The 57671-nt window shown below is 37.3% G+C and carries 52 protein-coding genes and 2 riboswitches (1 of these 54 running past the window's edge); of the genes, 45 read left to right on the top strand and 7 right to left on the bottom strand.

Features of this window, described 5'->3' with window-relative positions; translation table 11 throughout:
• Window positions 1-303: 303 nt before the first annotated feature.
• The 5 genes from BQ6100_RS18840 (at window position 304) to BQ6100_RS18820 (ending at window position 6614) form a co-directional block, all read left to right on the top strand.
• Entirely contained in the window at window positions 304-1740 is a 1437-nt protein-coding gene (locus BQ6100_RS18840) for a GntP family permease (RefSeq protein WP_075983070.1), read from the top strand.
• A 173-nt stretch (window positions 1741-1913) separates the two neighbouring features.
• Window positions 1914-2609: a CoA transferase subunit A gene (locus tag BQ6100_RS18835; RefSeq protein ID WP_075983069.1), complete on the top strand. Its 696-nt coding sequence runs from the start codon at window positions 1914-1916 to the stop codon at window positions 2607-2609.
• An 11-nt stretch (window positions 2610-2620) separates the two neighbouring features.
• Window positions 2621-3274: a 3-oxoacid CoA-transferase subunit B gene (locus BQ6100_RS18830; RefSeq protein WP_075983068.1), complete on the top strand. Its 654-nt coding sequence runs from the start codon at window positions 2621-2623 to the stop codon at window positions 3272-3274.
• Window positions 3275-3291: 17 nt separating this feature from the next.
• A complete protein-coding gene (locus BQ6100_RS18825) occupies window positions 3292-4077 on the top strand; it encodes a 3-hydroxybutyrate dehydrogenase (RefSeq protein ID WP_075983067.1) in 786 nt (261 codons plus the stop codon).
• Window positions 4078-5186: 1109 nt separating this feature from the next.
• Window positions 5187-6614 carry a sigma-54 interaction domain-containing protein gene (locus BQ6100_RS18820; RefSeq protein ID WP_075983066.1) on the top strand — a complete coding sequence of 476 codons (1428 nt, stop codon included), beginning with the start codon at window positions 5187-5189 and terminating at the stop codon, window positions 6612-6614.
• A 39-nt stretch (window positions 6615-6653) separates the two neighbouring features.
• On the opposite strand, the gene BQ6100_RS18815 is transcribed toward BQ6100_RS18820, so the two are convergent.
• The 3 genes from BQ6100_RS18815 to BQ6100_RS18805 form a co-directional block, all read right to left on the bottom strand.
• Window positions 6654-7277 carry a VOC family protein gene (locus tag BQ6100_RS18815; protein WP_075983065.1) on the bottom strand — a complete coding sequence of 208 codons (624 nt, stop codon included), beginning with the start codon at window positions 7275-7277 and terminating at the stop codon, window positions 6654-6656.
• 441 nt (window positions 7278-7718) lie between these two features.
• The gene (locus BQ6100_RS18810; RefSeq protein WP_075983064.1) at window positions 7719-8042 is read right to left on the bottom strand and encodes an ArsR/SmtB family transcription factor; all 324 of its coding nucleotides are present in this window, start codon (window positions 8040-8042) and stop codon (window positions 7719-7721) included.
• 1 nt (window position 8043) lies between these two features.
• Window positions 8044-8463: an SRPBCC family protein gene (locus BQ6100_RS18805; protein WP_075983063.1), complete on the bottom strand. Its 420-nt coding sequence runs from the start codon at window positions 8461-8463 to the stop codon at window positions 8044-8046.
• Between the two features lie 351 nt (window positions 8464-8814).
• Here BQ6100_RS18805 and BQ6100_RS18800 point away from each other — a divergent pair, with 351 nt between their 5' ends.
• The 3 genes from BQ6100_RS18800 (at window position 8815) to BQ6100_RS18790 (ending at window position 13874) form a co-directional block, all read left to right on the top strand.
• The gene (locus tag BQ6100_RS18800; protein ID WP_075983639.1) at window positions 8815-9582 is read left to right on the top strand and encodes a crotonase/enoyl-CoA hydratase family protein; all 768 of its coding nucleotides are present in this window, start codon (window positions 8815-8817) and stop codon (window positions 9580-9582) included.
• A 170-nt stretch (window positions 9583-9752) separates the two neighbouring features.
• Window positions 9753-9838: riboswitch (cyclic di-GMP riboswitch) on the top strand.
• 369 nt (window positions 9839-10207) lie between these two features.
• A complete protein-coding gene (locus tag BQ6100_RS18795) occupies window positions 10208-11941 on the top strand; it encodes an Ig-like domain-containing protein (protein WP_075983062.1) in 1734 nt (577 codons plus the stop codon).
• A 58-nt stretch (window positions 11942-11999) separates the two neighbouring features.
• A complete protein-coding gene (locus tag BQ6100_RS18790) occupies window positions 12000-13874 on the top strand; it encodes a DUF5050 domain-containing protein (protein WP_075983061.1) in 1875 nt (624 codons plus the stop codon).
• A gap of 6 nt (window positions 13875-13880) precedes the next feature.
• On the opposite strand, the gene BQ6100_RS18785 is transcribed toward BQ6100_RS18790, so the two are convergent.
• Entirely contained in the window at window positions 13881-14750 is an 870-nt protein-coding gene (locus BQ6100_RS18785; RefSeq protein ID WP_075983060.1) for a hypothetical protein, read from the bottom strand.
• A 20-nt stretch (window positions 14751-14770) separates the two neighbouring features.
• Window positions 14771-14854, bottom strand: a riboswitch (cyclic di-GMP riboswitch).
• A gap of 241 nt (window positions 14855-15095) precedes the next feature.
• Between BQ6100_RS18785 and BQ6100_RS18780 the strand changes: the two genes are divergently transcribed.
• The 5 genes from BQ6100_RS18780 (at window position 15096) to BQ6100_RS18760 (ending at window position 19936) form a co-directional block, all read left to right on the top strand.
• Entirely contained in the window at window positions 15096-16292 is a 1197-nt protein-coding gene (locus tag BQ6100_RS18780; RefSeq protein ID WP_075983059.1) for a sensor domain-containing diguanylate cyclase, read from the top strand.
• Between the two features lie 210 nt (window positions 16293-16502).
• Window positions 16503-17411: an HD domain-containing phosphohydrolase gene (locus BQ6100_RS18775; RefSeq protein WP_075983638.1), complete on the top strand. Its 909-nt coding sequence runs from the start codon at window positions 16503-16505 to the stop codon at window positions 17409-17411.
• A gap of 204 nt (window positions 17412-17615) precedes the next feature.
• The gene (gene liaG, locus BQ6100_RS18770) at window positions 17616-18476 is read left to right on the top strand and encodes a LiaG family protein (protein WP_075983058.1); all 861 of its coding nucleotides are present in this window, start codon (window positions 17616-17618) and stop codon (window positions 18474-18476) included.
• A gap of 416 nt (window positions 18477-18892) precedes the next feature.
• Window positions 18893-19162: a CD3324 family protein gene (locus BQ6100_RS18765; RefSeq protein ID WP_075983637.1), complete on the top strand. Its 270-nt coding sequence runs from the start codon at window positions 18893-18895 to the stop codon at window positions 19160-19162.
• Between the two features lie 144 nt (window positions 19163-19306).
• On the top strand, window positions 19307-19936 hold the full coding sequence (locus BQ6100_RS18760; RefSeq protein ID WP_075983057.1) for a FusB/FusC family EF-G-binding protein: 630 nt from the start codon (window positions 19307-19309) through the stop codon (window positions 19934-19936).
• Window positions 19937-20291: 355 nt separating this feature from the next.
• On the opposite strand, the gene BQ6100_RS18755 is transcribed toward BQ6100_RS18760, so the two are convergent.
• A complete protein-coding gene (locus BQ6100_RS18755; protein WP_075983056.1) occupies window positions 20292-20633 on the bottom strand; it encodes a YmaF family protein in 342 nt (113 codons plus the stop codon).
• 487 nt (window positions 20634-21120) lie between these two features.
• On the opposite strand from BQ6100_RS18755, the gene BQ6100_RS18750 reads away from it, so the two are divergent.
• Window positions 21121-23409: a 5'-nucleotidase C-terminal domain-containing protein gene (locus BQ6100_RS18750; RefSeq protein ID WP_075983055.1), complete on the top strand. Its 2289-nt coding sequence runs from the start codon at window positions 21121-21123 to the stop codon at window positions 23407-23409.
• A 353-nt stretch (window positions 23410-23762) separates the two neighbouring features.
• On the top strand, window positions 23763-25190 hold the full coding sequence (locus tag BQ6100_RS18745; RefSeq protein WP_084780489.1) for an ATP-binding protein: 1428 nt from the start codon (window positions 23763-23765) through the stop codon (window positions 25188-25190).
• A gap of 79 nt (window positions 25191-25269) precedes the next feature.
• Here BQ6100_RS18745 and BQ6100_RS18740 read toward each other — a convergent pair whose 3' ends face one another.
• Window positions 25270-25464: a hypothetical protein gene (locus BQ6100_RS18740; protein ID WP_075983054.1), complete on the bottom strand. Its 195-nt coding sequence runs from the start codon at window positions 25462-25464 to the stop codon at window positions 25270-25272.
• Between the two features lie 134 nt (window positions 25465-25598).
• On the opposite strand from BQ6100_RS18740, the gene BQ6100_RS18735 reads away from it, so the two are divergent.
• The 7 genes from BQ6100_RS18735 to BQ6100_RS18705 all read left to right on the top strand — a co-directional run bounded on the left by BQ6100_RS18735 (window position 25599) and on the right by BQ6100_RS18705 (window position 30500).
• Window positions 25599-26213: an NUDIX hydrolase gene (locus BQ6100_RS18735; protein WP_075983053.1), complete on the top strand. Its 615-nt coding sequence runs from the start codon at window positions 25599-25601 to the stop codon at window positions 26211-26213.
• A gap of 88 nt (window positions 26214-26301) precedes the next feature.
• Window positions 26302-26715 (top strand): hypothetical protein, encoded by a 414-nt coding sequence (locus BQ6100_RS18730; protein WP_075983052.1) that lies wholly within the window; start codon window positions 26302-26304, stop codon window positions 26713-26715.
• A gap of 199 nt (window positions 26716-26914) precedes the next feature.
• On the top strand, window positions 26915-27475 hold the full coding sequence (locus BQ6100_RS18725) for a transposase (protein ID WP_075983051.1): 561 nt from the start codon (window positions 26915-26917) through the stop codon (window positions 27473-27475).
• Window positions 27476-27625: 150 nt separating this feature from the next.
• The gene (locus BQ6100_RS18720) at window positions 27626-28378 is read left to right on the top strand and encodes a YveK family protein (protein WP_075983050.1); all 753 of its coding nucleotides are present in this window, start codon (window positions 27626-27628) and stop codon (window positions 28376-28378) included.
• Window positions 28362-29063 (top strand): CpsD/CapB family tyrosine-protein kinase, encoded by a 702-nt coding sequence (locus BQ6100_RS18715; protein ID WP_075983049.1) that lies wholly within the window; start codon window positions 28362-28364, stop codon window positions 29061-29063. Before BQ6100_RS18720 ends, BQ6100_RS18715 begins: the two co-directional genes overlap by 17 nt.
• Before the next feature lie 292 nt (window positions 29064-29355).
• Window positions 29356-29856: a VanZ family protein gene (locus BQ6100_RS22080; RefSeq protein WP_075983048.1), complete on the top strand. Its 501-nt coding sequence runs from the start codon at window positions 29356-29358 to the stop codon at window positions 29854-29856.
• Between the two features lie 95 nt (window positions 29857-29951).
• Window positions 29952-30500, top strand: coding sequence for an RDD family protein (locus tag BQ6100_RS18705; protein ID WP_075983047.1), 549 nt, complete (start codon window positions 29952-29954; stop codon window positions 30498-30500).
• Between the two features lie 47 nt (window positions 30501-30547).
• On the opposite strand, the gene BQ6100_RS18700 is transcribed toward BQ6100_RS18705, so the two are convergent.
• Window positions 30548-31243, bottom strand: a complete 696-nt coding sequence (locus BQ6100_RS18700; RefSeq protein ID WP_075983046.1) for a hypothetical protein — start codon at window positions 31241-31243, stop codon at window positions 30548-30550.
• 224 nt (window positions 31244-31467) lie between these two features.
• Between BQ6100_RS18700 and BQ6100_RS18695 the strand changes: the two genes are divergently transcribed.
• The 23 genes from BQ6100_RS18695 to BQ6100_RS18585 form a co-directional block, all read left to right on the top strand.
• Window positions 31468-33735 (top strand): hypothetical protein, encoded by a 2268-nt coding sequence (locus tag BQ6100_RS18695; RefSeq protein ID WP_075983045.1) that lies wholly within the window; start codon window positions 31468-31470, stop codon window positions 33733-33735.
• A gap of 352 nt (window positions 33736-34087) precedes the next feature.
• Window positions 34088-34855: a tyrosine-protein phosphatase gene (locus BQ6100_RS18690; RefSeq protein WP_075983044.1), complete on the top strand. Its 768-nt coding sequence runs from the start codon at window positions 34088-34090 to the stop codon at window positions 34853-34855.
• A 368-nt stretch (window positions 34856-35223) separates the two neighbouring features.
• A complete protein-coding gene (galU, locus tag BQ6100_RS18685; protein ID WP_075983043.1) occupies window positions 35224-36102 on the top strand; it encodes a UTP--glucose-1-phosphate uridylyltransferase GalU in 879 nt (292 codons plus the stop codon).
• A 117-nt stretch (window positions 36103-36219) separates the two neighbouring features.
• Entirely contained in the window at window positions 36220-38040 is a 1821-nt protein-coding gene (locus tag BQ6100_RS18680) for a polysaccharide biosynthesis protein (RefSeq protein ID WP_075983042.1), read from the top strand.
• A 196-nt stretch (window positions 38041-38236) separates the two neighbouring features.
• Window positions 38237-38617: a competence type IV pilus major pilin ComGC gene (locus BQ6100_RS18675; protein ID WP_075983041.1), complete on the top strand. Its 381-nt coding sequence runs from the start codon at window positions 38237-38239 to the stop codon at window positions 38615-38617.
• Between the two features lie 470 nt (window positions 38618-39087).
• Window positions 39088-39768, top strand: a complete 681-nt coding sequence (locus tag BQ6100_RS18670; RefSeq protein WP_075983040.1) for a PIG-L deacetylase family protein — start codon at window positions 39088-39090, stop codon at window positions 39766-39768.
• 22 nt (window positions 39769-39790) lie between these two features.
• Complete coding sequence (locus BQ6100_RS18665; RefSeq protein ID WP_075983039.1) at window positions 39791-40612, top strand: formyltransferase family protein; 822 nt, start codon at window positions 39791-39793, stop codon at window positions 40610-40612.
• A gap of 2 nt (window positions 40613-40614) precedes the next feature.
• Complete coding sequence (locus BQ6100_RS18660) at window positions 40615-41274, top strand: sugar transferase (protein ID WP_075983038.1); 660 nt, start codon at window positions 40615-40617, stop codon at window positions 41272-41274.
• The gene (locus BQ6100_RS18655) at window positions 41271-42143 is read left to right on the top strand and encodes an NAD-dependent epimerase/dehydratase family protein (RefSeq protein WP_075983037.1); all 873 of its coding nucleotides are present in this window, start codon (window positions 41271-41273) and stop codon (window positions 42141-42143) included. Before BQ6100_RS18660 ends, BQ6100_RS18655 begins: the two co-directional genes overlap by 4 nt.
• Window positions 42144-42170: 27 nt before the next feature.
• Complete coding sequence (locus BQ6100_RS18650) at window positions 42171-42962, top strand: glycosyltransferase family 2 protein (RefSeq protein WP_084780612.1); 792 nt, start codon at window positions 42171-42173, stop codon at window positions 42960-42962.
• Between the two features lie 47 nt (window positions 42963-43009).
• Window positions 43010-44113, top strand: a complete 1104-nt coding sequence (locus tag BQ6100_RS18645; RefSeq protein WP_075983035.1) for a glycosyltransferase family 1 protein — start codon at window positions 43010-43012, stop codon at window positions 44111-44113.
• A 95-nt stretch (window positions 44114-44208) separates the two neighbouring features.
• Window positions 44209-45306 carry an EpsG family protein gene (locus BQ6100_RS18640; RefSeq protein ID WP_075983034.1) on the top strand — a complete coding sequence of 366 codons (1098 nt, stop codon included), beginning with the start codon at window positions 44209-44211 and terminating at the stop codon, window positions 45304-45306.
• A 118-nt stretch (window positions 45307-45424) separates the two neighbouring features.
• Window positions 45425-46408 (top strand): glycosyltransferase family 2 protein, encoded by a 984-nt coding sequence (locus tag BQ6100_RS18635; protein ID WP_075983033.1) that lies wholly within the window; start codon window positions 45425-45427, stop codon window positions 46406-46408.
• Between the two features lie 407 nt (window positions 46409-46815).
• Window positions 46816-47880, top strand: a complete 1065-nt coding sequence (locus BQ6100_RS18630) for a glycosyltransferase family 2 protein (protein WP_075983032.1) — start codon at window positions 46816-46818, stop codon at window positions 47878-47880.
• 56 nt (window positions 47881-47936) lie between these two features.
• A complete protein-coding gene (locus tag BQ6100_RS18625) occupies window positions 47937-48818 on the top strand; it encodes a beta-1,6-N-acetylglucosaminyltransferase (protein ID WP_084780485.1) in 882 nt (293 codons plus the stop codon).
• A 96-nt stretch (window positions 48819-48914) separates the two neighbouring features.
• A complete protein-coding gene (locus tag BQ6100_RS18620; protein ID WP_075983031.1) occupies window positions 48915-50048 on the top strand; it encodes a polysaccharide pyruvyl transferase family protein in 1134 nt (377 codons plus the stop codon).
• Window positions 50049-50481: 433 nt separating this feature from the next.
• Entirely contained in the window at window positions 50482-51792 is a 1311-nt protein-coding gene (locus BQ6100_RS18615; RefSeq protein WP_075983030.1) for a flippase, read from the top strand.
• 767 nt (window positions 51793-52559) lie between these two features.
• A complete protein-coding gene (locus BQ6100_RS18610) occupies window positions 52560-53420 on the top strand; it encodes a beta-1,6-N-acetylglucosaminyltransferase (RefSeq protein ID WP_075983029.1) in 861 nt (286 codons plus the stop codon).
• A 131-nt stretch (window positions 53421-53551) separates the two neighbouring features.
• Window positions 53552-54547 carry a UDP-glucose 4-epimerase GalE gene (gene galE / locus BQ6100_RS18605; RefSeq protein WP_075983028.1) on the top strand — a complete coding sequence of 332 codons (996 nt, stop codon included), beginning with the start codon at window positions 53552-53554 and terminating at the stop codon, window positions 54545-54547.
• Window positions 54548-54893: 346 nt separating this feature from the next.
• Entirely contained in the window at window positions 54894-55745 is an 852-nt protein-coding gene (locus tag BQ6100_RS18600; RefSeq protein ID WP_075983027.1) for a hypothetical protein, read from the top strand.
• 31 nt (window positions 55746-55776) lie between these two features.
• Entirely contained in the window at window positions 55777-56190 is a 414-nt protein-coding gene (locus BQ6100_RS18595) for a hypothetical protein (RefSeq protein ID WP_075983026.1), read from the top strand.
• Window positions 56191-56366: 176 nt separating this feature from the next.
• Window positions 56367-57377, top strand: coding sequence for a UDP-glucose 4-epimerase GalE (galE, locus tag BQ6100_RS18590; protein ID WP_075983025.1), 1011 nt, complete (start codon window positions 56367-56369; stop codon window positions 57375-57377).
• A gap of 105 nt (window positions 57378-57482) precedes the next feature.
• Window positions 57483-57671, top strand: partial view of an FRG domain-containing protein gene (locus BQ6100_RS18585; RefSeq protein WP_075983024.1) — the 5' end (the start) only. It continues 1041 nt past the right edge of the window; the window shows 189 of its 1230 coding nt (coding positions 1-189); the start codon lies at window positions 57483-57485; the stop codon falls past the right edge of the window.

The raw sequence follows: 57671 nt of genomic DNA, 5'->3' as shown, positions 1-57671 counted from the left end.
AAGTATAAGAAATGACTCACAAAATGAACATTTTATGAAAAAATTGAGAAAATCACAGATTTGGCACACTTCTTGCAAAAAGAACAATAGAAAACAAATTCCAATGAAAGGAGAAATGTAACGAAAAGAATGTAAACGCTTACCAAAAACAGAGCACACATTAAACATGGTATAACACCACGACACCACATCATTGCTCAACCAAACATTGCAAAGCCAAACACAGCACAACCCACCACAACACCACCGAACCACCACACACGAACAAAGGGTCTCAAAAAGCAACAAAAAAGGGGGATTTTTATGGATTTAATTATTATATTATTAGCTCTGGGCTTCCTCATGTTTGTCGCCTACAGAGGGTTTTCCGTTATTTTATTTGCACCGATTTGTGCGCTTTTTGCCGTACTATTAACGGAACCTAGCCACGTATTGCCATTCTTTTCAAACATCTTCATGGATAAGATGGTTGGATTTATTAAAAACTATTTTCCTGTTTTCCTTTTGGGGGCTATTTTTGGTAAGGTCGTTGAAATGTCTGGACTTGCTGAATCCATTGCTAAAACGATTGTTAAACTAATCGGCGCCAAAAGAGCGATTCTGGCTATCGTCCTTTTAGGGGCAATTCTCACATACAGTGGAGTTAGCCTATTTGTAGCGGTTTTTGCCATTTATCCATTTGCAGCGCAACTATTTAGAGAGGCCAATATTCCAAAACGCTTAATTCCTGGGACGATTGCCCTTGGTGCTTTTACCTTCACGATGGATGCCTTGCCAGGAACGCCACAAATTCAAAACGTTATTCCTGTTTCCTTTTTCAAAACGGATATTTACGCAGCACCGATTTTAGGGGTAGTCGGAGCTCTTTTCGTATTAGTTCTCGGCTTGCTCTACTTAGAATCCAGACGCAAGAAAGCGGCAAAAGCGGGTGAAGGCTACTATGGTTTCGATGCGGAAACTGCCGCCGCTGTTGAAGGTCTAAGCCCAAATCAAGGGGTAGATCCTCAATTATCCACAAGCCAGCCGTTATCCAAACAAATTTTAGCCTTTGTCCCACTCATTTTAGTTGGGGTCATGAACAAGGTTTTTGTCACCTATATTCCAAAATGGTATCCAAACGGCTTTGATTTTAAAAAAATTGGAATGGAAGCCCTCGGTGTCGTTGATATTTCCGCTGTTGCAGCCATCTGGGCAGTAGAAATGGCACTAATCGTAGGGATTATCTCTACTATTCTCTATGACTGGAATCGGGTAAAAACAAACTTCAAAGAGGGACTCAATTCCGGAATTGCTGGTTCCTTACTCGCAACGATGAATACGGCAGCAGAATATGGCTTCGGTGGCGTCATCGCGGCTCTCCCAGGCTTCGCATTAATCAGCAATGGAATTTCAGGGACCTTTTCCAACCCTTTAGTCAATGGAGCTGTCACAACGACCACTCTTGCCGGGGTAACCGGTTCTGCTTCAGGTGGGATGGGGATTGCCTTAAGCGCGATGGCTGAAAAGTACAACCAAGCAATTGCCGCGGCCAACATTCCGCCAGAAGTGATGCACCGCGTCATTTCAATGGCCTCAGGGGGGATGGACACCCTTCCACATAATGGAGCGGTCATCACCCTACTCGCCGTCACAGGCCTAACACACAGACAGTCATACAAGGACATTTTCGCCATCACTGTTCTTAAAACAGTCGCCGTCTTCTTCATCATCGGCATCTATTCGATTTTTGGAATCTATTAAAAGTAGAACCACAGCTATTTTATTAAAAGAACCATGGGATAGGTTGTAATTTTTTCAAAATAAAAGAATACGAGAAATATGATTTTCATGACATTGCCATTTAGTAAAAGAAGGGAAAGCAGCTTTCAATTCTTTTTTATAAAAAATAGATAGTAAAGAAAGGAGAATCCCATTTGACCAAACTACAACGATCATTCGAAGATGCAATCAAAGATATCCAAGACGGAGCCACACTCATCGTCGGAGGCTTCGGACTCTGCGGAATCCCGGAAAAAGCCATTCTTGCTCTCTGCGAAAAGGGTGTTAAGGACCTAACAATTGTCAGCAATAACTGTGGCGTCGATGATTGGGGGCTTGGGTTGCTTCTAGCAAACAAGCAAATGAAGAAAATGATTTCCTCTTATGTCGGTGAAAATAAAATATTTGAAAAACAATTTTTAAGTGGGGAGTTAGAGGTTGAGCTTGTCCCTCAAGGAACACTCGCGGAAAGAATCCGTGCTGGTGGAGCGGGAATTCCAGGATTTTATACAGCTACAGGGGTCGGGACGCCGATAGCTGAGGGAAAAGAGCATAAAGAATTCGACGGTAAAACCTTTATTTTAGAAAAAGGAATTGTCGGGGACTTTGCCCTGGTCAAGGCGTGGAAGGCAGACCCATTCGGGAACCTAGTTTACCACAAAACGGCTCGGAACTTTAACCCGCTCGCAGCAATGGCCGGAAAAGTCACCATCGCAGAGGTTGAAGAAATCGTTGGGGTCGGCGAGCTTGAGCCAGATGCCATTCATACACCAGGTATCTACGTCCAACGGGTTTTAGAAGGCAGTCCATATGAAAAAAGAATCGAGAAAAGAACAGTCGCGACAGTTTAGGGGGGAGACCAATGAATTCACGAATGAAAATTATTAGAAGAGCTGTTCAGGAAATTGAAAACGGCATGAATGTCAATCTTGGAATTGGGATGCCAACCTTAATCGCCAATGAAATACCTGAGGATTTTCAAGTCATGCTCCAATCGGAAAATGGACTCCTTGGAATTGGACCCTATCCGACCGAGGAAACCGTTGACCCGGATTTAATTAATGCCGGGAAGGAAACAGTTACCGCAGTCCCTGGGGCCATTTATTTCGACAGCGCGGAATCCTTTGCCATGATTCGCGGGGGCCATATCGACTTAGCCATCCTTGGAGGCATGGAGGTATCGGAAAAGGGGGATTTAGCCAATTGGATGATTCCAGGAAAGATGGTCAAAGGAATGGGCGGCGCCATGGATCTAGTGAACGGGGCAAAAAGAGTCGTCGTTATCATGGAGCATGTCAATAAACACGGAGAATCCAAGGTTAAAAAGCAATGCACACTCCCGCTAACCGGACAAAGGGTCGTCCATCGCTTAATTACGGATCTAGCCGTTTTTGATTTTACTAACGAAGAAATGGTGCTCATCGAATTGCAAGAGGGAGTGACCGTTCAAGAGGTTCAGGAAAAAACAGAGGCGGAATTCAAAATCCATTCTAATCTGTATGCCACAGCAAATTAACTTCACGGAGGAAAACAATGGGGAAACAATTAAAGGATAAAATTGCATTTATAACAGGTTCGGCCAGTGGAATCGGGTTAGAAATTGCAAGAACCTTTGCAGAGGAAGGCGCAAAGGTCGTCATTTCAGATTTAAATATAGAAAAATGTAATCAGGTAGCCGAAACCTTACGAGCAGAAGGATTCACGGCTCTATCGGCACCTTGTGATGTAACAAATGAGGAGGCGCTCCAATCAAGTATCAACCTCGCCGTCAAGGAATTTGGATCAATCGACATACTTATTAATAATGCCGGTCTACAGCACGTTTCACCAATCGAAGAATTCCCAACGGAAAAATTCGAATTCTTAATCAAGGTCATGCTAACAGCACCCTTTGTTGCCATCAAACACGCCTTCCCAATTATGAAAAAGCAAGGCTACGGCCGAATTATTAACATGGCCTCCATCAACGGACTAATCGGCTTCGCAGGCAAAGCAGCCTACAATAGCGCCAAACATGGAGTCATCGGCCTAACAAAGGTAGCAGCCCTTGAGGGAGCCGAGCACGGAATCACCGTCAATGCGCTCTGCCCAGGATATGTGGAAACCCCCTTGGTAAAAAACCAGCTAAAGGATCTAGCCACAACGAGAAACGTTGAACTTGAGAAGGTTTTGGAAGAGGTCATCTACCCACTCGTCCCGCAAAAAAGATTACTCGCAGTAGAAGAAATCGCGGACTATGCCGTATTTTTAGCCAGTGAAAAAGCTCGCGGAGTAACCGGGCAAGCAGTAGTGTTAGATGGAGGGTATACGGTTCAATAATGGAGGGAACAAAGAATCCTGTTTTTGTGTGGGGTTCTTTGTTTTTATTTTTCAGCCAGGAGACAGCGGGGGGGCTTTATCTATTTTTTCTGTAATATGGATGTGATTGCGGTGAGAGGGGGGATTGGGGGATCGAGGATAAATTGGGTCCATCGCGAATTATTGTTGTTTTGCTTGGGGAGCGGCGCTAGATTTGGGGCCATCGCGGATAAATTGAGATTATCGCGGATAAAATTGAAAAATCGCGGATGAAATTGAAAAATCGCGGATAAATCAGGATAATCGCGTATATATGGGAAAAATCGCGTATATATGGAAAAAATCGCGGAAATATGTATCCGGAGGGGCACTCGCCTTGCTTTTGACAAGTTGCAGGGACCACCCTCGGGACCACCCTCCAGCTAAAAACATGCCAAATGACTTTCACCGAGCTCTCTTTTTAAGAAAAGATCCGAAAAATTGAACAATATGGCCAATTATTGTTTGTTTTGGAAGAGGTGAAGCGCAAGATTTGGGGGGGATTGAGGATAAATCGGGTCCATCACGAATTATTGCTATTTTGCTGGGGAGCGGCGCTAGATTTGGGGCCATCGCGGATAAATTGGGATTATCGCGGATAAAATTGAAAAATCGCGTATAAATCAGGATAATCGCGGATATATGGGAAAAATCGCGTATATATCGAAAAAATCGCGGAAATATGTATCCGGAGGGGCACTCGCCTTGCTTTTGACTGACTACCGGGGCCGCCCTCCAACTTTAAAAATACAAAATAACCAAAAACGAGCCTTTTTTAAGCAAAATCTTCGCAAAATAATTAAAAAAGCTATAAAAACACCAAACTCGCTCTATAAAACTTAACCACTCAAATCAAAATTTATAAGATTATTCAACATGCCAAATGGATCTCCAGTTTGCCCACTATTTTTAGCTATATTCCCTTAATAACTGTCAACATGACTAAGATATCAACCAAATTAACCACGACAAACCTGTTTTTTAAGCTATGAACTCAAAATTCAAAACCATTTCCACAACATCACAAAAAAATTGAGTCAACTCTGTCTGGTATAATAAACAAGAAGATTCTGAAAAAAAGGAGGGTTTTCATGAACACTGCTTTTAAAGGCATCCCAAATGACTGGATTGAAACAATCATTAATCTAGCCGCAGAGCGGATTGTGGTGGTTGATGATGATGGCCAAATTTTATATATCAATTCAGCTTATTGTGAGTTTTTGGGAACAACTGTTGAGCAGGCTATTGGGAAAAATGTTCAGGATGTTATAGAGAATTCCCGGATGCACATTGTTGCTAGGACAGGTCAAGCGGAAGTAGCTTCTGTTCAATCGATCAATGGAAGTGAGATGATTGCGAATCGATATCCGCTTGTGATTGACGGGAAACTCGTTGGCGCGGTTGGAACGGTGATGTTTCGCAACCCTGAGGAATGGCATAATTATCAAAGAAAAATGCAATCGTTGTTGGACGAGCTAAAGTATTATAAAACAAAATTTGAAAAAGAATTGAAAAGCAAATATACCTTTCAAGACCTCATTGGTAGTAGTTCAGCGTTTTTGGCTGCGAAAAAGTTAGCCGAGAGAATTTCCGGGAGCCAGTCGGCAGTACTTTTACAAGGGGAGTCGGGAACAGGGAAGGAATTATTTGCTCACGCAATCCATGATAATAGCACCCGTGCCTCGTTTCCCTTTGTGCCTATTAATTGCGCCTCCATTCCGGAGAATTTACTAGAATCAGAGTTATTTGGGTATGAGAGCGGGGCGTTTACTGGTGCAAGAAAGGGAGGGAAAAAGGGGAAATTTCAGGTGGCAAACTACGGGACTTTGTTTCTTGACGAAATAGGGGATATGCCATTGTCGATGCAAAGCAAGCTTTTGAGGGTTTTGCAGGAAAAAGAAATCCAGAGAATCGGCGGGCAAACGTCCATTCCGGTCGATGTAAGGGTCATTGCTGCCACCCACCGTGATCTAGAAAGGATGGTGGAGGAAGGAAAGTTTCGACAGGATTTATTTTATCGTTTAAATGTGATTAAAATTGATATCCCCCCTTTGAGGAAAAGGGAGGAGGATATTCCGGAGATTTCTGCTGGGCTGCTGAAAAACCTTGAGAAAAAGTTTCATCGAAAGGGCATTCAATTATCCGCGGAGGTGATTGAAAGGCTGCAGCATCACTCCTGGCCAGGGAATATACGAGAGCTTGAGAACGTTCTAGAAAGGGCAATCAACGTTTTGGATGGAAAGGTCATTGAACTGATTCACCTTCCTTTCTATCTTCGGGACCAATTGATTGAAGGGGCACAAAAGGTTGATGGCCACTTGGGGCACATGGACTATATCATGAACTACGATCCAACAACAGCACCAATCAAGCCCCTTAAGGAATCATTGGCATTAACCGAAAAGTTCGCCATCACCCAAGCCCTTAAGGCCACCAACGGCAACAAACAAAAAGCAGCCAAACTCCTCCAAATCGGCAAAACCGCCTTCTACGAAAAATGCAAGCAGCATGGGATATGAGTGGGTGACAGGCACCTTCCATAAAATGGAAGGTGCCTGTCACCCTATTTCAACCCCATTTGGATCTACCGCCTTAATCGAGGAGCCCCCTTTTAATACAGCCTCTCTAATAGTCACATGATCACCAACCAATGAAACTATACTTTCAACAGGTTTACCAAATAAATTTGTGAGATCATCGGATAATCCTAGTTTTTGGGTCTCAATTGTTAATTTATTGATTACTACCGTCTCCCCCGCAATATTACTACCCTCTGAATCTACTAAAACATCTACGACATCAGTGTTTATTTGGAGCTCTATCCTAAAACCATACGGAGTGGCGATAAATGTCCTTCGCTCTCCAACATCTACTTCCCAATTCATTTTTCTAGCATTCTTGCATATTTGATCATAATCTTCATTTGATACTAAAAATCCAATATGATCAAACACCGTTTTCTTTCCATAACCAAAAGTGATATTTACAGTTCCTTTTCTCGCCTCAATTATTCGAAAAAGAATCTTCTTCTCACGAAAATCATCCCAGGTTAGTGGGGGATTAAACTTCTGAAAAGAACCCTCATATTTTCCAATACGCTGAGAAATACGGAAGCCATGTTTCACATAAAATTCTTCAGTTTCCTCTACATGCGGAGTCCAAAAATGATAATGAAAAAGCATAAAGGCACCTCACTATAAATTGTTTTATAATCTATTCGATAACAAAAAGGTAAAACCTTTTATTTCCAGGTGACTTCCAGGTGACAGGCACCTTCCAAAAACAGGAAGGTGCCTGTCACCCATTTCAAAAGTATGTAAGAAAATCTTACGCAAAATATTACAAATATAATCCATTGATATACACTAAATACAAATAATTAACCCCTATAAAAAAATGTGCTCTCTAAATATTGGTGTGCACAAGCTGTCGAGGGTTCCGTTAGTGGATGAATCACCTATTTTCCCTCTCAAGATTCATCCACTATGCCTGGTCCGAGAGATGGAGTATAGTTTGGGTACATGAAACCTAAATTCTACACACCTGAAGGAAAAAAGCCTGGGAGAACAACACTCTCTAGCTGAAAGGGTGACAGGCACCTTCCAGTAACTGGAAGGTGCCTGTCACCCTTCATCCTCTTTCTCCACCACATACTTCAAAACAGCCAGCTTATTATCCCAAAACTGCTCATAATAGGATAGCCACTGTTTTAACTCGGTTAACGGTTCTGGATGCAGCTGATAAATTTTTTCCCGCCCAACCTTTTTTCCACTGACCAATTCAGCCTCAGATAAGATGTGCAAATGCTTTGCAATGGCTGTACGGCTTATGGAAAAATGGGAGGTGATTTCGGAAATAGGCAATTCTTTCTTAGAAAGAAGGCGTAATACCTCCCGCCGAGTGGGGTCAGCAATTGCTTGAAAAACATCATGCTTGACGGCTGACATTTTACTCCTCAACAGCCTTTCTGAGAGCAATGTGAATAATTTTTTCCCAACCACCGTTCATGTTGTCGCGAATAGCTGAAGCCTTTTGACCAGCCTTTGGAATAATGGCATCTGGCTCTTTCCATCCACCGTGGATCAAAGTAAACTCTGTCTGATCTCCTAAATCTTTTAATAGAAAAGAAACAACCCAACCATCTGTATCCCATGTGAAAACGATTTTGTTAGGCTCATCAACTTCTAGTACCTTGCAAGGAGATGGACCAAACGGGGATTGCACATGAAATTCATGCCCAACCTTAGGCTCGAAATCATTTGGCATGAACCAAGATTCAATTCCTTCCGCAGTGGATACAGTTTTCCACACTTTTTGGATAGGTGCTTCTAAAATAATTGTTTGTTTAATATCTTGTAAAGTCGCCATATAAAGTCTCCTTTATTTTTAATAAAAAAATAAACCATTCGGTATTCCGCATTAAAAAATGGACCGTATGGTATTAGCTTAAAAAATAACACCATTTGGTTTTGCTTTTACATAATATAACACCATTTGGTTGCGTGTCAATTTTTAATATGTTACAAAAGGAAATTTGTTATTCAGGTGGAGCGAGGTTTTTTGACTCCTGTCACCGGCGAGGCAGTGAGCTTTTTTATTCAGTGGGTGAAGGCTAGTCATCTGTCCGAGGCTGTCTAGAGGGTGTCTGTCACCACGTCCTGATAGAGGAAATAAGTAATGAGTGGGCGAATTTTTACTGAAAAGGAGGGGGATGTAATTATGGCGGTTTATATGGAACGGAAGGGGAAAGTGGCAACGATTGTTTTAAATCGGCCAGAGGCAAAGAACGCAGTGGACCGCAAAACCGCGACTCAACTGGCCAATGCCTTTCGTGAGTTTGAAAGGGATGATGAGCTTCATGTTGCAGTTTTGTATGGAGAGGGTGGAACTTTTTGCGCAGGAGCGGATTTGAAGGCTCTCGCAAGTGGCAATGGGAATGCGTTAGAAACAGATGTGGAAAAGGATGGTCCGATGGGTCCCACTCGGATGCATTTGTCCAAGCCTGTTATCGCTGCTGTGTCGGGTTATGCGGTAGCAGGGGGGCTGGAGCTTGCCATCTGGTGTGATTTAAGGGTAGTTGAAAGGGACGCAATCTTTGGAGTCTTTTGCCGACGCTTCGGGGTTCCGTTAATCGATGGTGGAACACAGCGGTTGCCAAGACTGATTGGCATGAGTCGCGCTCTTGATATGATTTTAACCGGAAGACCAGTCGGGGCAGAAGAAGCCTTCGGGATGGGACTAGCCAATCGCCTCGTTGACCCTGGTACGGCAAGGGTTGAGGCGGAAAAGCTTGCTGCACAAATAGCCGAATTTCCGCAAAACTGTATGAAAAGTGATCGAGAAGCGGTGTATAGGGGCCTCAATCAGGAATTCCATGAAGCCATGCAACTGGAGTTTTCCCTCGGAGTGAAGGTGATTGAAAGCGGAGAAACAAAAGAAGGTGCCGCAAATTTCACAAAAGGAAAGGGGAGACACAGCTTTAGGTGACAGGCACCTTCCATTTTCTGGAAGGTGCCTGTCACCCTTCCCATAAAAGGATTAATCTGCTAAAATAGTATCCAAGTCAATCGACCTATGAATCAACTAGGCTGATGTGCTTAATTATTTGCATATAAATCTATTATGCTCTTTATAATTTTTTAGAAAAGTAAAGTAATAATTGATAAAGGCAAACTTATGGAAACGTAAGGACGCAAAGCTACGAGTCTAAAGTCAATGAGACAATGATCGTCGGGCCGCCAAATCCAGACATATTGATGTTTGTTTTTTCAGGCGCTCTGATATCAGGGCGCCTTTTTTATTAGGTGCAGGGAATCGGGACAAAGGGACTCGCCCTTTATCCAAGCGAGTCTATATTTTTAGGATGAGAATCATGAAAGATTGCCTGTCCCATTATCTAGCGCTCCTTTAAGGTTAGGAAACAGGGAATCAAGATAAAATGCCTCATTCCCTGTCCAAGTGAGTCTTTAATATTAGGGCAGATAATCATGATAAATTACCTATCCCACCATCTAAGTCTTAGCGCCTTTCTCATTAAGAAGCAAGTAATCGGGACAAGGTACCTGTCCCTATGTCCCGCCCCTGTCCGCAAAAAAGAAGGAGGAACACCCACATGTTCAAGAAATTATTTTACCTACTACTAGGTTTCTTGCTAGTTTTTACACCATTCAAACCAGCGCAAACAGAAGCCGCAACTTTATTCCCGCTTGATAGCACGATTACAGGTTCTCTAGAGAAGACCGAAACAGATGATGTCTATCAAATTCAACTGGACAAGCCAGGTCGAATCACTTTAACGGCAAAATCATACCTCTATGGGATGAATGTGAGAGTACTAGACCAAGAGGGAATGACTGAATTCTATTCGAAAAATATTTGGTATGGAACCGAAGCAGAGCCAAAACAAGCAGAAAATAGTTTAGACCTAGAAGCTGGGGTTTATTTTATTAAAATAAAAAAGCTTGATGACTACACCGGCAATTATCAGTTAAAAGTAAGCTTTCAATCAGCGAATAATCAGGATGTTGAAGCAAACAATACCCCATCCACTGCTCAGCCATTAACACTGAACGCAAAGCCAATAAAAGGCTTCCTAAGTGAACAGGATGGAATCGACTATTATAAAATTCAATTATTAAAACCAGGCCGAATCAACGTTACGTCAAAATCCTATCAGTACGGAATGAACGTTATGCTTCTTTCCGATGATGAAGTGACAGATATTGATTCTGACAACCTCTGGTATGGAACCTTGGAGGAGCCAAAATCACTCACACAAACGGCAGATCTAGAAGCGGGAACTTATTATATCAAGATAAAATCACTTGATAGTTACACCGGTACATACGATATCAATGTTTCATATCTCGCTATGAATAATCAAGATGTTGAACCAAACCAGGTAAAAGATGACGCACAGCCTTTCACACTAAACAGCAGTACAAAAACAGGATTTTTAAGCTGGAGTGATAATCTAGATTTATATAAAATTACCTTATCAAAACCAGGAAGCGTCACACTTTCAGCAACATCATACCTATATGGAGTGAGAGTTGAGCTGTTAGATAGTAACTTGGACAAGGCAGCCATTGATTCTAACGTTTGGTACGGAACCCTAACAGAACCAAAGCGTTTTGTAAAAACAGTAGACCTTGAAGCAGGTACTTATTTTATTCGATTAAAAAATCTTGATCATTATACTGGAAAATATCAGTTAAAGCTGAACTACCAGGCAGCGAACAACCAGGATAAAGTGGGCAATGACACTCCGAAGACAGCCCAAGATTTGAAGCTGAATTCTAGCTTAACCGGCTACTTAACTTGGAATGACAATATTGACGTTTATAAAATTAAATTAACGAAGTCAGGTAAAATTAACTTTTACACGACCTCTGCCACCTATGGATTAAATGTACAGCTATTAAAATCAAACGGAATCACTTCTGTTCTATCCGAAAATATTTGGTATGGTAGTACAAAATCACCAAAGCGATGGAACCGAACTGTTAAACTCTCAGCTGGAACTTACTATATTAAGATAAATCAATTAGATAATTATACGGGCAAATATGCAGTAAGGGTGAATTTGTTAGATACCACACCACCAGCTAACCCTAAAGTAAACAAGGTAAAATCAAGCTCTACTTATATTACAGGCAAAACAGAAGCCAATGCCACAGTCACAGCATACGTAGGTAAAACAAAAATTGGAACCGCCAAAGCAAACAAAAACGGGAACTACAAAATCAAAATCTCCCGTAAAAAAGCAGGCACAACCCTGACCATCTACGCAAAAGACAGCTCAAGCAACACTAGCAAACCAACAAAAATAAAGGTAACAAAATAACAGGTGACAGGCACCTTCCAGTTTCTGGAAGGTGCCTGTCACCCTAAGGGTGAATTTCATGAAAACTTGCCGAAAACTGACAGTTCTATTAATAATCGTTTGTTTCCTTATTCCTTCTTATCAAGCTTTAGCTGCTACAAGCGAATCGGAAACAACAAAACAGGAAATCAAGAACGGTAATTTTAACAATGGAACCCTCTCTAATTCTGGTAAAAACTATGTAGAAGATGATAAATATATTTATTTTATAGATTATCCTAACAATAGCTACCATGGGATTTATCGAATGAACAAGGATGGCACCCACAAGAAGCTCATCTCAAAAGGGGAACCATATTATCTTACCTTCTCAATTGATGATAATTATATATATGCGGTTAGAAACTTACCCGCATATACAATAGTAAGAATGAAAAAGGATGGAACTCAGGCTAAATATCTGAACTTAAAGATCGAGAGAAAGGGAAATTCCACAAGATACTATGCATCTGAGACGATAATTCATATGATGGTACACAAGGGTTGGATTTATTATACTGATAAAAATGGAGACCTTTGGCGATTCACAACCAGCTATAAGAAAAAGAAAAAGGTAAAGAGTAAGGTGGGGACTTTTTCCATCATCAACGATCAAATATATTACGAAAATAACGGTTATCTTTATAAAATGAAAACAGATGGCTCAAATAGTAAAAAAATCAGCAATGAAAAAGTTTGGTCATTTTATGTGAATGGCAGCTGGATTTACTATATTACTATGATAAACGGCAACTATGGTATAAAAAAAATAACGGTTAACGGAACGAATAATAAAATTATTTTTTCACACGAATCTAATTCAGTTGAGGGCTTCTTGATTTTGGATGACCAGATTTATTTTACAATGGAAACAGATGAGGAAGCGGGCGGCCTATTTAAGCTTAAGAAGGACGCTGAAAATATAAGAAGTATGGATGCTATAGAAAAGCTTGATACGGGATATTGCTTCGACTTGCAGGTGTTGAATCATTCATTATGGTATACAAGAAAAAGCGGGACTTTTACCCGGTTAGATCTGAACAGCAACCGCAAAACGAGTCTATCCCTAGGATATAAAAAATATATAGGAAACGACAATAATAATATTTTTTACATTGATTCAGTCAATAAAATGTTTAATGCGGGGGGCTTATACAAAGCTTCTCTAAATGGGAAGGATCCTGTTTTATTAGCAGAGGAGCCAGTCGACAAAGCAATCCTATCTAGCAATAGTATATATTACACCGAAGAATATGGCGCATTTTATAAAATTCAAAAGGATGGCAGTGGAAAAACCTTATTAAGCGGCTCATCAGTAGGGGATTTTCAAGTGTATGATGACCAAATAATCTATCAAGGTTCTTATAATATTTCTGGGAATTATAATCTTAATATAATGAATTTGGATGGATCAAACTCCAAGCTGATTGCAACGGATAGCTCTGAACTTCTAGCTGTAAAGGGCAGTTGGGTTTATTATTTATCTGATAATAAATTAATCCGAATCAAAACCAATGGCACATCAAAGGAAACGCTGGCCGCTTACTCGAATAAAAACATTTATATTCAGGGAGACAAGCTTTACTACGTCTCCAACGATCGATCGATTTACTACAAAAAACTAGGAACAACTAGCTCAGCAAAAAAAGTAAAGGTATATGATGTAAAAACCAAAAAAGAAACATCAGCTTACGCATCATCCATCCTAAAGGTGGATTCAAAATCAATATACTATAGCGACTTATATCAAAATATCGTCAAGGTCCCGATAATAGGAGGAGCCAAACAAACACTAGTCCAAGAAGCTCTAACCACCTTCCCAACCCAGGACAACAACCTCTACTATATCGGCAACACCGAAAAACTAAGGGTGACAGGCACCTTCCAGAAAACTGGAAGGTGCCTGTCACCCTAATAAATCCTATGCATTTGTTCCGCTGTCAGGCGTTGAAGTCCCAGCATCCGGAGTTGGGGTTGTGGATCCAGTATCAGGAGTGGTAGTATCTGTATCTGGGTTTGTAGTCCCGGTTTCAGGAGCAGTAGTACCAGTTTCCGGTGTTGTAGCCCCGGTTTCAGGAGCAGTAGTACTAGTTTCTGGTGTTGTAGCACCGCTCTCAGGAGTAGTTGCTTCCTCTTCCTTAGGAGCGTAAGTTTGTTTTGCTAGTGTTAGAACCCGCTCAATCTCAGATGCAGCTAGTTTTTGTAGCTCCTTAGATTTTGCAGACAATGCATCTAATTCTACATGAAGAGATTTATATTTTTTCTTATAGTTTGCAATTTGCTTGTCGAATGCTTTTAGCTTATTGATTTCTGCCTTAAGTTTTCCTTTGTAGCTATTATACTTATAACTTGCATACTTTTTTGATAAAGTTTTTTCGGTATTGCCTTCCTCATTTACCTTAAAGTATGCATCGATTGATTTTGTAATCTTATTAATACTAGTTTCAGAGGCATTAACACGCTTTTCAAGAGTTTTTCCAACCTTAGATTTGATAGAAACTTTTTTCTTAGCTTCCTTCTTCTTTTCGACCTTCTTATCAGAAGACTTGCTCTTTTGGTTAGTAGCCTTTTTATCTTCTGATTTCTTGCTGCTTTCTGTCTTGCTGTTCTGCTTTTGATCTTTTTCTGTGCTACTGCTTTGTTTTTGCTTGCTAGAGTTGTCATTCTGAGTAGTCTTTTGTTGCGATTTCCCATGATCTGTGCTCTTAGCGCTTGCCATAGAGGTGGTTCCAAAGACTAGTGTGAGTGCAAAAACACTCGATAAAACCTTTAATAACTTTTTTGATTTCATTACCTTCTCCTCCTTTTGGTAACGGCAGCTGGCTGACATAGGAAAACTCCCTTAGCCCCATAGCTTTGTGACACCAGGTTTCCCTGGCTGTACCCTATCATTATTTTACTATATCCTGTTTAATAGATAACTATAATTTTTCATCTAATAGTAAAAAGGGGCTAAATGTCTTTGAAAATTGGGGGAAAGTGGAATCAGGGTGACAGGCACCTTCCAAAAAATTGGAAGGTGCCTGTCACCCCAACTTGTCCCACAAGCAATTTTGTGATAGAATTATTTAAATATAACAAAAACAACCAACGAATAATGAATTTTCAAAATATTTAGTATTCTGGATGTGGGAATATGGGCGATATTGATAGGAATCAGAAATTGATCAGCAGCGTAAATAATATTTTACTCGACATCGAAAATGAAAAGTTTTCCGTTGACCATCCAGCCCTTAGACTGTTGAAAAATGAGGCAAAGGATGTTGGGATGGAGGGGATTAATGAGCTTGAAGAGCATGTCATTTCTCTGCATAAAAAGATCGAATCCCTTCATTGGTTGAACGACCACTTAAGAATTCTGGCTGACTTTGCTCAGACCTGCGCAAAGACCTTGAACGAAGAAGTCCTGCTGAGGAAGGCGTATGAGCTCGTCTCGTTAGTTATGCCAACAGACGCCTTTTACCTAGCAATATACGACGAGAAAAAGCAGATCATCCATTTCCCGTTTTTAGTTGATGAGGGTGTTGAATTCCATGACTCGCCTCTGGAATTTAGCGAGGATAACATTACATCCAAGGTACTTCAAACAAAGCAAACCCTTCATGTAAAAACAAAAAAGGATCTTCGCTTGGATTTTGATGTTTTCGGCCAGGATGACACCAACACTTGTATCTTTGTTCCGTTGATTATCGACGGCCATGCAAAAGGGGTCATTTCTGCCCAATGCCATAAAGAGTTTGCTTACCGGAAAGAACATGAAGAGCTGCTCCTGATTATCGGTAACCAGGTCCTTAGCTCAATTGAAACGGCTCGTTTATATAAAAAAATATTTGAAATGTCTTTAAGAGATGAAATGACTGGACTAGGCAATTTTCGGGCCTTTCACAACAATTTTTCCACAGCCTTAAAAACTGAAAATTCGCTCGCCTTAATTATGCTAGATTCTGATAATTTAAAAGGAATCAATGATCGTTTCGGGCATGAGGTAGGGGATAGCTATTTAATTCAGCTGGGAGCAGGAATGAAGAGCCTCACGAATGAAGACGTCACTGCCTATCGATATGCAGGCGATGAATTTATGTTTATTATGAAAACGCCAACAAAGGAAAAAGTAGAAACGCTGATTAAAAGGCTAGATGAATATTTATACAACCATAAAATACTTGTAGCCAATCAAGAAATTAAGGTTTCCTATAGTGCAGGCACGTCATATTTTCCTGATGACGGAAAAATGGAAGAGGATTTAAAAAGAAAGGCAGACAAAGCTCTGTATAGGGCAAAAGCTCTAGGTGAATCTAAAAGGTTAGTACTATATAACGAAATGACAGATTGAATAGGTGAAAATTGTAGAAATATGTCTTTGGAGAGTATATAATGTAAAAAATGTATATTTATAACATTAGAATACAATTTTTCCAACTGATACAGTATCCTGTATTTTGGGGAGCATCCTTTCCGATTATATAAAGATACTAAACTCAAATGAAAGTATTATCAAAACCTTAAAAATCAGTTATTAGTTATAGCACAAGGAGATTTCATGGTGGATGGTATTAAGTTTTTTAATAGAGGGAAACATGTGGATATCGTGCGACGATTTTCCAATGAGCTAAGTCTCCTCGGTCGAGAAAATGGCGTAGATATCATGTTTCAAACCGTTTTTAAGGATAAATTTTTCTTTGTATACCCTAGCGATAATCCTCAAACCTATGAGTTTGTTTATATTTTAAGCGGTGAAATGGAATATGACCATGAAGGTGAAAAGAAAAGTCTTAAGGCGCATGATTATTTTTCCGTCAAAGGCCTGAAGAGCTCAGTATTTTTCAGGGCTAAAACCGATGTATCTTATTTGTGGATTATTACGGAACCGACCTTTCAACAAATTAGCGAGGATTTACGTAATTTACACGATTTAACTAGAAAGGTAGAGTCAAAGGATCGATTTACATATAATCACAGCGAAAGGGTTGCCTCTTTAACATTGAAGGTAGCCAAAAAGCTAGAAATTGACCACCAAACGATGATTAATTTCTCTCGTGCGGCCGAGCTTCACGATATTGGTAAAATAAATACCCCTGTTGAAATCCTGAACAAGCCCGAAAAATTAACAATGGAAGAATACGAGATGATAAAAAAACACCCTAGCGACGGGGCGGATATCGTCAGGGGAACTAGCTTTAGCCACCTTGCAGACATCATCGAACAGCATCACGAGCGAATTGACGGCTCTGGCTATCCATACGGTCTAAAAGGCGACGAGATTCACATTGGGGCAAAAATTATCGCCGTCTGTGATTCCTACGACGCCATGACAGATGACCGAGCGTATCGCAAAGCCCTTTCACCACAATTTGCTTTGGACGAACTAAAACGCTTATCCGGCATCCAGTACGATCCAGAAGTGGTTAATGCGTTAGAGGAATTGTTGAAAAAGGAAGCGATAATAAAGTAGTAAGTTGGGCGTCTATCAGTGAAGCTCTGTGGAGTAAATGCTCTACAGGGCTTTTTTGATGGGTGACAGGCACCTTCCATTTCCTGGAAGGTGCCTGTCACCCTCAGTCGCAGGTCTGAGAAACAATTCATGCTCCAGAACAATGGTAAATTTCCGTAATTGCTTTACAATAAGATTAAGAAATGTGAAGAAAGAGGGATAGCGATGAAAAAGATATTAGTGATTTTTTTCGTTTTGATTGGGATATATATTATTTATCATTTTGTGACCGAGCAGAGCTGGCTTTCGTTTGGGAAGAAGGGCAACCAGGCGCATGTTTCGGAGAGAATTGATTCCATTGAGCTTGAAGCAGCTGGAGCAAGAACAACGATTATTCCAGTCAACAATGATCAATTAAAGGCTGAACTAGATGGAAAAGGGAAAGTACACGTTGACAAGGACGGCGATACGATTAAGGTTACCTACAAAAGGAATTGGTTTGAATGGACTCCGTTCTTCAGTAAGACGAATTTAAAGGTTTACATTCCTGAAGACTACCATAAAGATTTATCAATTGCATTAGGCTCTGGAAGTATCCATATGGATGGAAAGTCAAAAAGCAATCCAATTAAACTCGACGATCTTTCAATTGATTTAGGCTCCGGAAACATTCAGTTGAAAAACCTAGATGTAGATAATTTTGAACATAACGGAGCATCAGGTAATCTCACCGTCAACTCCATAATTACTAAAGAGAGCTCGATCAATCTAAGCTCTGGAAATGTTGACTTAAATCATTTTGTTGGTCGATTAGAAGGGGACCTCTCCTCTGGTAAAATAAATGTCAAAATGGACAAATTAATAGATGACGTGGATATTCACGTAAGTTCTGGAAAGATAAACCTTGATTTACCAAAAGACGCTGACTTCAAACTAGATGGAAAAACAAGTTCGGGAAACATTTCATTCGAAGACTTTCCACTAACTATTGAAAAACAAGAAAGCAGAAAAATCCAAGGTACCCACGGAGCAGGAACCCACAACATCGACATAACCGTATCCAGCGGGAAGGTAGAGATATATTAAGAGGTGACAGGTACCATCCATTTTCTGGATGGTGCCTGGCACTTCTTCCGCTAACCAATTCAATCAAACGTTTGATTGAATTGGGTTGAAGCCTTGAACTGAATGGAATTTCCAGGTGACAGGCACCTTCCATTTATTGGAAGGTGCCTGTCACCCTTTAACCGAACTTCATTCTGTATTATAATGGAAACCAAATGCAGCTATGGCTGAACAGTAAATCGATAATGGATCGGGGAGGTGATAGGATGGCACGCGAGATGGGCATGTCGCATACTGCAGCGTCTCATGCAAAGCCTGGTATTGGGAAGGCGATACTTTGCATGGGGTGGAATAATGAATAAATCGCCCAAGTGAGCTTTTCTGATACATTGGCTTTGCCCTTATTTTTCAAAAAAAAGAATAAGGAGCTGGCAAAAATGGCCTATGTAAAAGCGACAGCTATTTTACCTGAGAAGCTGATATCAGAAATTCAAAAATATGTTCAAGGAGAAATGATATACATTCCAAGACCTGAACCAACCCGAAAAAAGTGGGGGACACGTTCAGGTACAAGAAAGCTAATTGACGAAAGAAACGCCAAAATGAAAAGAGCATTCAAAAATGGCCAATCGATTGATCAACTAGCAGATGAGTATTACCTCTCCGTTGAAACCGTTAAAAAAATTGTATACACGAATAAAAGATAAATGAAGCGCTGAAAAAATTCAGTGCTTTTTTATATGGCGAGATTATTTCTTAATTATTTTCTGCCTATCTTATCACTCCAAAACCTTGTAATGTAAAAGAAGACTTGTGAACTATGGGTTTCCCCAAGTAAAGGAGTGAATCAAATGGAACCCTTCATTAGAAACGAACAATTCAATTTTATTAAGATTCAAACCCAGAAGCTAATCAATGGACACTCGACCGTGAACGATAAAGGCGTGCTAAATGCATTAGAATCACTTGCTTTAGAAGCCGTGTTAAATTTGTTTGAAGAGTTAAATGCTGAGCAAAAGCAATTGCTAGCACCAATCGTAGGAATAAAGGACCGGGATCAAGCCGAAGAATTTTTATCCCAATTAAAGCCTTACGTAATTCCCTTCAAGGTGACCCAGCAATCCGTAAAAAAAGTACTTTCAAAAGCCAAGAAGTTAAAGGTCCCACCATTGGAAAAAATGGATTTGACCGAGTTATCCTACTTAGGCTGGGATGATAAGGGCTCGCAAAAGAAATTTCTCGTGGCCTATCATGGTGAAAAGCTTGTTGGGCTGCAGGGGACATTTAGCCCTCTGAATAAAAAAGGAATTTGCGCTATCTGCAACAAACTGGAGCCAGTCGGCATGTTCATGACCGAAACAAAAGGAGCCGTACAAGGAACCTTCACCAAAAGAGGCAACTACATCTGCGAAGACAGCCAAAAATGCAATCAAAACATCACCTCACTAGAAAAGCTAAACGATTTCATCGCAAGAGGGTAACCTAAAAGGGTGACAGGCACCTTCCACTTTTTGGAAGGTGCCTGTCACCCTATAAAAATCTGTTAATCAAACGTTTGATTGAATTAGGATGAATGCATGATATAAAGGGATTTCTCGAGGATAGGGAATATGTTAACTGAAATTTCGATGGTGGCACCCCTATAATTCTAGGAATCTAGGGAGTTATTTGCATATTATGGCTATGAACTGCATCAATAAGGTACTAAAATAATTAATCAAACGTTTGATTGAATTACACTGAAACCTTGATACAAGAGGGTTTTTTTCTACAAAAAGGTCTGATAAACTCCAAGATTACCTCTTCTCAAAATTAGACCAATGAAGCATTAACTCCCTACTTATTTCCAGGTGCAGGCTGATCGACTCCTCTTATCTTATGCCTATGTCCATCATCCAACGAGGTTTCGAAATTGTAATAATGAACATGCATCCCATTACCAACAGGAATTGCTGGCCCAGAATAGGCGCGATAATGATGATTATGGCCATCCTCGAACAAAACATAACCCTCAGTATAATGAATATGATTTCCATCCTCCGTCTGAATAGGCGGGGAGGTCACGTCCAAACACTGATGTACATGCCCATCTGCCACCGATGTGTAATCAACAGAACCATGATTATGATGTGGCACAAACCCAGGAGTAAAATCATCCTTCCCTAATCTTTTCCCCATCTGCATTCCTCCCTAAAAAATCTCTCTAAAATATATGAAGGAACTGCAAAGTAATTTCCAGAAAAAAACAGGTGACAGGCACCATCCAGTTTCTGGATGGTGCCTGTCACCTGTTTTTAGGAAATTACTAGAAATTAGCCTATTTTTATATTATTATAGAATAGCGGGAATGATCTCCATTTTATTAAAATTTTAATTATTTGTGTACTAGAAATGTTATGGGAAAATAATTTTTGACGCGGGTCCCGGCATTTTTCAGCCATGACTGTTTTCCGCGTGCAAGAACCATTTTCCCATGCAAGAGCGAAACAACCAGCCTAGGAAACGATCAACCTACCATTCTAGTACTAACAAACCCCAAGCGTGGACGAAACCGAATCACTCTCCCGCTCACCACATGCTTTATCGTATCACAGTTTTTACCAGATTCACGCAACAAAAGCACCAACCAAGTTTTTATCAAAAATTTGAAAGGGGCAAGTGAATAATGAAGAAAAGCAAAATCTTCAAAGTGGTAACGGCTTCAGCAATCGCGGCTTCCTCAGTAGCGGCTGTAGCTCCAAACAACGCCGATGCGGCATCAACAAGTGTAAGCAAAACAGTGGACACAGCAATCAAGCAAATGAAAAAGGCTCAGGATACTTACTTGAAAACCGGAACAACGAAAAAGATCGTATCAACAGCAACCGTTCAAAAGGAAATCACCAAAGCCAAAAAAGCTTACAACGATGCAAAGAAAAAAGTAGCGAAGTCCGGTGGAAAAAACAAAAACGCCTACCTTGCTAAGCTATCAAAAGCCTACAAGTATGTGAAAAATGCAGAAGGCTATGTGAAAACCGTTAAATACGCAGCGAACCTCAACTCACAAGCCAAAGCCATCCAAACAGCAGTCATAAAATACGATTACAAAACAGTCAAAGCAACCTATCCGAAATTTGCTTCAGAACTAGCAAAGTCTGATAAAAAGATCAAAGCTGGAGTTTATGGAGGAAACGTTGAAAAGGTTCTTTTTAGTACATATACAAATCCAGCCAAAACCATTGCAGATGCAGTCAGGGCATATAACTACGCAAACTATGCAAAATACTGGATTGGCAAGGACAAGCTAACAACCGCAGAGCAACGGATAAAAATAGTCGACTCCCTTTTAGCAAAGGTAAGTAAAACAACTCCACTTGGCCAAAAGGTCCGTGCCTTTGTTGCACAGGTAAAAGAAGACTACAAATCCGCTCAAAACTTTGATTTAACCATCATGCACACAAATGACACGCATGCTCATCTAGATACTATTGCTAAACGTATTACCGCAATCAAGCAAGTTCGCGCAGCCAGCGAAAACTCACTTTTACTAGATGCAGGTGACGTTTTCACTGGAACATTATATTTCAATAAATATGAAGGCCTAGCTGACTTAGAATTTATGGAGCTCATAGGCTATGACGCGATGACCTTCGGAAACCATGAATTTGATAAAAAAACCGACACACTCGCAAAATTTGTCAAAGAAACCGACTTCCCATTACTGAGCGCCAATGTTGATTTTTCCAAGGATGCGAATATGAAAGGCTATTTTAACGATAGCATTACATCCAGCCCTAAAGGTGGGCAGGTATACAATGGTATGGTCAAAACCATCGATGGTGAAAAGGTGGGGATTTTTGGCTTAACGACAGCCGAGACTCCGAGCATTTCAAGTCCAGGGGAAGGTGTCGTGTTCGAGGACTATATTGCCCAAGCGAAAAAAATGGTCGAATCCTTTGAAAAGCAAGGTGTGAATAAAATTATTGCATTGACCCATATTGGTTATGATGATGGGGGAGGCGACAATGATGTAACACTTGCCAAAGAGGTAGAAGGAATCGACATTATCGTTGGAGGCCACTCTCATACGAAGATAGATGCACCAGTATTGGATACAACAGGAAATGAGCCAACGGTAATAGTATCAGCAAACGAATACAGCAAGTTCCTGGGAACGGTCGATGTGGAATTCGATCCAAGTGGAAAAATTATCTCCCAAGCTGGAAAATTAATTGAGCTTGAAGCTAAAGATGCTGATGGCAATTTCTTATTAAAAGATGACCCTGAGGCCGCACAAATTTTAGAAACAAAATATAAACCAGCAGTGGTTGAAATGCAGCAACAAGTAGTAGCAAAAACAGATGTTGATTTAAATGGTGAACGTGCGTCCGTAAGAACCGGTGAAACCAACTTAGGTAACCTTATCACAGACGGTATGCTGGCAAAAGCAAAAACCATTAACCCAGATACAGTGATAGCTCTTCAAAATGGCGGCGGAATTCGTGCATCTATTAATAAGGGTAATATCACTCTATCAGATGTACTAACAGTATTACCATTTGGTAATGCATTAGGGATCATGGAATTAAAAGGCTCAGAAATCAGGTCAGGTCTAGAACACGGTCTAGCCTTAACTCCTGAACAAAATGGTGGTTTCTTACATGTAGCAGGAATGAAATTCACATATGACAGCAGCCTACCAGCAGGATCTAAACTAAAAACCGTCGAGGTAAAAGGAAAGGACGGAAACTTCTCAGCATTAAAAGACGATGAATCCTACTACGTTGCAACCAACATCTTCACAGCAAAAGGTGGAGACGGCTTCGAGGAATTTGGAAAAGCTGCCGCAGAAGGCCGCCTAGTAGAAGCAGGCTTCGTAGACTGGGAAGTATTCAAAGAACAACTAGAAGCCCTACCTGACAAAACCGTCAACCAACAAATCGAAGGCCGCATCACAGACATCGCCGCCAAGTAGGGTGACAGGCACCATCCATATTTTTACAGGATTCTTTTTCCAGGTGACAGGCACCACCCAATATTTGGAATATCCGCAAGAACCAGGGACATAAAGGGACCTGGTTCTTTCTGTTGGGGGTGACAGGCACCTTCCAGCTTCTGGAAGGTGCCTGTCACCCCCAAATCCTTCGACACATTTTGACATTTATACTAGACGAAAAATTTAGGGACACGATATAATCGAATTATAGAATTACTTTCCTTTCGTATATTGCAACTATGTATATAAGAGAAACTAAGACTTACAAAAATAGAGTCCCAAGCTTAACGTTAATAGAAGAGTAATAGGATTGTTGGAGTGTGTGAAGTAGTATGATTATAGGGTTGTTAATTATGATGATTGGGATTATCCCAATTGCTTTAGCGATAGGAACAAGATTAGTCTTTGGAAGCTCAAATTTATCCAAATTAATCCTTACCTACATGATTTTAATCAGCATCTGGCAAGCAGATGTCGCGGTTTTATATTTTAAAGGTACCATTCCAGAAGCTTGGATCCTGATATTATTCAAGTTATTTAAAATGGCTCCAATCTACTCAGTCCCATTATTATTCTATGGTTCATACACCATTCTGAACAACTACTCCATTTCCTTTCAAAAGAACAGCCTTTTAGAAAAAATCTCTAAAATGTTCTCAAAAAAAATCCTGATTGCCCTGCTTATCTGGAGTACAATCGTTTACATTATCAACTGGACACCACTAGGTACAAATGGACTAACCGAAGTCCAAGTTCTAAATACAAATATATTTTATTACTTTCCGGTCTACGGAACCCTTAACTGGTTATTTTATCTCCATGTCATAGGATACATAACCTTTATATCAATCCTTTTCTTATTTTCAAAAAAAATACAAAACCAATACATGATGAAATTTATCAGAAGTTTTTCTCTATATTCATTCCTACTCCTCCTCTTCGCCCTTATGAATTTTCTCCCGAAGACAGGTGGAATGGCAGGTACCATCGGGGTTTTAGTATTCTCTGTGTTGATCATGGTTTCTTTTTTAAAAATGAATTTATTAATGACGATAAAATTTAACCAAATGATTGGACAGCAGAAAAAGATGGACTATGCAGGAAATCTTGCTGCAAGTTTGATTCATGAGGTGAAAAATGTCGTTCAGGTCATCAAAGGATTTAACCAGCTACTAGGGGAGTCGCCGTCTCTTAATCAGAGTGAAAAAGAAATGACGGATATTATTAACAAGGCCACCAGGCAATTGGAGGATCTATCAGAAAACTATAAGCAGTTCATCCATTCATCAAAGATTCACTTTAAAATTGAGGATTTGAACGAAATTATTAAGGAATCCATTGATTTCGCTAGTGAAATTACAAAGGATACCAACTTATCCATACAATTCGATCAAAGATTTAGCACGTTAAAAGGTTATGTCAATAAACCATACCTACAGCAGGTATTTATCAACTTAATCAAAAATAGTTCCGAAGCCTTCAGAGAGGATTGTTCCACACGCATCGTCAAGATCGAAACGGAAGTCGTCAATGAAACCATTCTCATCCATTTCAAGGATACCGGCATTGGAATCAAGCCTTGCTATTGGGAGAGCGTGTTCGACCCTTTCATCTCATCCAAAAGCTCAGGCATGGGAATGGGCCTCCCATTCGCCAAAAAAATCATCCTCGAACACCGAGGCGACATCAACATCATCACCAGCTCACCAAACGGAACCCACTTCCAAATCGAACTCCCACAATACGAGCTGAATCTATAGGAATCTATAGGTGACAGGCACCTTCCATATCTTGGAAGGTGCCTCCTGGAAGTTGCCTGTCACCTAAAAAGCCCGAGGTTTATTTCTCTTTTTTCAATTTGTAGATTTCACGAGAATGTTCAGAAATCATCTGGTCATAGTATTCAAGATCTTTCTTAGTAGCCATATTCTCCTTGATTTCCTCGACATCTTTTGCGACAGCATCAACCTTTAATTCAAGCTTGTCCACTTTTTGACCTAAGTCGCTGATTCTCAGATTGTTTGCAGCGGTCATTTCAACTAATTAGAAAGGGTGACAGGAACCTTCCAGCTTCTGGAAGGTGCCTGTCACCCGCCAATCCAAATAGTAGGATTCTCCCATATAAAGTTGATATAATAATAAATAAACAAAAAAACTGAGGCGATTTAATGGAGTTAGAAAAAATAATAAAAAAACTGAGCGACAAAACCCCAACCATTCTAGGAATAGAGGATTTTTCACAATATGCAGTACTATTACCTTTAGTCATTGAAGATAATCAGGTAAAGGTTCTATTCGAGGTCCGTTCCATGAACCTCCGAAGACAACCCGGCGAAATCTGCTTCCCTGGTGGGCGAATCGATCCAATCGACAAAAGCCATAAGGAAACAGCCATTAGAGAAACCACCGAGGAACTAGGAATTGAACCTGAAAACATAACAAACATTCTTCCAATGGACTATATGGTGTCGCCATTTGGTACTATCATTTACCCTTATGTTGGAGTAATCACAGAGCCTAATAAAATCAATCCGAATCCTGATGAAGTAGGGGAGATCTTTGCAGTTTCGCTATTAGAGCTAAAACAAAAGGGCCCAACCATCTACAAAATGAATTATAAAATCATACCAGAAGAAGGCTTCCCATTCGACGCAATCCCAGGAGGAGAAAACTACAACTGGCAAGCCCGCGGAATGGATGAACATTTCTACTACCACAAAGACAAAGTAATCTGGGGCCTAACAGCTAGAATCCTAAATCACTTCCTAAAGCTAGTCGGGTGACAGGCACCATCCAGCGATTTCCAGGTGACAGGCACCATCCAAAAAATGGAAACACCCAAAATCTCCAACCAAAAGGATTGAAAAAAACATGCTAAACACATCACTACCACTAAAAAACGAAGCCAAAATCGAAGAAATCCTAAAACGAATAGTCGAGGATTCATACGAACAAATAAAGGATGAAGAGGTCTTGCTCTGTCTAGAATGCTGTGATGTCGACCTCGAGATTGCAACCTCAAATGACTTTGAATTTGAGGAAGCCATCAAGGAAAACTTCGAACTCGATGAATTCGGTGACATTATCGATATGGAACAATACCGACGCCTCATGTACGAACTAAATGACGCCTTCATAGAACTTCACAAATCCAGCGGCTACTTCGACTTCTTCCCAGAAGGCCAATACGAGGTAAATGGGGAAAAACGCGAATCCGAATCAGACATCATCGCCCCAAAAGGAAAATTCTACGCCCCATTCGAGGACGCCTTAACAAAAGGGTGACAGGCACCATCCAAAGGCACCATCCAAAAACTTCCAGGTGCCTGTCACCCTAAAAAAGTTCTAGAAATTATATGTAAAATTATGTATAATCTTGCTGTAAGAACCAACCCAAACCAACCCAAACCAACCCAAACCAAACCCAACCAACACCAACGCAATCCAACCCCACAATCAAACCTATTAACGAAAGGAGCCTTTTATGGGAAGAAAAAGAAGACAATGGGTGCCATTTGCCTATCATCACATTACCTCGAGGGGGAATAACCGACAGAGAATTTTCCGTGACGAAATCGATATGGCCGAGGTATTCCGAATACTAAGCATGATCTATGCCCAGTACAAATTTTCCATCTGTAACTACTGCATCATGACCAACCACTACCACCTCTTATTAAAATCAGAAGAAGTCTCGATATCGAAAATCATGGCCCTATTTAATAAGCGCTATACTGAATATCATAACCAAAAATATAGTCATATCGGCCACGTCTACCAACAAAGGTTTTATAGCTCTCCAGCTCTAACCCCTCACGACCTCATAGAAGTAAGCAAATACATCAACCGAAACCCTATCAACACCAACCCACCAATGGTATCCAAAATGGAAGATTACCCCTACAGCAGCTACCAATTTATTAAAAATAACCAAACCCCACCATACCCATTCATCACCTTCGAAGACCTACCAAAAAAAATATTCCATCCCGAAAAGAAAATCTATTTAAATTATTGCGAATATGTTGAGCTAGAGGAAGAATAGGGTGACAGGCACCTTCCAGTTACTGGAAGGTGCCTGTCACCCTCATCCGACCAAATACCCACCCCTACCCAAAATATATCTACATCCACCATAAATTGTATGCTATAATGAAACTTGTATTTTTGAAAATTCATGATTTTGGGGGAGCCTATGGAAGAGACGATTAGTTTAAGAGAATTGTTTCAAACAATAAGAAAAAGACTATCACTAATAATCGCAATTACAGTCCTAGCAACGGCCATCAGTGGTGTAGTTAGCTATTTCTTTATAAAGCCAATCTATCAATCTTCAACCCAAATCTTGGTCAGCCAAGCAGCAACTGGGGCTTTAGCCTCACTTGCAGGAATTTCCTTTGATGCAGATGCCAAATACATAGAAACCTACAATGTCATCATGAAAAGCCCATACATACTAGACCAAGTCATTGAAGAATTGGATCTTGACACAACACCCGGCCAACTAAACAGCAGTGTGAATGTTGCCCAAGAAGGCCAATCACAGGTCGTTACCATTAGCGTTGAAAACGGCGATCCAGCCAAATCCGTTCTCATCGCCAATGAAATTGCGAAGGTGTTCCAAAGAGAAATATCTAAACTAATGCGAATTGACAATATCCATATTCTATCTCCAGCCGAACTACCATCCAATCCAGTTCCGGTTAAGCCTCAGCCATTTTTAAACATGGCGATAGCCTTAGTCGTTGGTCTGATGGCAGGTGTAGGATTAGCCTTCCTACTAGAATACATGGATAATACCATTAAAAGCGAACAGGATATTGAAAAATTACTCGGTCTCCCAGTACTCGGAGCCGTTACCAATATCGTAAATGAGCAAAACAGCACAACATCAAGAAAACGAAAGCAGAAAAGAAGTAGAGGTGAGACCGTTGGCACAGAAGCGTAATAAAAAGGGGATCCGACCTTCCAACAAGCGGAATCTCATTGCACATACTGACCCTCGCTCACCAGTATCAGAACAATATCGCACCATCCGAACAAATATTCAGTTCTCTGTAGTAGACAAGGATATTCACACCCTGATGGTAACCTCCGCCGGACCATCAGAGGGAAAATCAACAACCACGGCGAACCTAGCCGTCGTCTTTGCTCAACAAGGAAAAAGAGTCCTACTCATCGATGCGGACCTACGGAAACCAACTATGCATTACACATTCCGTCTAGACAATAACATTGGTCTCATCAACGTATTAACAAAACAAAATGCGTTCGTAGACGCTTTTCACAATACAGACATCGAAAACTTATATGTCCTAACAAGCGGACCAATCCCGCCAAACCCAGCAGAGGTCTTAGGGTCAAAGGCTATGGATGAATTACTTGAAAAAGCACTCGAGGAATTTGACCTGATTTTATTCGATACTCCTCCCGTCTTAGCGGTAACCGACGCTCAAATTCTCGCGAACCAATGCGACGGAACTGTTCTTGTTGTAAACAGCGGAAGAACAGAAACCGATGCTATTATAAAAGCAAAGGAGCTTCTCGTAAGCGCCAATGCCAAACTACTCGGAGTCGTTCTCAATCGTAAGAAACTAAAAGAAAATCATTACTACTATTATTACGGCAACTAAAATATCATCAAGAAGAGGGCTTGAAATCTCAAGCTCTTTTTCTTTTATTCGGCACAAAAATCAGACCGTGCTAATCCCAACGCAAATTGTCGCACAATACCCACACCGAAAACTGGAAAACCATGATAAAATAGAATAGCATTTTTCCAACAGGAAGCAATCCATCTTCCTTTAGTAAAAAATCCTCCGAAACAGCGAAGGATTAGGGAAACCAGATCAGATCATCAACCAAAATAATAATTCTAACAATAAATTCAACACCCCATAAAAATACAAAAGAAACAGGTGATTCATCATTAAATCCTTCAACATCAAGTTTATTTTTTACCTAGCGGGAGCATTAATTGTCTCTCTCATCATTTTCGATTTTTCATCACAAACGTACCAGGAGCAAACTCTCGTTCCAAAGCTACAAGAGCTTCTGCCCGGACAACCATTTAGGGATACCCTAAGCCAAATATCCTTCACCTATAGCAGCTCCGTCGTAAGCATCGAAACGAAGGGATACTATTATTTTATCGAATTTTTCATCCGGAAATTTGCGCACCTATCCGTTTATTTCATCTTAAGCTTTTTTGTCTTTAATCTCCTGAAATTTCTAACAAAAAAGCAAGCCACTGCCATCCTGATAACGGCAGTATTCGTCGCCCTCTATGCAATCAGCGATGAAATCCATCAAGGATTCACTGGAAACCGAACACCCATGGTAAGAGATGTGGTCATCGACTTCATCGGCGGCATGCTCGCCATCGCCCTTACCATTTTATTTAAAAAAAGAAAAAAACACAGATAACACTCAGAATCGGCCCGAGCAATCACCATGAATCTCCCTAAACTCTTTAAGATGTTATGATATGATAGAAAAAAATCCAAAAGGATGATCAAACGATGTCGGAAAATCATAGATTAGATGAATGGAAGAAGGCATATGATGAGAATCATTATGCGAATAAAAATCAGGTAAGACACCGGGAAAATCTCACAGGATTAAATTCGCGCCCTTCCAGCCCAAGACCAACAACAACCTCAACAAAACAGCACATCAGCTACAATGTTGTCGTGAATCAGCCATTTCATTATGTCGGCTTTTGGAGGCGGGTGTTTGCCTTTACCATAGACAGCCTCCTTATAGCGCTTGTCTACTATCTGTTAAAAATTCCTAATCATCTTATCATCAACATGTTTATCTACTCCTTATATTCAGCCATTCTCACCTCATCACAGCTAAAAGGAACGATTGGAAAGCTACTCATTGGGGCCATCGTTGTTGATATGAACGGGAATCAAATCAGCTTTTTAAGAGCAATATGTCGATATTTCGCCATGTATCTATCAGCCGCCACCCTACTTATCGGTTTCCTCATGGTTGGCTTCCATGGGAAAAAGAGAGGCTTGCACGATCTCATCTGCGAAACCATGGTCATTAACAAAGAATAGAACGACAAAAAAGCGGAGACCCACACAGGCCTCCGCTTCTCTTCTATCTATCTCTTAAAACTATTCACATCTTCTACCACTCGATCAAGTCTAGCTTGCTTCTTATTTTGATAAGCTGCCTTATATTCGTCAGCAACTGAAATATCATAACCTTGAGTTTCTAAATCATATTGAAACTGCTGATACAAAACATTGAAGGCCTTGTCCGCATTTTGTTCCATAATCGTCGCTGCCTGAGAATATTTTGCGAGGAGTTCACTTTTGGTTGCCTTTTTACTCACGTAATCTGCCTTCGCTTGAACCACCAGTTGATCCACCTTGCTTGTCTCCTCAGCCTCCAGCTCCTGGAATGCCGCATTATACTTTTCTTTTAATTGACTAAGTGATTTTTTTCCATCGTCATCACTGGAATCTGAGGTCGCTTCATCAATTGCCCCCTCATCATCAACATCTTCCCCGGCTTTAGAGGCCTCATCAGTAGATTTTTTCTTATCCTCCAAATCTCCTGAACCAGAAACATCACTATTCCCAGCTGTAAGATCCGTTCCATCCGCCGTCTGAGCCATGGCAGCTTTACTAGGGCGTAGGGTATCTCTCGTTTTCGTTTTAACATAACCTTTTTCTTCTAATGTTGTATGGGCCGTTGCAGTTTGCTCTTCTATGTTTTTATTCCAGAAAAAATGTCCAAAAATAATTCCTAGAACTGAAATGATAGCTATAGTAGTATATAAAAATTTTTTCATTGATTCTTGTGTTTAATCCTCTCTTTCTAAATCAATATTATATTTAATCGTATCAGATTTAAAGATAGCTGTCATTATAGAATATGGATGGAATGGAAATAGATTCACAATTTATATGAAAATTATACTAATAGGAAGAAAGTAATAGGTATTGTAATGACCTATCATAAATGGTAAAATTTTATATAGTTTATTTATTTGGAAAATTATAAAGAGGTGTTGACATGAAGAAGAAGAGTATGGTAATAGGGAAGGCTGTTCTAGCAGCATCCGTGGCTACTTCTGTTATAGCCGTTGCTAATCCTGCAGAAGCAGCTTCCGTATCTACCGCAGAAAAAGCAGTCAAAAATGCTGAGAAATACGCTTCAAGTCTGAAGAAAGAGATCAACTACGACTACCGTAAAGTCAAGTATAAGAAAAATGTGTTCGGATATCCAAATTCTAAAGTAGTTAGCAATACGAAAAAAGCCCTAGCATCAGCGAAGAAATCCGTAGCAACATTAAAAAAAGGAAAAACTAGAACTATATTAGAAAAACGAATCCAAGCTGTAGAAAAAACAGTTACATATTCCAACAATTACACAGCAGCTGTTAAAGAAGGATTAAAAATTCAATCCAAGTACAAGGTACTTAAAGCAAAATACTTAAAAGGAACCATTGATAGCACAACCATCAGCTCCTATAACTACCTGACAAATGAAGTGAAAAAGAACGGCAAATTATTTGATAAGGTGTACGGAGAAAAAACCCGTATTTTAATGAAGAGAGCTTATTTGAATCCAACAAAAACTCTATTACCAAAGCTTACTTCTCCAATTGCTATCAAAACAGAAATCGATAAAGCAAAGACAGCTTTAAAAGCAAGTAATACTGATGCAGCTGCTATCAATCTTGCAAACGTTGACTATTACATAACTCAAGCGGCGAAAAAAGGACAAACTAAAGGCTGGATAATTATGAAAGGTGCGCTAAAAGAGCTAAATAGTACAAAGGCCACTTTCAATAAAACAGCTGTTCTATATGTTGCTAAGTCAACAAAGGCTGATGCACCATCAACTTTTGGACCTGCAACAGGCACTGATAAAGTAGCAAAAACTGTCTATCTATTCGCTGGTAAAAATGAATATATTAAACTAAGAAACATGGAAATCGAAGGAAACCTAGTAATCAAAGGAACAAAAACAGGTTCCGGTAGCGTTTCTCTTGATGGCGTAAAAGTGAAGAAAACAACTGAAAACACTGGTCAAATCATCGTTGACGACGTTGCTGATCACAGTCTTCACATGAACAACACCGAAGCTGATCGCCTACAAGTAAACGATCCAAACGGAGCAAACTTTGTTGCTGAAAAAGGTGTTTATGTTAAAACTTTCGTTGTAACAAACAAAGCTGGTGAACAAGGAACCATCACCATTGAAGCCCAATCACCAGATGCTTTTGAAAACATCGATGTGCAAGCAGATGGAAACTCTGAATCAGGCGGAATCGTGTTAAAAGGTGATCTTTCTTCAGCTACTGTTACTATCAGCGGTAATAATGCAAATGTATCTGTAGCTAAGGATACACAGATCAAAGAACTAGTTATCGATGCTCCTGCTAAGGTTTCACTTGCTGAAGGGTCTAAGGTTGAAGAAGTGAAGAAGGGTGCTAATTTACCTAGTGATGCTAAGGTTGAGGTAGATAATAAGGGTACTGTTGTGAAGGCTCCTGAGGATGTGCCTGTTACGGGGAATAAGCCTGTGGAGGTAACACCTGCTACGCCGACTACACCTGGTGGGGGAACAGTGCCGCAAACATTTAACTATACAATTTCTGCGGATTTTAAAACAGCAAATGATAAACCGTATGAGAATGGAGAGTTAGACCTTACGTCAATTGACAATACTGATATGTTTTTAGGAGTCAAAATTAGCACTAATTCTAGTACAGCTGTTTCGCTAAAATTAACTTCACTGAAAATGGGTGAAAGTACAATTCCACTTGATAAGGATTACCCGATAAGTGGAGGTACATTAACAACAAAAGAGTTATTCCCATTTGATTCAGGTGAACCTGGAATAACTATGTCAAACCTACGTGAAGCGTTTAGTAGTATTGAACTAAAAGGTAGCTTCTATTCAAATGGAACTCAAATTTCTGATGAAATTACAATTACCATTAAACTAAGAAGCACTCCTGCTCCTTCAACTTACTCAAATAAATATGTTAGTATTAATAAAGATTTAGAAAATAATAAGATTACGGTTTCAATTTTAGATGGTAGTAAGAAAGTTACTGAAGTGCTAAGCGAGGGTGGAATGTCCTTTGTAGAATTATTAACATTTGCTGCCGCAGGATCATCAGTAGAGTTAACTAATTTGGAAAATGCAATTAAAACGCATTTGAATGGGAAAGGAATAACAGATTTTACAACGGCTACTATTAATGATCTCAAGGGGTTTGGGGCAGGTGGAAGTATTAGTATTGCTGGTTATTCAATAGTAGTAAATTAGTAAATAGGTGTAAATTACTTGATCAATCAGAGGTGTTCCAAGAAGTTTTTGGGACACCTTTTTCACGCCCATTAAGTTATGAGGTGGTGAAACATCGGGACGTATCTCATGTTTCGAAATGAGTTGGAACTGAAAAGGCGTCCCTGAATATGTTTGGTGACAGGCACCTTCCATTTTATGGATGGTGCCTGTCACCCCAAGTCAAGCGCGAAATTTGTCAATAATGAATCCGCTTACATCTATTTACCTAGCAAAAAATTGGTAGTATACTACTATCTAATAGGATTAATTTGCCTAATTTTGTTGGTTCTTGTAACTTTGGTTTCATTAACATTATTTTGGAGGGTTTTCCATGATTGACATACACTCACATATACTACCTGGGATCGATGATGGAGCTCAAAGTTTGGAAGACAGTATAGCTATGGCCAGACAGGCAGTTAGTGAAGGAATCGAGACAATCATTGCCACTCCTCACCATAGAAATGGAAAATATGAGAATTCCAAAACAAGTATTATTAAAAAGGTTCATCAACTAAATGAAGCATTTAAAGAGGAAGGGATCAAACTCAATGTACTTCCAGGTCAGGAATGCCGAGTCTTTGGAGAATTGTTAGAATATTATGATAAGAATGAAATTTTAACTCTCGCAGGTAATTCTAGTTACCTTTTTATTGAATTCCCATCTGGCTATGTTCCAAGATATGCAAGCCAGCTCCTATATGATATCCAACTAAAAGGTCTTAAGCCAATCATTGTTCATCCTGAACGCAATGCGGAACTCTTACAAAATCCAAATATGATATACGATTTAGTTAATAACGGGGCAGCTACGCAAATTACGGCTGCTAGCCTAACGGGGAAATTTGGAAAGAAGATTAAGAGATTTACAGAACAATTAATTGAGGCGAACCTCACCCATTTTATTGCATCAGATGCTCATAATATAACCACTAGATCATTTATCATGAATGAGGCGCTAGATGTTGTCGAACAGAAATATGGAGTTGACACAATCTATTACTTTACTGAAAATGCCGAGCTCTTAATAAGTGGAAGTCATATCTTCCGTGAAGCGCCAGAGCCAATCCGAGCAAAAAAATTTTTGGGGCTATTCTAGAATGAGGTATTTGGAATATAGAAATATAGTCATTATTCTATGAAATAAGAAGAGGTAGTGACTACCAGGAATCGCTTTTTTATTTTGTGCAGCAAAAGTGAAAGACATACGGTAATGTCTCCCCGCCGTTATCAATGGAGGCACTCGGTTACACTGTGGGTAATAAGCCATATTACCTTAGACGCATGTCGTCGAGAGTGTGATGTGAGGTCGGGTTAGATGCCCGGTATTATTAATAATTAAGGTAATAAATATCTAATGAGAGAACATACTTATCCATGTTTTTTCATTAGATATTTATTTTTGGATAAAAATGTTATTTCGATATATTAATATGGAAAATCAGAGGAAATTAAGGAGGGTTCTATTTGAGTAAGGTAAAAAAAGCTATCATACCGGCAGCTGGCCTTGGAACGAGATTTCTTCCTGCAACAAAGGCCATGCCAAAAGAAATGCTACCGATTGTAGATAAACCCACAATTCAATACATAGTCGAAGAAGCGATGGAATCAGGTATAGAGGATATCATTATTGTTACTGGACGGGGCAAAAGAGCGATTGAGGATCATTTTGATAATGCGTTTGAACTTGAAGAAACCTTAATTCAAAAGGAAAAATATGATTTGCTAGAAAAAGTGAAAGAACCTTCAAAGGTTGATATCCACTATATCCGCCAAAAGGAACCAAAGGGATTGGGACACGCGGTTTGGTGTGCACGGAAATTTATTGGAGACGAACCTTTTGCTGTTCTACTGGGAGACGATATTGTCCAATCAGAAACTCCATGCTTAAGGCAATTAATCGATCAGCATGAACGAACTCGCTCATCCATTATTGGGGTCCAACATGTTCGAGAGGAAGAGACTCATCGTTACGGTATTATTGACCCGCTCTCAACTAGCGGCAGAAGATACGAAGTAAAGAATTTTGTAGAAAAACCAAAGCAGGGAACGGCTCCTTCTAATTTAGCAATTATGGGAAGATATATCCTTACTCCAGAAATATTCATGTTCTTAGATCGGCAAGAAACAGGTGCAGGCGGAGAAATCCAACTGACAGACGCCATCCAAAAATTAAACGAAATCCAACGAGTCTTTGCCTATGATTTTGAAGGAAAACGCTATGATGTCGGAGAGAAAATTGGTTTTATTAAAACAACTTTAGATTTCGCGCTCCAAAATGATGAATTAAGGGCACCATTAATGGAATACATGGGAAATCTCCTCAAAAAGCAGGAGATAAAATAAATGAAATTATTTATAGTTTATTTCACCTTAAACCACTTGTAAATAGATGAAACAAGAAATTTTGACCAAATGTGTAAAAAAACGACTACTCTAATCTAGTTAAAGAAGGGATATCAATTGAGCTATCAAAAACGGCTTTCATTTTTATTTATTCTGGATTCATTCATTGTGCTATTTTCTATTTTTATCGGCTATTTTATCTTACATCCTTACACAAACTTCTACACCGTTCCCTTGCTTATCATTAGCTCAATTACCCTATTAATCAGTCATCATATTTTTGCTTTTAGCTATAGCCTTTATAAAAAAGCATGGGAATACGCGAGCGTGAATGAATTAATCGCAATCATCAAGGCCGTCACGCTTTCCATCACCGTCACAGGAATCGTGCAGCTCATCTTAGAGGGCGATATGTATCTCCGAGTTTTAATGTTAACCTGGATGTTTCACGTTCTCCTAATCGGTGGTTCCCGATTTTCCTGGAGGATGTTCCGAGATCGTTATATTAGAAAATTAACTAATCAAAAAAGAACCTTAATAGTTGGTGCAGGCGCCGCCGGAACAATGGTGGCAAGACAGCTTATTAATAATAAAGAATCTGAATTACTTCCGGTTGCCTTTGTCGATGATGACTTTAAGAAAAGAAACCTTCAGTTCTTTGGCATCTCTGTTGTTGGTAGCATGAGACAGATAACTAAGGTTGTGGAAGAAAAGGCTATCGAACAGATCATCATTGCCATTCCTTCCTTAAAAGGGAAAGAAATGAAGCGAATTTACGAAGAATGCTTAAAAACAAACATCAAAATCCAAACGATGCCAATGGTCGAGGATATCATGACAGGAAAGGTTTCCGTCAATCAATTCCGTGAGGTGGAAGTAGAAGACCTACTCGGCCGTGACCCAGTCCAACTCGATATGGAAAGCATTTCGAAAAAACTAACTGGAAAAACCGTTCTAGTCACAGGTGCAGGCGGCTCAATCGGATCGGAAATCTGCCGCCAGGTTTGTAAATTTGGTCCAAGTAAAATTCTTCTCCTCGGTCATGGAGAAAACTCCATTTACCAGATTGATATGGAGCTACGTAACAAATATCAGGATGAATTCGAAATCATTCCTGTGATTGCCGATGTTCAGGATAAAAAGCGTATCCATGAAGTCATGGAAGTACATAGGCCGGATGTCGTCTACCATGCAGCTGCGCACAAGCATGTACCATTGATGGAATACAATCCAAAGGAAGCCGTGAAAAATAATGTACTTGGAACCAAAAATGTGGCGACCGCTGCTGATGCATTTGGTGTACATACATTTGTGTTAATTTCATCCGACAAAGCCGTAAATCCAACGAATGTGATGGGCTCGACGAAGCGAATTGCGGAAATGATTGTACAGGAATTGGCCAAGCATAGCAAAACAAAATTTGTTGCTGTTCGGTTTGGAAACGTGCTCGGAAGCCGTGGAAGTGTCATTCCTTTGTTTAAAAAACAAATCCAAGCAGGTGGACCGGTTACCGTTACTCATCCTGATATGACTCGATATTTCATGACTATTCCAGAAGCCTCAAGACTCGTCATGCAAGCAGGAGCGCTTGCTAGTGGTGGGGAGATCTTTGTGCTGGATATGGGTGAGCCTGTTAAGATTGTGGATTTGGCTAAGAACTTGATTCAGCTTTCGGGTTATACAATAGAGGAAATTGGAATCAAATTTTCTGGCATTCGACCTGGGGAGAAGATGTATGAGGAACTCCTTGGGGAGAATGAAGTTCATAAAGAAGCAGTATTCCCGAAGATTTTTATTGGGAAGACGACCTTGCAGCCTAGGGAGGAAATTGATTATTTGATTGGGCATTATTTAGAGATGGAAGAGAATGAACTTCAGGGGTTTGTTTTGGGCTTGGCGAATAATAGGAAGGTTTTGGAGCGGGCGGTTGCGAATTGATGGTTTTGTGAAAAGCTTTGTTTTATGTGTTGGTTAATTGAAAATATGTAGTGATGGTTGTCGCGTTTATACAGAATTTTATATATTAAAGTATGACCCCTGCCTATAATTCTAGTAATTTGTGGTGGGGGTTTTTATTTATTTGTTTGTTAATAAGACCATCTGCTTTTTGTAACTGGTAGTTGGAGATAAGGTTATGAAAAACTTCAAAAAGACTTTAAATAAAAAGTATTTAAATAGCAAGGGATTTACGTTGGTAGAGGTATTGGCGGTTCTCATCATAATAGGATTACTTGCTGCAATAGCTGTTCCGTCTGTTGTTGGAATAATTGAAAAGTCAAAGGCGGATGTTTGTCAATCTAATAGGGTGATGTTGAAAAAGATATATTCAGCTTATTTGAATCTTGAAAATCGGGTGCATTCAGATATGGTGTTTAGGGAGTTTTTATTGGAGGATGGCAATGATATTTGTCCGGTTGGTGGGGAGATTCGTTATGTGAATGGTGAGATAGAGTGTAGTGTTCACTCTTCGGAGGATGATCGTGAAAAAGATGATGGTGAGGTTCCGTTTCTTTAATGGTAGATGGGAGTATATGTTGTAATAGTCAGGTATGTTTGAGCAAATGAGGAGAGATCCAATGATTAGGAGATTTTGATTTATTGTGCATTGGACCTTCGGGTTTTAAAGGGTGGGGGAGTGATTGAATGGTGGATGGGAACTGAGTATCGTAATCAGATAAGATGCTGGAAACCTTGCGGGATAAGAGTTTGAGACGATTTTAGTGAGATTTATAGATTGATTGAATGGTATATATAATAGGAAGAAACTCGGTTTATAGCGATTAATTAGTGAATATCTATTTCGTATTTGTTAGGCAGATTGAATAGATATTACGAGGTGGCTATTGGAAGTAGATAAGATTTAGTAGGTTAGTAGTTGGTTGGAAGAGGATATTCCAATTAAGTCCTAACCAACTAAAAAGCCGATAAAGGGCTAATTTATAGATTACAAGAGTTGAGAATAAAAAACAAGTGAGGTTAAATCATATGTCATATTTAGTTGTTGTTGCACATCCAGATGATGAGGTTTTAGGGGCGGGCGCTACAATGTATAAGCTCGCTCAAGAAGGACATTCAGTAAATGTCTGCATTTTATCAGGAGAAGTGAATGCGAGAAACTTCCGTCCTACTACCGATGAGCTTAACGAAGATGTGAACAACTCTATGAATATATTAGGTGTTGATAGAGTTATCACAGGTAATTTTCCGAATATAGAGTTTAACAATGCAGGTCATTTAAAACTTGTTCAGTTTATTGAAGCAGCAATTCTTGAAACAAATGCTGATGTAGTATTTACTCATCATCCAGCCGACTTAAATAACGACCACTTACACACTTCTATGGCATGCCAAGCAGCGGTTAGGTTATTCCAAAGAAGGAATGATGTAGCCCCTCTTAAAGAACTACTTTTCATGGAAGTTCCATCATCTACTGAATGGGGATTAAATAAAGCCATGAACCAATTTTCACCAAATACATTTATTGAAGTTGGTGAGTTGAGTGTGGATAAAAAAATAGAGGCTCTCGCACAATATCGTGGAGTTATGAGAGATTATCCTCATCCTAGAAGTAAGGAAGCAATCAAAGGACTAGCAGCTTACCGTGGTGGGCAATCAGGCATGGTTTATGCAGAAGCCTTTGAGAGTGTATTTAGACGTGGATTCTAGATAGCAGAGAGGATGGTATACGTTGAAAAAGAGAATTGCGTTTGCAACTTGCGTTCAGTTAGGACTAAGTTGTATTGAAGAAATATATCGAATTGGTGGAAATCTAGATTTACTTATTACGCTTAAAGATGAAAAAGCAAAGAATAAGTCTGGAAGAATCTATTTAGATGATATTGCAAATGAAAACAATGCACCTCTATTGAAGATTGATAATATCAACGATCAAGAGGTTCTTTCCGCTTTAAAGGAATACCAGATTGATTGGTTGTTTATTATTGGTTGGTCGCAAATTGCTAAGAAAGATGTTCTTGAAGCACCTACGTATGGTTGTATCGGTATGCATCCTACATTATTGCCGGTCGGTAGAGGAAGAGCGGCAATACCATGGGCAATTATTAAGGGGTTAGAAAAAACAGGTGTCACTATGTTTAAGCTGGATGAAGGTGTTGATACCGGTGATATTATCGGTCAAGGGGTTATTACATTAAATCACAATACCACAGCAACCCAACTTTACCAAAAAGTTGATGATATGCACATTACTCTAATTTCAAAGTACTTGGAGGATATCGTCAGTAATAATATTACTCTTACAAAGCAGAATGAAATAGATGCTACTGAATGGCCTGGGAGAAAGCCAGAAGATGGTGAAATTTTAAGTAGTATGACTATGGATGAAGCTGATAAATTGGTAAGAGCTGTTACTCATCCCTACCCAGGTGCTTTTTACAAAGATGGGGATAAAACATACAGAATTTGGTCTGCTAAAACAAATAAAGATGACGGTTCTATAAAACTAGTTGATGGGTATTTAATTCCTATTGATTATGAGATAGAGGTATAGTCATGGAGGATAAGAAATTTCAAAAATTAATTAAACGTTTATTTGATATTGTTGTTTCGTTAATAGTTCTTATTCCATTTCTTCCAATATGGGTTCTAATTGCGATTTTAATCAAGGCTACATCTCCTGGCCCAGTGTTTTTCTTACAAGATAGACCAGGGTTAAATAAGAAAATCTTTAAAGTCTATAAGTTTCGAACGATGAGACCGGGTTCAGAAAAAATGGTTAAAGGCCAAGAAGTAATGAAAGATGATGACCGGGTCACAGCCATTGGAAAGTTCCTTAGAAGAAGTAAAATTGATGAAATTCCTCAAGTATTAAATGTATTAAAAGGTGAAATGAGCCTTGTTGGTCCAAGACCTGAACGAGTAGCATCACTAGCTGATTATACTGAAGAAATTTCTAAAAGGCTTAATATGAATCCGGGTATGACAGGATTAGCTCAAGTAAGTGGTAACATATATCTTTCTTTAGGAGACCGGTATAAGTTTGATGTTTATTATGTAGAGCATTATAGCCTGTTACTTGATCTGAAAATAATTATTAGGACTGTTGGTGTTGTGTTATTTGGCGAAGGTAGATATGTTAACAAGTATTTGGTAGATATTAATTTAGGATCTGCAGAAGTAGCATCTACTAAAGAGGAGAAGGTTTTGAAATGAAAAGGATACTTATAACAGGAGTTAATAGTTATATAGGTACTTCATTTGAAAAATGGGTTTCACAATATCCTGATAAGTATTCTGTAGATTTTATTAGTATAAGAGATGACCATTGGAAGGAAAAGTCATTCTCTGGATATGACGTCATTTTTCATACAGCAGCAATTGTTCATGTTAAAGAAAACGATACGGGGAAGTATTTTAAAGTAAATAGAGATTTAACAGTAGAACTTGCTAAGAAAGCCAAAAAAGCAGGTGTGAAGCAATTCATATTTTTAAGTACTATGGGGGTTTATGGTACGGAAACTGGCTATATTACTAAAGATACTATACCAACACCAAAGACTCCCTATGCCCAGTCAAAATATGAAGCAGAAAAGCTTTTATTCGAGATTAGTTCTGATGATTTTAACGTTGCGGTTCTCCGACCACCTATAGTTTATGGAAAGGGATGTCCAGGAAATTATAGGAGACTAGCAAAATTAGCTTTAAAGCTTCCATTCTTTCCTGATATAGAAAATAAGCGTAGCATGATATATATTGATAACTTATCAGAATTTATTAGATTAGTAATTGATAATGGAGTGGGTGGTGTATACTTTCCGCAGAATAAGGAGTATGTAAATTCTACTGAATTAGTAAGGCTTATTACAAAAGCTAATGGCAAGGATATAACGATATCAAAGTTTCTTAATGGGGCTGTTTTCATAGGTCTTAAATTATCAGGGACAGTAAAGAAGGTTTTTGGATCATTCGTTTATGATAAAGATATGTTGGGTGTTTATATTTTGAATAATGGTAGTTTGATTAATTACGAAACTACGTCATTTGAGGAATCAATAATGAAAACTGAAACCCATTCTATGTAAGGGTGGATTATTATGGAGAGGAAATTCATGACAAACCAAAAGAATTTAGTAAGCGTGATAATGCCAGCTTATAATAGTGAAAGATATATTGAGGACTCTATAAATTCCGTATTATCTCAGACATATGAGAATTTAGAACTAATAATAATAGATGATGGCTCAAAAGATAATACTTTGAAAATTATAGAACGATTAAGCACACAAGACAAAAGAATTAATTTTGTAAAGAATGAAATGAATATAGGTGTTTCAGAAACAAGGAACAAAGGCATCTCTTTAGCATCAGGTGACTGGATTGCCTTTTTAGATAGCGATGATATATGGGAGAAAACAAAGATTGAGAAGCAGCTAAAATATGCTAATGAGTTTTCAGCAGAATTCTTATTTACAGGAAGTTCGTATATCAATGAAAATAGCGTTCCTTACAGTGGTGTATTTGAGATTCCAAGTCTTGTGTCCTATAAAAAATTGCTGAGACAAAACGTAATTACTTGTTCGTCAGTTTTATTAAAGAAACACTTTTTTAAAGATATAAAAATGGAGAAAGATGAAATGCATGAGGACTATGCTGTATGGCTTAGAGTTCTTAAAACAGGTGCGGTTGCTCATGGAATAAACGAACCACTTTTAATATATAGAATTTCAAAGACCTCTAAGTCTGGCAATAAGTTAAAAACTATAAAAATGACGTATAAAGTGTTTAGATTTATAGGTTTGAACCAAGTAGTTTCATCTTACTTTACGTTTAGTCATATTATAGGTTCGGTTAAAAAATATCGGAAAGTAAAGAAGGAGCATCTCTTAAAGTCTAATATATGACAGTTAAAAATATACAGGTAATAACTAATAGTTTGGAGTAAATGTGTATGGAAAAGATAAGAATACTACAAATTGTTTCAAGTCTGAGCGTAAGTAGTGGTGTTATGGGAGTCATAATGAATTATTATAGGCACATAAATCGTAATAAAATCCAGTTTGATTTCCTTTACTTTATTGAAGATGAAAAAAACCATAAGGATGAAATAACTGAATTGGGAGGAAATTATTATCTTTTAAGAAAGCCTTCAATAAAAAGCTATACTGAGTATAAAAGCTTTTTTAAGGAAAATGCAAGAAAATATAGTGCTGTTCATCTACATGAAGTCTATTTAAACTCAATCATATTACCAATAGCGAGAAAATACAAGATTAAACATCTGATAACTCATGTTCACACAACAAAGTTTTCTGATAAAAGGCTAAATGCTATACGTAATAAAATTTTATGTCTTCCAATAAAAGGACAAGCAAACAAATTTTTGGCTTGTTCTAGGCCTGCAGGGGAATTGTATTATGGTAAAAAGGCTTCAAATGATGGAAGAGTTATAGTTATTAATAATGCTATTTATTGTGAGAAATTTAAATATAACGAACTAGTAAGGAATCAAAAACGTAAAGAGATGGGGTTAGAAGATAATCTTGTAATAGGACATATAGGTCGTTTCAATGAACAAAAAAACCATATGTTTTTAATTGATATATTTAAAGATATAAAATGGCAGAAGGAGAAGGCAAAGCTAATCCTTGTTGGTAATGGCCCCTTACTAACTAAAGTAAAAGAAAAGGTGGAGCGATTAGGTCTAAAAAATGATGTTTTATTTTTAGGCCAACGTAATGATATTTCCGATTTATTACAAGTTATGGATGTTTTTGTTCTTCCATCACTATTTGAAGGGTTGGGTATTGTTCTTCTTGAAGCACAATGTTCTGGTTTACCCTGCTATGCATCGGATGTGGTTCCACAAGAAGCAAATGTCACAGATAACTTCCACTATTTAAGTTTAAATGATAAATCTAAAAAGTGGGCAACAGAAATTTTGAGTGCTAAAAGCGAAAATGATAGATCTGTTTCTTATTTAAAAGTCATGAAATATGGATTTGACATTATTGAAGAGTCAAAAAAGCTAGAAAATCTTTACTATGAATTATAATATAACTATATGATAAAATATTCAAATAATAAATTGATGACCATGAAATATTTGGTTTTATTTAGAAATAACGAATGTGTTTCGGAGTGATTTTTTTGTGGATTTATTTTACCTTAAGTTTTTATATTATATTAACAGCCTTATGGAATAAAATAGTGATAAATTCAAGACACGTTTATTTGTTTTTAACGTTAGGATTACTGGGTTTCCTTTCAGCATTTAGATCAAGCAGTATAGGTAATGATACAGCAACCTATTTATACCTTTTTACTATCTCGCCTGACTTCGAATTAGAATTGTTCGATTCGCGTTATGAGGTTGGATATGTTTTACTCAACAAAGTATTAAATTTAATTACACCAAATCCTCAAATAATACTAATTGCTAGTAGCATATTAATTATATGTGGATTTTACAGATTCATTATAAAATATTCGGAAATCCCATGGATAAGTACCTTTCTTTTTTTTGCGTTAGGATATTGGGGACAAATGATGAATACTATCCGTCAAAATATTGCAATCGTAATATTGTTGCTTTCCTACGATTTTATTAAAAAAAAGAAGGTGCTGCCATTTATTTTACTAGTACTGTTTGCATCGTTATTTCATAGAACAGCAATAATCTTTTTGTTAGCATATCCTATTGCTCAGTTGAAGTTTAACTTAAAGACAGTGTTAACGTCTCTAGCTATTGCGGTAAGTGGATTAACATTTTTTGGTCCACTATTAGAACTAGCCTTGGGAATATTTCCTCTATACCAGTATTATCTTGGAGGGGTTTATCTTGATGATAATATTCGCCTTGCTACTATACTGAATATTATTGTAATTACATTTATATTATTATTTGGGCGTTTTATAGTGCAAAAACAGTTTGGGAAACAAAGTAATATAGATCAACCGAAAAATTTTAGCCAAGTTGACTATAGAATATTTTCTTTATTTATTCTGGTTGGTATTGTAATTGAGATTATATCCATGAAATTCAGTCTATTAAATCGTGTTGGGGTCTACTTTAGTGTATTTTTGATAGCTTATTTACCAAATGTAATTAATAGTATTAGAGATAAAAATCTAAGAACACTAATAATAATGATAGTAGTGTTACTATTCTTCTTATATTCAACAGTTATACAAATCTATAGACCAGAATGGAATGATATTTATCCTTATCAATTTTTTTGGCAATAATATTTTGGGATGGGGGAAAAGGGAAAGTAAAATCTTTTTCCTGATTGTAACTCAAATACAATATCACTTAGGAAGATATCATTATGTAAATATGAAAATAGTGGGGTATTAGGTATTTATGGACAAAATTAGTGTTATTGTGCCTGTTTATAATACGGAAGAGTATTTAATCCAATGTGTGGATAGCATACTTGAACAAACATTTACTAACTTAGAAGTTATTTTGGTAAACGATGGATCGACTGATAAAAGTGGTGATATATGCAATGAGTATATGAAAAAGGACCATCGAATAAAGGTTATCCATAAGGAAAATGGCGGTCTTTCTGATGCTAGAAATGCCGGTATAGATATTGCAACAGGAAATTTTATTGGTTTTGTAGATAGTGATGATTATATTGAAAGAGATATGTATAGATTATTATACGATTTAATAAAAAAATACGAAGCAGAAATTTCTATTTGTGGAATTTCTCGTTTTTCAAATGAAGTATCCATTAAAAAGAAAAAATTTGAAGAAATTTGTTATATACCTGAGCTTGCAATAAAAGAATTATTAAGGGATGAGAAATTCCACTCTCATGCCTGCGATAAATTATTTAAAGCAAATTTATTTGATACTATTAGATTTCCGACAGGAAAATACTATGAAGATGTGTATACCACTTACAAACTTTTCTATATATCAAATAAAATTGTTTTTAATTCAATACCAAAGTATTATTACAGAATAACTGAAGGAAGTATAAGTAATAGTTTATTTAGGCCAAGAGATCTAGATCTATTATTTGCATCAGAGCATTTAATGGAATTTGTTCAGAATGAGTATCCTCATATGCTACAAATTCAGGTTAATACCTACACTCGGCACAATGTGGCTTTGCTAAGAAAAATTGTTATTGCTGATTATCCCGATGAAAATGTCATAAATAGACTGAGAAAAAATGTTAAGAGCAACTTAATAAAATATATGTTTAGTAGATACAAATTAAGCAGTAAGTGCTTTGCATTAGTTGTTTCCATTAATTTTAGGCTAGCTAGGAATATTTATAAAAAAATATTATTTAGGAGCCAATTTCAAACCTTACACAGAAATAGCTGAATAAAAAATACTATTTTCTCAAGAATAGGGTGCCATTGTTTTTGTAGACATCGGGTATTAACTTTTTATGGCAGACCTTTTCTATCGTTTGGCAGATATTAAAAATAGAATTGAATTACAGGGTGAAGTTTATTGATTTAATTGTATTCTTATGCTTTTGAGGGCATTGGGGTGGTTTTCTCTCTTTCGTCTCCAGTAAAGTACCTGGAATTTAAGATTGTGTAGAAAAATAGAGTTTAAACTCTTTACATAATCTTGTGAAAAAGCTTGTTACTTCTTAATTCTGTGTATTGTTAGTATTTGGGAAGCCCTTACTATCATTCAGAATTTAGAATGTGGCGGGTTTTTTATTTTTTGCTCACATGCTAAAGTTTTGACAATATGATTGGAGGTTTAGGGAGAAACAAATGAAACTTAGTTTTGTTATACCAGTATATAATGTCGAAAAATATATTGAAAAAACATTATCTTCATTAATAAGTCAAACAGAAAGTGACTTTGAAGTAATAATAGTGAATGATGGATCAACAGATTCTACTTATAACATCGTTAAAAAAATTATTTCTGAGAATAGACTTAAAAATACTAAATTGATTAATAAAGCTAATAACGGAGTAAGTTCAGCAAGAAATATTGGGCTAAGTGAAAGTACGGGCAATTATGTGATTTTCTTAGATGGTGATGACTATGTTTCAGAAAACTTGGTAAGTATAATTTATAACTGTATAAATGAACACGAACCTGACGTTGTTTACTGGGGTTACAATGTAGTGAAAGTTGATAGTGAAACAATAATGAATTACTTTGAAAGATACGATTCTAATTCAACAACTATGAACGGTATCGATATACTAGAAAAATATATTATTAATAGAACTTTGCATATTTGGACAGGAAGCATTGCATATAGAAGAGATTTATTAATTAGGAATAATTTAAAATATGTTGAAGGGTGTGTAAATGGTGAGGATCAAGAATTTATTATAAAAGCCCTATTATCGGCAAGGCGAGTTTTCTTTATTAGCCAAGTGCTTTCTTTCTATGTTCAAAGAGAAGGATCAATATCTCATATTTATAATATTAAAAGGTTTGATGCATTGAATGCATTAATTAGGACCTATAAATTTATCAGAAATAAAAATGATATTAGATTGAAAAAAATCGAATATGCAATAAAAAATGAAAAGATTATTGATAATTTCTTTTATAATTATAACTCTTGCTTGATTTATTTATTTACCCAAAGGAATTTATCAAGTAATGGTGCTATTAAATTTATTGAATACGATATAAAGAAAAATTACCCTGAACTTAATGGAATAATAAGAACTCTTATGCAGGAATATAGAGGGAAAAGTAGGAAAATGTTTATACAGATCAAGCTTTATCTATCCTTTCCGTCAGTTTATTGCAAATTGTTAAAATTCAATAGAAAAATAAAGTTGCTTTTCAATAGGAACACCTCTTATTGAAAATTCGGGTTTAAACGAGATTCAAAGTTAAAGTATGTTTGAAAGGATATTTGTAATTGAAAAAACATGCATATTTAATAATGGCACACAATAATTTTAGGGTTCTGGAAATTTTAATAAGACTTCTTGATGATGAGAGTAATGATATATACCTACATGTTGATTTAAAAGTAAGCATATTTGATAAAGAATATTTTAGCAAAATTCCTCAAAAATCGAATATATATTTTATAGATAGAATGAAAGTTAATTGGGGAGGACTTAGTCAAGTTATCTGTGAGATATCTTTACTAGAAAAAGCTATATCTCAGAATTATAAGTACTATCATCTATTATCTGGGGTTGACTTACCAATTAAGTCACAAAAATATATTCATAACTTTTTTGAACAAAATTATGGTAAAGAGTTTGTTGGTATTGAAAAGGATTGGGATAAAAGTAGAGTAAAGTATTTCCATCTTTTTAATGAAATTGGCAGAAAAAAGGATTTTCTATCAATAATAAAAAGGCTCTTAAACAGTATAATTATCCAAACTCAAAAAAAACTTTGCATTGTTAGAAATAAAAATATTAACTTTGCAAAAGGTGCTAACTGGTTTAGTATTACTCATAATCTAGCAGAATTTACTATACGAAAAAAGGATGATATATATAAGTTATATGCGAATACAATATTTTGTGATGAAGTATTTTTACAAACACTAATTATTAACTCCTATTTTAAAAGAAACCTATATGGAGAATCCTCAAGTAATGAATATGATATGAATATGAGGCATATTGACTGGTCTAAGGGAAATCCATATATCTTCAGAGTTAATGACTTTAATGAACTAATGAGTTCAAATAAATTATTTGCTCGGAAGTTTGATGAAAATGTAGATATGGATATAGTTAATATGATTTATGATGAAATAACATCTAAATCTATGAAATGAAGTAAAGTATTAAATATTGATATATAGCATTATTCTAAATCTATTGAGAAAAGGTTCACTTTATTAATAACTTATATATGCGAAGGAGAAAGTAAAATGAAAAAGGTTGGATTAATTACATTTCATGCATCTCATAATATGGGATCTATGCTTCAAACATATGCAATGCAAACTATATTAAAGGATAAATTTAAATTTAATGTAGAAATAATAGATTTTTCTAACAAAGAACAACAAAGAATGTATGCCTTATATAATGAAAATAATTCTATTAGAAATATTATTAAGAATACTATAACTACTGCTTTTTATCCTATGTTCAAAAGCCGATTTAATGACTTTAATAACTTTATTAAAGACAAATTTATACTTTCAAGTGAATCTTATGAAACATTAGAAGAACTGAGTGGTATTGAAAAAAATTACGATATTCTTGTTTGTGGTAGCGATCAAATATGGAATATTAATTGTCGTGATTACGATGATGCCTATTATTTACCATTTGCAAAAAATATAAAGAAAGTGGCTTATGCTCCAAGTTTAGGTGGGCGAAATATTTTAACCAGTACAGACAATATTAAGAAATATGAAGAATATCTAGCCGACTTTTATGAAATTTCAGTTAGGGAAAAAAATGGGCAAGAATGGTTAGGTAAATTAGTTAAAAAAGACGTCGAAATTGTACCTGATCCGACTCTGCTCTATGATTCCAAGTTTTGGGATACAATCGTAAGTGAAAGAGAGATAAAAGGAGATTATATTTTTTATTATGGTACTGCATATTATCCTGATACGTATAAAATAATTAAAAAAATATCCAAAGAGCTCGGAATGCCAGTAGTAACAATAGATATTAAATCTTGGATATATAAAGGGAATTATGCAAGAGGTTTTAAGGTATCTAAACATTCAACTCCTAGTGAATTCTTAAGCTTAATAAAGAATGCAAAACTAATCCTAACAAATTCCTTCCATGGAACAATATTTTCTACAATTTATAAAAAGGACTTTTGGACCTTAACCTTCAAAGAAACCAATCCGGATGATGATAGGATTGAAACATTGTTAAATCAGTTGGATATGATGGACAGATTAATCTATTTAGAAGACGTTGATAAATATGATTTAAGTAGAAAAGTAAGTTATGAAGGCTATGATAAAAAAGCTATACAACTAAAAGAAACTGGTATTAATTATTTAGAAAGAGTACTATTTGATAAAAATGAATAGAAATTTATGTGTAATAAACAGGTTATACTAAATACATTGAGTTTTTATGAGTAGAAATCATATTATCAGCAAAATTTACTAATTATTCTCTTGGTAATAATTTTATACTAAAGACTAGACTATAAACACAATTTATATAAGTCACTTAATTTTCCGGCATAAGTATAAAAATGGCCGACCTACTTTCACTGCACTGGCTATTACTACTTAATAAGGGCTTGTGGAGCAGGTCAGTCATTTTTATGTCGATTTTATAAGTACGATTAAGTCCACGTTTATAATTTAACATCTCAAAATCATATGTGGCTGTTAAAAAAGCATTTTAAAGTAAGTCGCATAAAAGATTAAGTCGTATTTCAGAAACTAAATCAAATGTTAACTTTATAAGTTGGATTTATATAGTTATCGGGAGAAGGGTATTATAAACTATTTTATGAATATATTTAATTTAATTAAAAGCAAAATAAAGAGTAAATTATTCAAAAATACAGGTTGGTTGTTATTTGAGAAAGTATTTCGTATGGCTTTATCCTTGGTAGTAACCTCCCTAATGGCACGCTATTTGGGGACCTATAATTATGGTTTAATAAGCTATGGAGCTGCATATGTAGCTATTTTTACAACAATAAGTAACCTAGGTATTGATAGCATTTTAGTTCATGAAATAATAAAAAGTAGAAAAGATACTGGAAAACTAATTGGTACTTCAATTGTACTACGTATATTGTCATCATTGTTTTCCATAATAATGGTTTATGTGATAGTAGTATATTTGAATCCAAGTAATATTACTTTACAGTTAATCACTTTTATTCAATCAATTTCATTAATATTTTTGGCTTTTGATACTGTGGGATTTTGGTTTCAGTCCAATCTACAATCAAAATATGCAGTTATCTCAAAATCGATAGCTTTTACTATAATATCAACTTGGAGACTGATACTAATCTATATTGGGGCCTCAGTAGAATTCTTTGCAATTTCTACTATTTTAGAGGCTGCTGTTATTGGAGTTTTTCTAGTTATCTTTTATTTTAAACATAAAGGTCCTAAATTTAGCTTTTCTATAGAAACAGCAAAACATTTATTGTTACAAGGTTACAATTTTATAATCGCAGGTTTACTTGTAACAGTCTATACTCAAATGGATAAAATTATGCTGGGTCAGATGACTGATGAATCTACAGTCGGGATTTATGCTGCAGCAATGACAGTCGCAGGATTATGGATTTTTATTCCGTTAGCAATTATTGAATCTGCAAGGCCAGTAATAATGACTGCAAAAGATAACAATGAAGATCTATATATTAAAAGAACAAAGCAGTTATTTTGTTCTATTATATGGATTGGTATTATTGCCTCGATATTTATAACTGCCCTTGCAAAACCAATTATTTTATTGATATTTGGTAGTCAATTTACAGAATCAATAGGGGTTTTAATAATTTTAATATGGTCAAGAATTTTTTCTCTTATAGGAACAGCAAGATCAATATGGCTCATATCTGAAAATCAAATTAAATATCTTAAGTACTTTATTGGTATTGGAGCAATAGTAAATGTCGTATGCAATTTAGTTCTGATTCCAAAATATGGTGCAGTAGGGGCCGCAGTAGGAACTATTTTTGCTGAAGTATTATCATCGACATTTGCACTATTGATATTTAGGGAAACTAGGCCTTTGTTTAAATTACTCGTTGAATCATTTTTATTTAGGGGAATAATAAACACAGAACATAAATAAATCAATCAATTGCATAATTGCTATTTTTATAAATGTATATGGTGTCGTCTCGCTGCGAATTAAGTTGCTAATGTGGTAGAAATCGTTTTTATGTATACGGGTGGGAAAAGGTATTAGCTCTACCATATTTTAGGGGTACCTCAGACAAATAATAGTGACATGTCTGCCATAAAGAGAGCCACCCTAAAATATATTAATGGACTAGATGTATTTGCTCATTAAATATTGAGCCACTCCGATTACATCTTTGTGAGCCACTTCTAACTTTATAAATGGTTAATCTGGAATGTCCTGACATTGAGCCTCCAAAGGCATGATTTAGCTCGAAAGGCGACACAACAGGGTTTGTTTCGAGAGGCAACAAGCCTATCATGCCTCTCACTCCATATCAAGACGGTGTTCTCACTGGAAATGGAGTGGCTCACGTTTTCATGAGCGAAGTGGCTCAATGTTTATGTGAGCGAAAACACTAGATGTGCACAATACAAGGAGAGACGTGCATGACAGCCTTGTTGGCTAAGTCAGCCCCGTGAATACTGGCTTCGGGATCGGAATCCGTGTGCTTGTAAATGCTCCTTATAAAGGGACTATCTGGTCCAACTGACTAATTGTAGAACTCTTCTTTTTTTATTAATAAAATTTGTTGTTTTTTCGGTTAACATCACATCAACAGACGGTTATCGATGTGGGAAAGATCCCATACTTAATGATAGAAGAATATTTTTACTCAAATAAAATATACAGGTTCCTTTTGAAAGAGGTATTTTATGAATTTAGCATATATAATACAAGCTCATAATGGCAAAAAACAGTTAGTAGAATTAATTGATACTTTATTAGATGAAACTACGGATGTTTATTTACATATAGATAAGAAAAGTAGTTTGTTATATTTAGAATTGGAGGAAATTTATCAATATAATTCAAAAGTTTATTTATTAGGGGAAAGAGAAAGTGTAAATTGGTCTGGGTTTAGTCAGGTATTAGCCACTTTGAAATTAATGAATGCAGTAAAAGAGTCTAATAAAAACTATGATTATGTCAGCCTAATTAGTGGCCAGGACTTTCCTATCAAAACAAAACAATATATTAAGAGCTTTTTATTGGAGAATAAAGGAAAAGAGTTTATTGAATATAGGGATATAGCACAACACTATTGGAGATTAAAATGCTATAACTTTTTCAGAGAAAATAGGAATAACAGGAAGCTGTATATGAGGATTATTGATAACCTGATAAGATATCCTCAAAAATTATTTATTAGAAGAAATAACTTTATTAATCTTGATTTATATTTTGGTTCCCAATGGTTTACAATAACATATAATTGTATGCTATATATTCTAGAATTTTTAAAGGAAAACCCAGATTATATGAAACAATTTAGCTTCACTTCATGCCCAGACGAACACTTTTTCCAAATTCTTATTATGAACTCGAAATTTAAAGATAAAGTAATAAATAACAATCTAAGATATATAGATTGGTCAAGTGGGAAAAATAGTCCCGAGGTCTTAACTTCTAAGGATTACGAAAGTTTGAAAAGGTCAGATAAATTATTTGCTAGAAAATTTGATATCAATCTAGATATAAATATTATTGAAAAAATTATTGAAGATATTTCATGATAATTATTAATGGAGTAAAGAAACTTCCTATCCCTTTGTTTTGGGTCCTGATACACCTGGAATTTGTTGGGGTTTAGAAGTTGATTTGATGTATTACACTCTTAGTACTTAAGTAAATAGGGGGGACAGCAATGAATATACTAGTAACGGGCGGTGCCGGTTATATAGGCTCACATACCTGTATTGCTTTACTAGAAGCTGGATATGATGTGATTGTTGCCGATAATCTTTACAATAGTAAAGTAGAAGTACTAGATAAAGTAAAGCGAATAACAAATAAAGAAATTACATTTTATCATATAGATGTAACCAATGTACTTGCAGTTGACACAGTCTTTTCAGATCATAAAATAGATGGTGTTATTCATTTTGCAGGTCTAAAAGCGGTAGGAGAGTCAGTAGAAGAGCCATTAGCCTATTATTACAATAATCTTGTTAGTACAATGGTTCTAACAAAAGCTTGTCAAAAATATGGTGTCAATCGGTTTGTCTTTAGCTCATCTGCAACAGTGTATGGAGATAATAAAGTACCTTTTGAAGAAACAATGGATCTCTTACCAACGACTAATCCTTACGGTGAAACGAAAGCCATGAGTGAGCGGATTCTTACTGATATAGCAAATGCAACCCCTTCTTTTTCAGTTTCAATTCTTCGATATTTCAATCCAGTAGGTGCCCATGAGAGTGGACAAATAGGTGAAGCTCCTAATGGAATCCCTAATAATCTTATGCCATACGTAACTCAAGTAGCAAAAGGTAAACTTGAAAAATTACGTGTGTTTGGAAATGATTATCCTACGGTGGATGGCACCGGGGTTCGTGATTATATCCACGTAGTGGATCTTGCTGAAGGCCATGTTGCTGCATTGGAAAATCTAACTGAAGGTGTTCGTGTTTATAATTTGGGAACGGGAAAAGGTACTAGTGTACTAGAATTAGTGAAAGCTTTTGAAAAAGCTAATGATATGGAAGTTCCTTATGAAATCGTGGATCGGAGACCTGGGGATGTTGCTTCATGCTATGCCGATGCTTCAAAAGCGGAGCGAGAACTTGGTTGGACTGCTAAACGCGATATTATTACGATGTGCCGGGATGCTTGGCGATTTGAAAAGGGGTATAGGGAGTAATGTCTTGCACATGCTCCTTTTTTCAATTTTAATGCTAGAATAGTCATTTCTTTAGGAAGGACTTCCTTCAATGTCCATTGGGTGAACACACCAATCCAGCAAAGCAAATGAAGGAGGGATGCCTTATGGTAATTAAAGGTATTAAAGGTTTAATAAAACGCATTCAACTTTCAGGATTGACACTTAACCTTGGTTTTATTGGATTGAACTTTGCTGGAAGTTCATCCTAAGAAAATGACAACGCATTATTAATATGAGTCTAAGCATAATAAAAAAGAAGTGATTAGCTATAAACGAGTATATTGGTTAATAAAACCTTGGCATATGATTAAAGGGGTGCTTTTAAATGTTTAACGTACAAGAGCTCACGGAAAAGGCAGGCTATGAGTATTGGGTGTTACGAAAATGTCTAATTGCAATTGAAAAGCATGCAGGCGTTTCTTCAGATGTAACTGTTGCCTTTCGTAAGGATGGAACGAAAGAACACATTATGCAAATGTATTCCGAGTTTGGAAGTGAAAAGCGAGTACAAGTTATCGAAGATCTGAGTCCATTACTATTTGTTAGTTCTTATAAAATGATTGATATGTATATAGAATGGCTTCTAGATAGTAATGGACAACAAGTTCCAAGAAGGTTTGATCAGAAATATAGAGTTTGTATAGAAAATGCCTCTACACTATCGCTCCCTTCAGCGATATCGGTTGACGATCATAATATATTACTAGCATTTTATGATATATTGCGTTTAAAAAGAAACCATATTATTCATGGTTCTTGGGGGCGTAATCAGAAAGGTGATTTACGCTTTGACTTTACGGAAAGGGGTATTCGAGATCAAGACACAATCAATTTTAAAGATGTAATTAACCTAGCAGAATTGGTAGTTTTATTTTATGATCGAATTCATAGTCACCAAGGTGGAGAACAAATTGAAACTTCATTTCGATATCTATCCGACCAATTGATTATACTTCATCAAAGCCATACATTTGGCATTGATAATCCAAGATTTTATGAAGTTATTTTGGAAGCAGATGACGAAGGTACTGTTGAATTAGGTCCAATTCGGGAGTATTTAAAAAAGGATAATATGAATCATCCCGTTGCATTTAAACTGACAGTGATGACACCGAGCAAAGAATTGACTTTTACGAGTAAAGAATTAAGTGGAAAAGATAATATATCATTGAATTAGTCTCTTTTTTATAGTGGAGTTGATTAGCAATATGTCAAAAATTCGAGTGATGAGAAATGGAAAATGCCTATTAACAATGAAAATAAACCCGGTCAATAGAAATAAATACCAAGATGCTCAGGGTGAATTAGATATAATGATAGATGCAGCCAAACGGAATTTCTTTAAAACAGCCTGTTTACAAACACGATATGGAAGAATGCCCATGCCAATAAAGATTAATGCTGTATCTTGGCATGGTTTTTATTTTTCAAAAAATGGAGATATCCAGTTGCCTGTCATTAATTTCAAAAGAGAACAGGGGAAAAGGGTAAAGCCCACAAAAATTCAAATTAGACATTCAGGTACTGTTAATCAAGAAAGTATTTTTGCTTTTCCGATTTGTAGCCTATATGTACCAAAAAGTGAAACATGGGGACGTATCTCGCGTTTCATTCAGGAATGAAACAAAGGGAAGGGATTTGACATATCACTAATTTTTTACAATCACAATCCTGTCTTTGTATAGAAGGAATCGGTATATTAATAAAAAGTTAGTGAAACGTCTTGCTGATATGATTGCAAGGCTTTTTTATTTTTTAAGAAATCTTTTGTCATAGTAAATATAGGTGGGTGTTGGAATTGAATATATTGGTAACAGGTGGTGCAGGATACATAGGAAGCCATACATGTGTATCATTGTTAGAAGCTGGACATTCTGTTATTGTTGCTGATAATTTATGCAACAGTAAAGCTCAAACAATCGATCAGATAATACAAATTACACAAAAAGAAGTTATATTCTATCAAATAGATGTGACCAATGAAAAATCTGTTGACACCGTCTTTTCGAAACATGAAATAGACGGTGTTATTCATTTTGCAGGCCTAAAGGCAGTTGGCGAGTCTGTAGAAAAGCCGTTAGAGTATTATTACAATAATATTGTTAGTACCATGGTACTTGCGAAGGCATGTAGAAAATTCAATGTTAATCGTTTTGTCTTTAGCTCTTCAGCAACAGTATATGGAGATAATAGGGTACCATTTGAAGAGACAATGGAGCTCCTACCAACAACGAATCCTTATGGTGAAACGAAAGCAATGAGTGAAAGGATTCTAAGTGACATTGCAAAGGCAAATCCAGGATTCTCAGTATCTCTCCTTCGATATTTCAACCCAGTGGGAGCACATGAGAGTGGCTTAATTGGTGAGGCCCCTAATGGAATTCCGAATAATCTGTTACCATACATAACTCAAGTAGCAACTAGAAAATTGGATAAATTGGGAATATTCGGAGATGACTATCCAACAGTGGATGGAACGGGAGTCCGAGACTTTATTCATGTTATGGATCTTGCTGAAGGGCATGTAGCAGCATTGAATCATCTTACTGAAGGTGTCCATATTTATAACCTAGGAACTGGCAAAGGTACGAGTGTTCTACAATTAATAAAGGCTTTTGAGGATTCTAATGGTATCGAAATCCCTTATGAAATTGTAAACCGCCGATCTGGGGATATTGCTTCTTGTTATGCAGATGTATCCAAAGCAGAGCGAGAACTAGGATGGACTGCTAAACGTGATATTTATGCGATGTGCAGGGATGCTTGGAGATTTGAGAAGAATAATGATAGGTATCTATTAAATCCATAATTTTTTAATAGAATTAAGCAATAATGAAACACCGGGACGTATCTTGTGTTTCAATGTGGGTTGGAACACGAGATACGTCCCCATGTTTCCAATTGGAGTGAGTATATGAGTGAATATATTTCAAGAAGATACACTGATAAACTAGACAATAGAATAATTGATATCACATATGATGATATTAAAGCATTGCTCCATGAGAATGAAAAAGATGCAAAAGAGTGTGAGGCAGTAACAAAAGATAGTTATGCAGGGAAAAACTTTTATACTGATAATCCAAGTAATTCACGCTTTGAA

It is taken from the genome of Bacillus massilinigeriensis (genome assembly GCF_900117315.1).
Taxonomy (GTDB): domain Bacteria; phylum Bacillota; class Bacilli; order Bacillales; family Cytobacillaceae; genus Bacillus_BE; species Bacillus_BE massilionigeriensis.
Note: the sequence above shows the minus strand (reverse complement) of the source record. Positions and strands in the feature narration are given on the sequence as shown.

Excerpts from the sequence above, each read along its gene's own strand:
- BQ6100_RS18840 (WP_075983070.1), top strand. The coding sequence starts at position 304 with ATGGATTTAATTATTATATTATTAGCTCTGGGCTTCCTCATGTTTGTC.
- BQ6100_RS18830 (WP_075983068.1), top strand. The coding sequence starts at position 2,621 with ATGAATTCACGAATGAAAATTATTAGAAGAGCTGTTCAGGAAATTGAA.
- BQ6100_RS18825 (WP_075983067.1), top strand. The coding sequence starts at position 3,292 with ATGGGGAAACAATTAAAGGATAAAATTGCATTTATAACAGGTTCGGCC.
- BQ6100_RS18820 (WP_075983066.1), top strand. The coding sequence starts at position 5,187 with ATGAACACTGCTTTTAAAGGCATCCCAAATGACTGGATTGAAACAATC.
- BQ6100_RS18815 (WP_075983065.1), bottom strand. The coding sequence starts at position 7,277 with ATGCTTTTTCATTATCATTTTTGGACTCCGCATGTAGAGGAAACTGAA.
- BQ6100_RS18810 (WP_075983064.1), bottom strand. The coding sequence starts at position 8,042 with ATGTCAGCCGTCAAGCATGATGTTTTTCAAGCAATTGCTGACCCCACT.
- BQ6100_RS18805 (WP_075983063.1), bottom strand. The coding sequence starts at position 8,463 with ATGGCGACTTTACAAGATATTAAACAAACAATTATTTTAGAAGCACCT.
- BQ6100_RS18800 (WP_075983639.1), top strand. The coding sequence starts at position 8,815 with ATGGCGGTTTATATGGAACGGAAGGGGAAAGTGGCAACGATTGTTTTA.
- BQ6100_RS18795 (WP_075983062.1), top strand. The coding sequence starts at position 10,208 with ATGTTCAAGAAATTATTTTACCTACTACTAGGTTTCTTGCTAGTTTTT.
- BQ6100_RS18790 (WP_075983061.1), top strand. The coding sequence starts at position 12,000 with ATGAAAACTTGCCGAAAACTGACAGTTCTATTAATAATCGTTTGTTTC.
- BQ6100_RS18785 (WP_075983060.1), bottom strand. The coding sequence starts at position 14,750 with ATGAAATCAAAAAAGTTATTAAAGGTTTTATCGAGTGTTTTTGCACTC.
- BQ6100_RS18780 (WP_075983059.1), top strand. The coding sequence starts at position 15,096 with ATGGGCGATATTGATAGGAATCAGAAATTGATCAGCAGCGTAAATAAT.
- liaG (WP_075983058.1), top strand. The coding sequence starts at position 17,616 with ATGAAAAAGATATTAGTGATTTTTTTCGTTTTGATTGGGATATATATT.
- BQ6100_RS18765 (WP_075983637.1), top strand. The coding sequence starts at position 18,893 with ATGGCCTATGTAAAAGCGACAGCTATTTTACCTGAGAAGCTGATATCA.
- BQ6100_RS18760 (WP_075983057.1), top strand. The coding sequence starts at position 19,307 with ATGGAACCCTTCATTAGAAACGAACAATTCAATTTTATTAAGATTCAA.
- BQ6100_RS18755 (WP_075983056.1), bottom strand. The coding sequence starts at position 20,633 with ATGGGGAAAAGATTAGGGAAGGATGATTTTACTCCTGGGTTTGTGCCA.
- BQ6100_RS18750 (WP_075983055.1), top strand. The coding sequence starts at position 21,121 with ATGAAGAAAAGCAAAATCTTCAAAGTGGTAACGGCTTCAGCAATCGCG.
- BQ6100_RS18745 (WP_084780489.1), top strand. The coding sequence starts at position 23,763 with ATGATTATAGGGTTGTTAATTATGATGATTGGGATTATCCCAATTGCT.
- BQ6100_RS18740 (WP_075983054.1), bottom strand. The coding sequence starts at position 25,464 with ATGACCGCTGCAAACAATCTGAGAATCAGCGACTTAGGTCAAAAAGTG.
- BQ6100_RS18735 (WP_075983053.1), top strand. The coding sequence starts at position 25,599 with ATGGAGTTAGAAAAAATAATAAAAAAACTGAGCGACAAAACCCCAACC.
- BQ6100_RS18730 (WP_075983052.1), top strand. The coding sequence starts at position 26,302 with ATGCTAAACACATCACTACCACTAAAAAACGAAGCCAAAATCGAAGAA.
- BQ6100_RS18725 (WP_075983051.1), top strand. The coding sequence starts at position 26,915 with ATGGGAAGAAAAAGAAGACAATGGGTGCCATTTGCCTATCATCACATT.
- BQ6100_RS18720 (WP_075983050.1), top strand. The coding sequence starts at position 27,626 with ATGGAAGAGACGATTAGTTTAAGAGAATTGTTTCAAACAATAAGAAAA.
- BQ6100_RS18705 (WP_075983047.1), top strand. The coding sequence starts at position 29,952 with ATGTCGGAAAATCATAGATTAGATGAATGGAAGAAGGCATATGATGAG.
- BQ6100_RS18700 (WP_075983046.1), bottom strand. The coding sequence starts at position 31,243 with ATGAAAAAATTTTTATATACTACTATAGCTATCATTTCAGTTCTAGGA.
- BQ6100_RS18695 (WP_075983045.1), top strand. The coding sequence starts at position 31,468 with ATGAAGAAGAAGAGTATGGTAATAGGGAAGGCTGTTCTAGCAGCATCC.
- BQ6100_RS18690 (WP_075983044.1), top strand. The coding sequence starts at position 34,088 with ATGATTGACATACACTCACATATACTACCTGGGATCGATGATGGAGCT.
- BQ6100_RS18675 (WP_075983041.1), top strand. The coding sequence starts at position 38,237 with ATGAAAAACTTCAAAAAGACTTTAAATAAAAAGTATTTAAATAGCAAG.
- BQ6100_RS18670 (WP_075983040.1), top strand. The coding sequence starts at position 39,088 with ATGTCATATTTAGTTGTTGTTGCACATCCAGATGATGAGGTTTTAGGG.
- BQ6100_RS18660 (WP_075983038.1), top strand. The coding sequence starts at position 40,615 with ATGGAGGATAAGAAATTTCAAAAATTAATTAAACGTTTATTTGATATT.
- BQ6100_RS18655 (WP_075983037.1), top strand. The coding sequence starts at position 41,271 with ATGAAAAGGATACTTATAACAGGAGTTAATAGTTATATAGGTACTTCA.
- BQ6100_RS18650 (WP_084780612.1), top strand. The coding sequence starts at position 42,171 with ATGACAAACCAAAAGAATTTAGTAAGCGTGATAATGCCAGCTTATAAT.
- BQ6100_RS18645 (WP_075983035.1), top strand. The coding sequence starts at position 43,010 with ATGGAAAAGATAAGAATACTACAAATTGTTTCAAGTCTGAGCGTAAGT.
- BQ6100_RS18635 (WP_075983033.1), top strand. The coding sequence starts at position 45,425 with ATGGACAAAATTAGTGTTATTGTGCCTGTTTATAATACGGAAGAGTAT.
- BQ6100_RS18630 (WP_075983032.1), top strand. The coding sequence starts at position 46,816 with ATGAAACTTAGTTTTGTTATACCAGTATATAATGTCGAAAAATATATT.
- BQ6100_RS18620 (WP_075983031.1), top strand. The coding sequence starts at position 48,915 with ATGAAAAAGGTTGGATTAATTACATTTCATGCATCTCATAATATGGGA.
- BQ6100_RS18615 (WP_075983030.1), top strand. The coding sequence starts at position 50,482 with ATGAATATATTTAATTTAATTAAAAGCAAAATAAAGAGTAAATTATTC.
- BQ6100_RS18610 (WP_075983029.1), top strand. The coding sequence starts at position 52,560 with ATGAATTTAGCATATATAATACAAGCTCATAATGGCAAAAAACAGTTA.
- galE (WP_075983028.1), top strand. The coding sequence starts at position 53,552 with ATGAATATACTAGTAACGGGCGGTGCCGGTTATATAGGCTCACATACC.
- BQ6100_RS18600 (WP_075983027.1), top strand. The coding sequence starts at position 54,894 with ATGTTTAACGTACAAGAGCTCACGGAAAAGGCAGGCTATGAGTATTGG.
- BQ6100_RS18595 (WP_075983026.1), top strand. The coding sequence starts at position 55,777 with ATGTCAAAAATTCGAGTGATGAGAAATGGAAAATGCCTATTAACAATG.